General features: G+C 60.9%; 57 protein-coding genes (2 of these 57 running past the window's edge). 36 read left to right on the top strand and 21 right to left on the bottom strand.

Translation table 11 applies throughout. The features are described from left to right. Positions 1 to 1482: the 5' portion of a glucans biosynthesis glucosyltransferase MdoH gene (mdoH, locus tag FEU76_RS07465; RefSeq protein WP_144981776.1), read on the bottom strand. Its footprint begins 477 nt before the window's first position; 1482 of the gene's 1959 nt are visible here — the first part of the coding sequence; its start codon is at positions 1480 to 1482; its stop codon lies beyond the left edge, outside the window. Next, positions 1475 to 3004: a glucan biosynthesis protein gene (locus tag FEU76_RS07460; RefSeq protein ID WP_039176575.1), complete on the bottom strand. Its 1530-nt coding sequence runs from the start codon at positions 3002 to 3004 to the stop codon at positions 1475 to 1477. Before FEU76_RS07460 ends, mdoH begins: the two co-directional genes overlap by 8 nt. A 193-nt stretch (positions 3005 to 3197) precedes the next feature. Between FEU76_RS07460 and FEU76_RS07455 the strand changes: the two genes are divergently transcribed. Both FEU76_RS07455 and FEU76_RS07450 read left to right on the top strand, forming a co-directional pair. Then, positions 3198 to 4820 (top strand): alkaline phosphatase, encoded by a 1623-nt coding sequence (locus FEU76_RS07455; RefSeq protein WP_144981773.1) that lies wholly within the window; start codon positions 3198 to 3200, stop codon positions 4818 to 4820. After that, the gene (locus FEU76_RS07450) at positions 4817 to 6226 is read left to right on the top strand and encodes a mannose-1-phosphate guanylyltransferase/mannose-6-phosphate isomerase (protein WP_144981770.1); all 1410 of its coding nucleotides are present in this window, start codon (positions 4817 to 4819) and stop codon (positions 6224 to 6226) included. The genes FEU76_RS07455 and FEU76_RS07450 overlap by 4 nt, the downstream gene beginning before the upstream one ends. Positions 6227 to 6263: 37 nt before the next feature. Here the strand turns inward: FEU76_RS07450 and FEU76_RS07445 are convergent, their stop codons facing one another. The 4 genes from FEU76_RS07445 to FEU76_RS07430 all read right to left on the bottom strand — a co-directional run bounded on the left by FEU76_RS07445 (position 6264) and on the right by FEU76_RS07430 (position 8476). Next, entirely contained in the window at positions 6264 to 6626 is a 363-nt protein-coding gene (locus FEU76_RS07445; RefSeq protein ID WP_039176564.1) for a DUF4870 family protein, read from the bottom strand. 11 nt (positions 6627 to 6637) lie between these two features. After that, positions 6638 to 7570 (bottom strand): lysophospholipid acyltransferase family protein, encoded by a 933-nt coding sequence (locus tag FEU76_RS07440; RefSeq protein ID WP_144981767.1) that lies wholly within the window; start codon positions 7568 to 7570, stop codon positions 6638 to 6640. Between the two features lie 3 nt (positions 7571 to 7573). Next, the gene (locus FEU76_RS07435) at positions 7574 to 7969 is read right to left on the bottom strand and encodes a DUF4870 family protein (protein ID WP_081139079.1); all 396 of its coding nucleotides are present in this window, start codon (positions 7967 to 7969) and stop codon (positions 7574 to 7576) included. A 117-nt stretch (positions 7970 to 8086) separates the two neighbouring features. Further along, entirely contained in the window at positions 8087 to 8476 is a 390-nt protein-coding gene (locus FEU76_RS07430; protein ID WP_016914602.1) for a VOC family protein, read from the bottom strand. Positions 8477 to 8897: 421 nt separating this feature from the next. On the opposite strand from FEU76_RS07430, the gene FEU76_RS07425 reads away from it, so the two are divergent. From FEU76_RS07425 to FEU76_RS07370, 12 genes are all read left to right on the top strand, one after another. After that, on the top strand, positions 8898 to 10268 hold the full coding sequence (locus FEU76_RS07425; protein ID WP_100731634.1) for an MFS transporter: 1371 nt from the start codon (positions 8898 to 8900) through the stop codon (positions 10266 to 10268). 114 nt (positions 10269 to 10382) lie between these two features. Next, a complete protein-coding gene (locus FEU76_RS07420) occupies positions 10383 to 12179 on the top strand; it encodes an acyl-CoA dehydrogenase (RefSeq protein WP_144981764.1) in 1797 nt (598 codons plus the stop codon). 123 nt (positions 12180 to 12302) lie between these two features. Further along, complete coding sequence (locus FEU76_RS07415; RefSeq protein ID WP_144981761.1) at positions 12303 to 13949, top strand: acyl-CoA synthetase; 1647 nt, start codon at positions 12303 to 12305, stop codon at positions 13947 to 13949. Next, on the top strand, positions 13946 to 14794 hold the full coding sequence (locus FEU76_RS07410) for a 3-hydroxybutyryl-CoA dehydrogenase (protein WP_144981758.1): 849 nt from the start codon (positions 13946 to 13948) through the stop codon (positions 14792 to 14794). Before FEU76_RS07415 ends, FEU76_RS07410 begins: the two co-directional genes overlap by 4 nt. 109 nt (positions 14795 to 14903) lie before the next feature. Next, positions 14904 to 15677, top strand: a complete 774-nt coding sequence (locus FEU76_RS07405; protein WP_144981755.1) for an enoyl-CoA hydratase/isomerase family protein — start codon at positions 14904 to 14906, stop codon at positions 15675 to 15677. A gap of 100 nt (positions 15678 to 15777) precedes the next feature. After that, the gene (locus tag FEU76_RS07400) at positions 15778 to 16395 is read left to right on the top strand and encodes a LysE family translocator (protein ID WP_016914594.1); all 618 of its coding nucleotides are present in this window, start codon (positions 15778 to 15780) and stop codon (positions 16393 to 16395) included. A gap of 67 nt (positions 16396 to 16462) precedes the next feature. Next, on the top strand, positions 16463 to 17161 hold the full coding sequence (locus FEU76_RS07395) for a glutathione S-transferase family protein (RefSeq protein ID WP_144981751.1): 699 nt from the start codon (positions 16463 to 16465) through the stop codon (positions 17159 to 17161). Positions 17162 to 17335: 174 nt separating this feature from the next. Beyond that, positions 17336 to 17875 carry a YaeQ family protein gene (locus FEU76_RS07390; protein ID WP_039176533.1) on the top strand — a complete coding sequence of 180 codons (540 nt, stop codon included), beginning with the start codon at positions 17336 to 17338 and terminating at the stop codon, positions 17873 to 17875. 148 nt (positions 17876 to 18023) lie between these two features. Next, a complete protein-coding gene (locus FEU76_RS07385; protein WP_144981748.1) occupies positions 18024 to 19001 on the top strand; it encodes a lipid A deacylase LpxR family protein in 978 nt (325 codons plus the stop codon). A 38-nt stretch (positions 19002 to 19039) separates the two neighbouring features. Then, complete coding sequence (locus FEU76_RS07380; RefSeq protein ID WP_144981745.1) at positions 19040 to 19360, top strand: hypothetical protein; 321 nt, start codon at positions 19040 to 19042, stop codon at positions 19358 to 19360. Between the two features lie 53 nt (positions 19361 to 19413). Next, positions 19414 to 19731, top strand: a complete 318-nt coding sequence (locus tag FEU76_RS07375; RefSeq protein WP_039176527.1) for a DUF6693 family protein — start codon at positions 19414 to 19416, stop codon at positions 19729 to 19731. Positions 19732 to 19892: 161 nt separating this feature from the next. After that, positions 19893 to 21995, top strand: coding sequence for a TonB-dependent siderophore receptor (locus FEU76_RS07370; RefSeq protein WP_144981742.1), 2103 nt, complete (start codon positions 19893 to 19895; stop codon positions 21993 to 21995). A 128-nt stretch (positions 21996 to 22123) separates the two neighbouring features. On the opposite strand, the gene FEU76_RS07365 is transcribed toward FEU76_RS07370, so the two are convergent. From FEU76_RS07365 to FEU76_RS07350, 4 genes are all read right to left on the bottom strand, one after another. Continuing rightward, a complete protein-coding gene (locus tag FEU76_RS07365) occupies positions 22124 to 22354 on the bottom strand; it encodes a DUF2798 domain-containing protein (protein ID WP_016914587.1) in 231 nt (76 codons plus the stop codon). A gap of 23 nt (positions 22355 to 22377) precedes the next feature. Then, positions 22378 to 23238 (bottom strand): glutathione-dependent disulfide-bond oxidoreductase, encoded by an 861-nt coding sequence (gene yghU, locus FEU76_RS07360; RefSeq protein ID WP_144981739.1) that lies wholly within the window; start codon positions 23236 to 23238, stop codon positions 22378 to 22380. 184 nt (positions 23239 to 23422) lie between these two features. Then, positions 23423 to 23848, bottom strand: a complete 426-nt coding sequence (locus tag FEU76_RS07355) for an organic hydroperoxide resistance protein (RefSeq protein ID WP_039176517.1) — start codon at positions 23846 to 23848, stop codon at positions 23423 to 23425. A 112-nt stretch (positions 23849 to 23960) separates the two neighbouring features. Continuing rightward, positions 23961 to 24410, bottom strand: coding sequence for a MarR family winged helix-turn-helix transcriptional regulator (locus FEU76_RS07350; protein WP_039176513.1), 450 nt, complete (start codon positions 24408 to 24410; stop codon positions 23961 to 23963). A 309-nt stretch (positions 24411 to 24719) separates the two neighbouring features. On the opposite strand from FEU76_RS07350, the gene FEU76_RS07345 reads away from it, so the two are divergent. From FEU76_RS07345 to FEU76_RS07320, 6 genes are all read left to right on the top strand, one after another. Then, a complete protein-coding gene (locus tag FEU76_RS07345; protein WP_144981736.1) occupies positions 24720 to 25796 on the top strand; it encodes a TRAP transporter substrate-binding protein in 1077 nt (358 codons plus the stop codon). Positions 25797 to 25862: 66 nt separating this feature from the next. Continuing rightward, entirely contained in the window at positions 25863 to 26489 is a 627-nt protein-coding gene (locus FEU76_RS07340) for a TRAP transporter small permease (RefSeq protein WP_039176506.1), read from the top strand. Between the two features lie 5 nt (positions 26490 to 26494). Continuing rightward, a complete protein-coding gene (locus tag FEU76_RS07335) occupies positions 26495 to 27775 on the top strand; it encodes a TRAP transporter large permease (protein WP_039176503.1) in 1281 nt (426 codons plus the stop codon). A gap of 12 nt (positions 27776 to 27787) precedes the next feature. Beyond that, on the top strand, positions 27788 to 28318 hold the full coding sequence (locus FEU76_RS07330) for a gluconokinase (protein WP_144981733.1): 531 nt from the start codon (positions 27788 to 27790) through the stop codon (positions 28316 to 28318). A 78-nt stretch (positions 28319 to 28396) separates the two neighbouring features. Next, positions 28397 to 29392: a gluconate operon transcriptional repressor GntR gene (gene gntR, locus FEU76_RS07325; protein ID WP_016914579.1), complete on the top strand. Its 996-nt coding sequence runs from the start codon at positions 28397 to 28399 to the stop codon at positions 29390 to 29392. A 64-nt stretch (positions 29393 to 29456) separates the two neighbouring features. Next, positions 29457 to 30305 carry an MOSC domain-containing protein gene (locus FEU76_RS07320; RefSeq protein ID WP_144981730.1) on the top strand — a complete coding sequence of 283 codons (849 nt, stop codon included), beginning with the start codon at positions 29457 to 29459 and terminating at the stop codon, positions 30303 to 30305. Here the strand turns inward: FEU76_RS07320 and FEU76_RS07315 are convergent. Beyond that, the gene (locus tag FEU76_RS07315; protein WP_039176491.1) at positions 30259 to 31164 is read right to left on the bottom strand and encodes a DMT family transporter; all 906 of its coding nucleotides are present in this window, start codon (positions 31162 to 31164) and stop codon (positions 30259 to 30261) included. The genes FEU76_RS07320 and FEU76_RS07315 overlap by 47 nt on opposite strands. Positions 31165 to 31368: 204 nt before the next feature. Between FEU76_RS07315 and FEU76_RS07310 the strand changes: the two genes are divergently transcribed. The 3 genes from FEU76_RS07310 (at position 31369) to FEU76_RS07300 (ending at position 33509) form a co-directional block, all read left to right on the top strand. Further along, on the top strand, positions 31369 to 32151 hold the full coding sequence (locus FEU76_RS07310; RefSeq protein ID WP_039176490.1) for a MotA/TolQ/ExbB proton channel family protein: 783 nt from the start codon (positions 31369 to 31371) through the stop codon (positions 32149 to 32151). A gap of 4 nt (positions 32152 to 32155) precedes the next feature. Continuing rightward, positions 32156 to 32986: a flagellar motor protein MotB gene (locus tag FEU76_RS07305; RefSeq protein WP_084123741.1), complete on the top strand. Its 831-nt coding sequence runs from the start codon at positions 32156 to 32158 to the stop codon at positions 32984 to 32986. A gap of 100 nt (positions 32987 to 33086) precedes the next feature. Then, positions 33087 to 33509: an OsmC family protein gene (locus FEU76_RS07300; RefSeq protein ID WP_039176488.1), complete on the top strand. Its 423-nt coding sequence runs from the start codon at positions 33087 to 33089 to the stop codon at positions 33507 to 33509. Positions 33510 to 33754: 245 nt separating this feature from the next. Here the strand turns inward: FEU76_RS07300 and FEU76_RS07295 are convergent, their stop codons facing one another. Beyond that, positions 33755 to 34162, bottom strand: a complete 408-nt coding sequence (locus tag FEU76_RS07295; RefSeq protein WP_039176482.1) for a PRC-barrel domain-containing protein — start codon at positions 34160 to 34162, stop codon at positions 33755 to 33757. Positions 34163 to 34607: 445 nt separating this feature from the next. Here FEU76_RS07295 and FEU76_RS07290 point away from each other — a divergent pair, with 445 nt between their 5' ends. Then, positions 34608 to 35567: a L,D-transpeptidase family protein gene (locus FEU76_RS07290; RefSeq protein WP_144981727.1), complete on the top strand. Its 960-nt coding sequence runs from the start codon at positions 34608 to 34610 to the stop codon at positions 35565 to 35567. Positions 35568 to 35570: 3 nt separating this feature from the next. Here FEU76_RS07290 and FEU76_RS07285 read toward each other — a convergent pair whose 3' ends face one another. From FEU76_RS07285 to FEU76_RS07270, 4 genes are read right to left on the bottom strand one after another with little or no spacing between them, the layout of a single operon-like run. After that, positions 35571 to 36197: a response regulator transcription factor gene (locus tag FEU76_RS07285; RefSeq protein WP_144981724.1), complete on the bottom strand. Its 627-nt coding sequence runs from the start codon at positions 36195 to 36197 to the stop codon at positions 35571 to 35573. After that, a complete protein-coding gene (locus tag FEU76_RS07280) occupies positions 36197 to 37726 on the bottom strand; it encodes an ATP-binding protein (protein WP_260851370.1) in 1530 nt (509 codons plus the stop codon). Before FEU76_RS07280 ends, FEU76_RS07285 begins: the two co-directional genes overlap by 1 nt. Positions 37727 to 37730: 4 nt before the next feature. Then, complete coding sequence (locus tag FEU76_RS07275; protein ID WP_144981718.1) at positions 37731 to 38399, bottom strand: 2OG-Fe(II) oxygenase; 669 nt, start codon at positions 38397 to 38399, stop codon at positions 37731 to 37733. Next, complete coding sequence (locus tag FEU76_RS07270; RefSeq protein WP_096922554.1) at positions 38396 to 39067, bottom strand: CoA pyrophosphatase; 672 nt, start codon at positions 39065 to 39067, stop codon at positions 38396 to 38398. Before FEU76_RS07270 ends, FEU76_RS07275 begins: the two co-directional genes overlap by 4 nt. Before the next feature lie 95 nt (positions 39068 to 39162). On the opposite strand from FEU76_RS07270, the gene FEU76_RS07265 reads away from it, so the two are divergent. After that, a complete protein-coding gene (locus tag FEU76_RS07265; protein ID WP_144981715.1) occupies positions 39163 to 39720 on the top strand; it encodes an NUDIX hydrolase in 558 nt (185 codons plus the stop codon). Between the two features lie 20 nt (positions 39721 to 39740). Here the strand turns inward: FEU76_RS07265 and FEU76_RS07260 are convergent, their stop codons facing one another. Beyond that, positions 39741 to 40052, bottom strand: a complete 312-nt coding sequence (locus FEU76_RS07260; protein WP_016914566.1) for a Nif3-like dinuclear metal center hexameric protein — start codon at positions 40050 to 40052, stop codon at positions 39741 to 39743. Between the two features lie 120 nt (positions 40053 to 40172). Here FEU76_RS07260 and FEU76_RS07255 point away from each other — a divergent pair, with 120 nt between their 5' ends. The 10 genes from FEU76_RS07255 (at position 40173) to xylB (ending at position 50726) form a co-directional block, all read left to right on the top strand. Next, entirely contained in the window at positions 40173 to 41132 is a 960-nt protein-coding gene (locus FEU76_RS07255) for a sugar-binding transcriptional regulator (RefSeq protein WP_144981712.1), read from the top strand. Between the two features lie 157 nt (positions 41133 to 41289). Continuing rightward, complete coding sequence (locus FEU76_RS07250; protein ID WP_144981708.1) at positions 41290 to 42612, top strand: ABC transporter substrate-binding protein; 1323 nt, start codon at positions 41290 to 41292, stop codon at positions 42610 to 42612. 82 nt (positions 42613 to 42694) lie between these two features. Then, a complete protein-coding gene (locus FEU76_RS07245; RefSeq protein WP_039176453.1) occupies positions 42695 to 43585 on the top strand; it encodes a carbohydrate ABC transporter permease in 891 nt (296 codons plus the stop codon). A 31-nt stretch (positions 43586 to 43616) separates the two neighbouring features. Next, positions 43617 to 44465 carry a carbohydrate ABC transporter permease gene (locus FEU76_RS07240; protein WP_144981705.1) on the top strand — a complete coding sequence of 283 codons (849 nt, stop codon included), beginning with the start codon at positions 43617 to 43619 and terminating at the stop codon, positions 44463 to 44465. A gap of 11 nt (positions 44466 to 44476) precedes the next feature. Next, complete coding sequence (locus FEU76_RS07235; RefSeq protein WP_144981702.1) at positions 44477 to 45634, top strand: ABC transporter ATP-binding protein; 1158 nt, start codon at positions 44477 to 44479, stop codon at positions 45632 to 45634. Next, a complete protein-coding gene (locus tag FEU76_RS07230) occupies positions 45631 to 46329 on the top strand; it encodes an HAD family hydrolase (protein ID WP_039176442.1) in 699 nt (232 codons plus the stop codon). Before FEU76_RS07235 ends, FEU76_RS07230 begins: the two co-directional genes overlap by 4 nt. Continuing rightward, positions 46313 to 47098, top strand: coding sequence for an L-iditol 2-dehydrogenase (locus FEU76_RS07225; protein ID WP_144981699.1), 786 nt, complete (start codon positions 46313 to 46315; stop codon positions 47096 to 47098). The genes FEU76_RS07230 and FEU76_RS07225 overlap by 17 nt, the downstream gene beginning before the upstream one ends. Before the next feature lie 7 nt (positions 47099 to 47105). Beyond that, positions 47106 to 47771: a nucleoside/nucleotide kinase family protein gene (locus FEU76_RS07220; protein ID WP_144981696.1), complete on the top strand. Its 666-nt coding sequence runs from the start codon at positions 47106 to 47108 to the stop codon at positions 47769 to 47771. After that, entirely contained in the window at positions 47755 to 49242 is a 1488-nt protein-coding gene (locus FEU76_RS07215) for a mannitol dehydrogenase family protein (protein ID WP_144981694.1), read from the top strand. The genes FEU76_RS07220 and FEU76_RS07215 overlap by 17 nt, the downstream gene beginning before the upstream one ends. Next, positions 49242 to 50726, top strand: coding sequence for a xylulokinase (gene xylB, locus FEU76_RS07210; RefSeq protein WP_144981692.1), 1485 nt, complete (start codon positions 49242 to 49244; stop codon positions 50724 to 50726). The genes FEU76_RS07215 and xylB overlap by 1 nt, the downstream gene beginning before the upstream one ends. Positions 50727 to 50829: 103 nt before the next feature. Here the strand turns inward: xylB and cynS are convergent, their stop codons facing one another. The 4 genes from cynS to FEU76_RS07190 are packed head-to-tail and all read right to left on the bottom strand — an operon-like array spanning position 50830 to position 54508. Continuing rightward, on the bottom strand, positions 50830 to 51270 hold the full coding sequence (gene cynS / locus FEU76_RS07205; protein ID WP_039176430.1) for a cyanase: 441 nt from the start codon (positions 51268 to 51270) through the stop codon (positions 50830 to 50832). After that, positions 51263 to 52219 (bottom strand): ABC transporter ATP-binding protein, encoded by a 957-nt coding sequence (locus FEU76_RS07200; RefSeq protein ID WP_144981688.1) that lies wholly within the window; start codon positions 52217 to 52219, stop codon positions 51263 to 51265. Before FEU76_RS07200 ends, cynS begins: the two co-directional genes overlap by 8 nt. A gap of 10 nt (positions 52220 to 52229) precedes the next feature. Beyond that, positions 52230 to 53087: a nitrate ABC transporter permease gene (gene ntrB, locus FEU76_RS07195; RefSeq protein ID WP_144981686.1), complete on the bottom strand. Its 858-nt coding sequence runs from the start codon at positions 53085 to 53087 to the stop codon at positions 52230 to 52232. Between the two features lie 2 nt (positions 53088 to 53089). Then, positions 53090 to 54508 (bottom strand): CmpA/NrtA family ABC transporter substrate-binding protein, encoded by a 1419-nt coding sequence (locus FEU76_RS07190; RefSeq protein WP_144981683.1) that lies wholly within the window; start codon positions 54506 to 54508, stop codon positions 53090 to 53092. A 300-nt stretch (positions 54509 to 54808) separates the two neighbouring features. On the opposite strand from FEU76_RS07190, the gene FEU76_RS07185 reads away from it, so the two are divergent. Continuing rightward, positions 54809 to 56378, top strand: the 5' portion of a protein-coding gene (locus FEU76_RS07185) for a sigma 54-interacting transcriptional regulator (RefSeq protein ID WP_446718804.1). 389 nt of this gene lie beyond the right edge of the window; 1570 of the gene's 1959 nt are visible here — the first part of the coding sequence; the start codon lies at positions 54809 to 54811; the stop codon falls past the right edge of the window.

Raw genomic sequence — 56378 nt, 5'->3', positions numbered from 1 at the left:
GCTATGCCACGCCATCATCAACGGTGCGATCAGGGCGGCGAAGAGCATTTCCAGCAGCGTGCTGACGATGAGAGCCAGGCGGCCATTGAAGGCGCGGGGGGCTTGCCACAGCGCCAGCACAAGGCCGAGTACCTTGGGCGCCAGCAGCATGCCGAGCGTCACGCTGAGCAGGCCAAGGGAGAGACTGTGCGGCAAGAGCGGAGGCACGCCGTTGTCGATGGCCTGATAACCCACCATGAAGCTGGTGCACAGCAAGAGCCCAAGCCATACCAGCGATGAGAGATAAGCGAAGGCGCCAAACAGAAAGTGCAATCGGCTAATCGGGTGAAACCCGGCACCGGTCAGCAGCCGAAGGTGCTGGAGGTTGCCCTGCAGCCAGCGCCGATCACGCTTGGCAAAATCCAGCAGGTTGCTGGGCATCGCTTCGAGGCTGTGATTGCCTGCCAAGGGCAGGGGCGAGGCGGCGGAGGCCGTGGCCGAGGTATCCAGCAGCACTTGCCAGCCGCCCCGCTTGAGCAGGGCGGCCTCGACAAAGTCGTGGCTCAATAATTCACCGCCCAGCGGGGGCTTGCCAGGCAGGGTCGGCAACCCGGCATGGGCCATGAAGGCATGGGTGCGGATAATGGCGTTATGCCCCCAGTAGTTGGCGGCGTCGCCCTGCCAGAAACTTTGACCTGCCGCCAGCATGGGGCTGTACAGCGCTGACGCAAACTGAATGAAGCGGCCGAACAGGGTGCGCTGACCTACCGGCAAGGGGACGGTCTGGATCAACCCTACGCCCGCGTAGCGCTGCATCTGATGCACCAGATGCAGCAAGGTGGTGCCGCTCATCAGGCTGTCGGCATCCAGCACGATCATGTAGTCGTAGCGCCGCCCCCAGCGACGGCAAAACTCGGCAATATTGCCCGCCTTGCGGCCGCGATTGTCCGGCCGCCGCCGATAGTGCACGGCCACTTGACCGGCCAGCCGCTGCTGCAAGGCGGCCACATGGGCGGCCTCTTCGGCGGCCTGGTCAGCCTGCTGCGTGTCGCTGAGGATGAACACCTCGAAATGCGCTTGTAACGGGGTGGCTGCATAGTGAGGGTTGCTGCTCATTTCCTGGAGCAACGAGCGACAGGTGGCTTCGAGACCGGCCAGAGTGGGGATGGGGGGCTCGGCATAAATCGGCATGATCAAGGCCGTTTTGCTGGATAGCGCATTGAGGGCTGGCCTATGAGACTGACGTTTCAAGGTCAGAGGGTCCAGCCGCAGGCTGCACAAGATGAAGCCGCATACCGCTCCCCAGAAGGCCAGGGCGATCCAGCTGAAGGTCAGCCCAAACAGCACCAGCATGACGATGCGCCAGCCGAGCGCCAGGTTGGCGACCACGTTGGCCATGACCAGGCAGCCAACCACGCTGGTGCCGATGACCAGCGTGGCCAGCAGCGTACGGCGGGCATTCAGCCAGGGAATGAGGGGGCCAAGAGACGTCGAACTAGGCATCGGGATACCATACGTAGTTCCAGCTCTCGGTCAGTGGCTCCCCGTCGTGGGTCAGGCGCAGGCGTATATCGCTGGGGCGATCGGAGGGCAAACGGAAGGTGGCCCGCCAGCCATGGTCGGGTAGCCGCTTCACTTGGGGAAGCTGGGCTTCGCCGTCCAGTACGCTGATGTCCAGCTCCGGTACGACATCCTCGGCCAGCGTTTCCAGGGGGCCGCCCATGAAGTCGACCACCAGCTGGCGCTGGTCGGCAGACGCAGAATCGGCTTCTCCAGGGACGGCAGCACTGCCTTGGCGCGTGCGAATCACGCGGCCCAGAGCGTGCTGCTCGGGCTGAGTGTTCAGCGTATAGGTGCGGTAGTGAAGCCTGCGTGAATCACCCGCCTTCAGTGGCGCATCGGCTACCCAGTAGGCAACGATATTGTCGTGGGTTTCATCCGGCGTGGGGATCTCGACCAGCTCGACATGGCCCTCCCCCCAGTCGCCAATCGGTTCGACCCATTGGCTGGGGCGACGATGATAGTGAGCTTCCAGATCCAGATAACGATCGAAGTGGCGCTCTCGCTGCATCAGGCCAAACCCTTGTGGATCATGGTCCATGAACGCGGAGATACGCAGGGCCGAGGGGTTTTGCAGCGGGCGCCATATCCACTCATCCTGGCCGGTGTGAACCAGCAGCCCATCCGAGTCGTGTACCTGAGGGCGAAAGTCGTCGGGTCGTTGAGCCGTTGCCTCCCCAAAAGTGAACATGCTGGTCAGTGGGGCAACCCCCAGCTTGGCCACGTCGCTGCGAGCAAACAGCTCGGCTTCCACCTCGGCTTCGGTCTGTTCACCGGGTATCAGCGTGATGCGATAGGCGCCGCTCAGCGATGGGCTATCCAGTAGCGCCATGAGCGTGACACTCTCGTCATCCTGCTCGGGCTTGACCAGCCAGAATTCACGAAACGCCGGAAACTCCTCCCCCCGCTCGGAGGCGGTATCGATGGCCAGGCCCCGTGTGGAGAGCCCATACGCTTGCCCCTGGCCTACCAGCCTGAAGTAGCTGGCGCCCAGAAACACCGCAAATTCGTCCGCGTAGTCCGGGTCGTTGATAGGGTAGTGGAGCCTGAAGCCGGCATGACCGCTGCCGCTCAGGTCATGCTCCAGCAGTTCGCTGGCCGCACCGTCGTAGGTGAAGTCCTGTTTGGTGAATGCCAAGGGAGACAACGTCTCGCCATCCAGCACATTCAGCGTGATCGGCGTTTGAAACAGAAAGCCGCTGTGAAAAAGCTGCAGGCTGAACGGGCTTTCGTCTTTCCAGTAGGCGCGCTCCGGATCGAAGCGAATCTGCCGATAACCGTCATAGTCCAGCGATTGCAGCGCCTCCGGCAGGGTGGCTTCGGGTGCCTGATAGGGCGCTTCGGCCAACTGCTGGGCCTGCGCTATGATAGAGTCGAAAAGTACTTGTTCCTGGCTGGCCATGGCAGAGACAGAACACAACCAGCCCAGCGACATCATCCAGCTTGCAGCGGTACGACAGCCCATTATCGAGTTCCTTTCGTGGTCAACTCAAAGACGACAGCACAATGTGGTATGAAATAATTAAACAAAAGCTATACGCTTAACAAGTCATGTTTAGCAATGGGGTGTGACGGAGTGCGAGAATCCGTTGAGTGGGCCAAGTCCTACTGCCTCCATCCATTGATCGACCTTTCTTTAAACTGGCCATGAGGTATCAATGCTGCGTCTCCTGTTAGCTATCTGCGTGGTCAATACATTACTGGTCATGCCACTGTGGTGGCGCTTTGGCACTTGGGGGGCGCCACTGCTGGCCTGGGAAGCCTGGGTGCTGGTACCCGCCCTGTGGTTGCTTCCTGTTCGACGCTGGCGACGTGCCGCTGGCGTGACGGTCGTCAGCGCCTTGGCCCTGTTCACGCTCATCAATCTTGGGGATGCTGCTACCCACACCGCTTTTGGTCGTTCGTTGAACCTGTATCTCGACGTGCCGCTGGTGCGTTCCGTTTACCACCTGCTTGTAGGTAATGTAGGCCAACTTGCGGCTATTTGCTTGATGCTACTGGCATTGGTGGTGCTATTGGTGGGCGTGTGGGGGTTGCTGCGCTTGTTGCTGCCCAGAGTGCCGCTTTCGCTGGCGCGCGGCCAGGGCAAGCTTGCCCTGGGCGTTCTGGTGGTGGCTGCGGGTTTGTTGCTGCTGGAGGCAAACCGCTACCGCTGGGTGCCCCATTCTACGCTGCCAGTAGTGCACACGGCACGTTTTCAGTGGCAGCAGGTGGTCTCGACCCATCAGGCAAGGTTGGCCTTCAGCGAACAGCTGCAGGCTTCGCCCATGGCCACCCAGGCGTTGCCTGGGCTGGAAGGGCGCGATGTGCTGCTGACCTTCATCGAGTCCTACGGCGTCACGGCGCTGGATGACCCGCGCTACAACCGTCAGATTCTGGCCACCCTGGCCGAGATCGAGACGCGCCTGGAACAACGTGGGCTATCGGTGGTGTCCGGATTGATGGATGCGCCGATTCGTGGCGGGCAGTCGTGGCTGGCCCACGCCACCACGCTCAGCGGCCGCTGGATCGACAACCAGCTGTGGTATCGGCTGATGCTCAATAGCGGCCACCCTACGTTGATCGATGATTTTCGCGCCACGGGCCAGCACACGCTGACCGTGATGCCTGCCATCACCCTGGCCTGGCCCGAAGGCGAAGCCTACGGTTTCGACCAGATCGTCGCTGCCAGGGACATGCCTTACGCGGGGCCTCCACTCAACTGGGTCACCATGCCCGACCAGTTCACGCTGGACTATACCCAGCGCCACTTGCTGGGGGGCTCCCCGGTGTTTGCCCAGATTGCGTTGATCTCCAGCCATGCCCCCTGGACGCCCATCCTGCCCGTGCTGGAGAGCTGGTCGATGGTGGGGGATGGCTCGATTTTTGCCCCGTGGGAGAACGCGGCCGACCCGCCCGATGTGATCTGGCGCGATATCGAGCGTATTCGTGACCACTATGCCTGGTCTGTGGACTACGCTGTGAAAGTCACCGGGCGCTGGGCAGAGCGGGTGGCCGATGAGCAAACCCTGCTGATTGCCTTGGGCGACCACCAGGCGGCGCCTTTGATTACCGGAGAAAACGCCAGTGCGGCGGTGCCGGTGCATATCGTCAGCGGCGACCCTGAACTGTTGGCCCCTTTCATGGCGCGTGGCTTCGTGAACGGCATGCTGCCTGACCTGTCAGCCACCTTCGATGCCCCACCCATGAGCCAGTTACGCCACTGGCTGCAAGAAGATTTTGGCGCAGCGGAACCGTTACCAGGTACGACACCGGGGACGACACCAAGGACGACACCATGATTCAACCCGTCATTCTCAGCGGCGGTAGCGGTACACGGCTGTGGCCGCTTTCCCGGGAACAGATGCCCAAGCAGTTTTTGCGCCTGACCGGCGAGCAAAGCTTGTTACAGCAAACACTGGCTCGGCTTGCGGACATCACCGCACAGCCCGCCATGTTGATGGGCCATCACGCGCATCGCTTTTTGATGGCCGAGCAGCTTCGCGAAGCTGGCCAGCAGGGGCAGGTAGTGCTGGAGCCGGAAGGGCGCAATACGGCCCCGGCCATCGCCTGTGCCGCGCTGCTGGCGCGCCATACGGGGGACGACCCGCTGTTGCTGGTGCTGCCCGCCGACCATGTGATTGGCGATGTGGCCGCGTTCACCGACAGTGTGCGGCGGGCCACGCCGTTGGCTGAGCAAGGTTATCTGGTGACCTTTGGCGTCGTGCCGTCTCATCCGGAAACCGGCTACGGTTACATTGCCTGCGGCGCGGCGTTGGGAGATGGCCACCATCTGGACGCCTTCATCGAAAAGCCCCCTCTTGAAAAAGCCAAGGCCCTGCTGGCCGAAGGCAATACGCTGTGGAACAGCGGCATGTTCCTGCTGCGGACCTCGGATTATCTCGCCGAGCTGGCACGGCTACAGCCCGACATGCTGGCGGCCTGTCAGGCAGCGGTAGACGAGGCGCACCACGATCTCGATTTCCTGCGCTTGCACGAGGCCTCCTTCAAGCGCTGCCCCAGCGAGTCCATCGACTATGCGGTGATGGAGCACTGTGCCAGGGCCGCCGTCGTGCCGCTGGACGCGCGATGGAGCGACATCGGTAGCTTCGATGCGCTGATGGCCACGCACACCCCTGATGCGGCGGGCAACGTGGTGACCGGTGACGGCGTATTGCGGGATACCCAGCGCTCGCTGGTGGTGGCCAATCATCGCCTGGTGGCAACCCTGGGCGTCGAAGACCTGGTAGTAGTGGAAACGTCGGACAGCGTGCTGGTGGCTCGCCGCGATCATGCGCAGGGGGTCAAGCAACTGGTGGCGGCCTTGAGCGCGGCAGGGCGGCGCGAGCCCTGCTCGTCACCGCTGGTGCACCGCCCCTGGGGCAGTTTTCAGGCCATGGACAGCGGCCAGCGCTATCAGGTCAAGCACATTACCGTGCGCCCCGGTGCACGGCTGTCGTTGCAGCGCCATCATCATCGCGCCGAGCACTGGGTGGTGGTGAGCGGCACTGCCAAGGTCACCGTGGAGGAGCGCACCTTTCTGGTCAGCGAGAACCAATCGACCTACATCCCGATAGGGGCGCTGCATCGCCTGGAGAACCCGGGCAAGATCCCGCTGGAGCTGATTGAGGTGCAGTCCGGCAGCTACCTGGGCGAAGATGACATCGAACGGCTGGACGATGTTTACGCGCGCCACAGCGACGACTGAGCCCGCCGCTACTTCTTCAACACAGCCAGATGCTTCTTCACCACAGCCAGCTGCCAGGCCTTGCCGGGGGCTGGCCCTTGCGTACCGCCAGCCAGCCAAGCGTGCAGCGCACGCCCAGCCAAAGGGCCAGCAGCGGCCACAGCAGCGCGCCGAGAAACAGCAGGGTCAAGGTGAACGTGACCAGGAAATAGAGGCTGCCGATCCAGAACGTACGGATCAGGTAGCGGTAGTGGGCCTGCAGCCAGGGCGCTGCCTCGCGACGGTACACATACGCTACGATCACACCTATCAGCAGGGTGATGTTGGCGGTGACCAGCCCGGCCAGATACAGCGCATAGACGATCTGCGGCGGGCGCGTATCCTGTGGCGGGTTAGGCGGGTGGGGGGAAGATTCGGTCATGCCACTCTCGTTCAATAAAGGCGGAAATCGTTGGCGTTGGCGAGCCCTTGCTGCTCCTCCACGACCTTGCGGTAGCGCTTGTATTCCCATTGGTACTGGGGTGGATCCAGGGCAATCGAGGCTTCCACGCTGGCGTTGACGCCGGTGGCGGACAGCGTGTCGTCCTCGCTGTAGACCCGTTCGTCGGCATCCAGAAAGTGAATCTCGAACCCCTTGCCGGGAATACGTCGTGCCACTCCCGTGACCACGCGAGCCTGGGTCCGAGCGACCAGCTTGGGCAGCAAGGTGGCCGTGTAGGCCTCGTGCCCGTAGAACGGCGCGAATACGCCACTGCCCCAGGCGGGTTCCTGGTCGGGCAGGATGCCGATGGCTTCGCTGCGCTTCAAGGCTTTCAGCAGGGCGGCGACGCCGCGCGGGTTGGTCGGCACCAGCTGTGCGCCCATGCGCTCCCGGCCGTGGCGCGTAATGGCTTCCAGGTCAGCGATCTTGGGCGGTTCGTACATGGCCGTGAACGGGAAGTGGCTGGAGAGCCAGAAGTTGAGCACTTCCCAGTTGCCAAAGTGGGGCGCCAATACGATGACGCCGCGCCCTTCGGCCCGTGCGCTGTCCAGCTTGTCGCGCCCGTGCACGGCCAGAATGCTGGCTTCCACTTTCTCGGGAGGCGCCATCCAGGCGTGGCCAAGCTCCAGCATGGTGGCCGTGGAGTGCTGCAGGCTCTGAATCGCAAACGCCTTGCGCTTCTGAGCGGACTGGTCTGGAAAAACCCGCGCCAGGTTCAGCTCGGTCACGCGTCGCTCACGCTTGCTGAAGCGGTAGATCTGAGGCCCCATGAAGGCTGCAATGCGCCATAGCCGAGTGACGGGCCAGCGGGAGAGCATGCGCCAAAGCCCGGCGATGGCACGGGCCTGATACTGCGCCCGGCGGGTGTGTAACGGTTCACTCATGGATCACAGCAACCAACTGTCGACGTTGGAGGGCGCGCGCTTCTCTTGCAGCCCTTTGAAGCCTTTGACGCAGCGCACGATAAACCACACGGCAAAGGCCAGCAGCAGCGGAAAGCCGATGAGGATGAGCGTCAGCAGCGTGGCGATGCTGCCGTACAGTAGCCCGATCCAGAACGTACGAATTTGATAACGGTAGTGTTCGTCCAGCCAGACAGGGCCCTTGCCACGATACACGTAGGCAATGATCACTCCGATGACCGAGGTGAAGCCCACCACGAAGCTGGCCAGATAAAGGGCATAGATCACCATGGCCATGGTGGTGTCGGGGGCCGGTGAGGGCGTTTCAGGCGTGTCGGTGCGGTTGACCACTTCACCTTCGATGGGGGTGTCGTCACGCATGGGCGTTCCTTCTTTTCGATTCGACGATAGCATCCAGCGGATACCCTGTTGGCCCGCCATGATAGCGTGGGCAGGGCGACTTATCACCCGTCGACCCGCCCAGCATGGCGGTCTGGCTCAGGGCTGGCGTGCTGCTGGTCGACAGATTTCGAGCAGGTTGCCGTCGGGGTCTCGCAGATAGAGGGATTCGATGGGGCCGTTGGCTCCCTGGCGGGCGACCGGACCCAGCTCCACATCGACTTCGAGCGCGTCCAGGTGCTGCTTGAACTCATCCAGCGGCAGCTGGCAGCGCAGGCACAAGTCCAGGCTGCCAGGCGTTGGGGTGGCCGACACCGGGGCAATGTCAGTGTCGGTTTGATGCAGGCGCAGGGCCGTATCACCCAGCAACAGGTCGACCCGTTGGGCATCCCGATAACGCACATCCAGACCCAGTACACGGGAATAAAAGTCCACAGCGCGACCCATATCGGTCACGGTTACAACAAGATGGTCCAGACCTGAAAGCATGCCTCTTTCCTTAAATACGAACGTAAAACCAGAGAATACGATGATGCGACGCTGCCCGCCATGTCAGCGGCAGTCGTACGACCATCGCGCAGTCGCAAGGCCATGACTGGGTCATCGACAATGTCATCAGTTTGCCACGGTTGCATGGCTATGTGGGGTTTAAGGGACACATGGGTCGCGCGATGGGCGCCGGGCAGCTATTTTGGGAAGGGCACCAAACGTCATTCAATGGCTTGGAGCAGATGAATTTCCTGCCAAGGAAGCATTCAGTTATCAAAAACACCAGACTGCTGGGCATGGGGCTGAAAAAGCATTGACTTTATGCCACTGGCAGCAATAATTGCGCGCCCGTTTTCTGCCTGCCGGTGCGATAGGCGTACAAACGGCCATCGATTCATACTCAATGCAATGTGAGGTACGCATGTCGCGGCAACTGCTGGCCATGGCGCTGGCGCCCCTACTCGGGCTGTTCATTCTGGGCATTGGCAACGGTTTTCTCGCCACCTTGATCACCATTCGACTGGACGCTGCGGGCGAGTCGGCCACGGTGATCGGTATCGTGTCGTCTGCCTATTTCATTGGCCTGGCCTTGGGGGCCATGTTCAATGATCGCCTGTTGCTGCGCATTGGCCATATTCGTGCTTACGGCAGTTTTGCATCGCTGGTGGCCGTCACCGTGCTGTTGCAGGGGTTGTTCTTCGACCCTTGGGCGTGGTTTGCCCTGCGCCTGGTGGGCGGTTGGGCCACGGTAGGGGTCTATCTGGTCATCGAGAGCTGGCTGTTGACTGCGGGCGACCAGAAAGTGCGTGGCCGCCTGCTGGCACTGTACATGATCGCGCTCTATGCCGCGGGCGTACTGGGCCAGCTGATGCTGGGCGTGACCAGCGCCATGGGTGACACCGCGCCCTTCATGGTGATCGGCCTGCTGGCGTCGCTGTCGGTACTGCCGATGGCCATGATTCCCCGCGTATCGCCGCTCATAGAACACGCCGAGCCGCTACCCCCGCACCGGCTGATCACCATGACCCCCACCGGTGTGATGGGCAGCCTGGGGTCGGGCATGGTGGTGGCGGCGGCTTATACGCTGCTGCCGCTCTATCTCCAGCGTATCGGCATGAGTGTCAATCAGGTGGGGCAACTGATGGCGGTGGTGATTCTTGGCGCCATGCTGCTGCAATACCCCATTGGCCGCTGGTCGGACCGCCACGACCGCCAGATGGTGCTGATCGGCATCAGCGCGTTCTGCGTGGTGATCTCGGCAGCCATGCTCTGGCTACCGCTCTCTACTCCTTTGTTGGTCGCGCTGCTGTTCCTGCTGGGTGGGGGCGTATTTGCGCTTTACCCGGTGGCCGTGAGCCACGCCGCCGACCGTGCACCCGCAGGGGCGCTGGTGCGCATGAGCCAGGGCCTGTTGCTGATCAACTCCATCGGGGCCACCATCAGCCCGCTGATGATTTCGCCGGTGATGACCGCCATGGGCGATGCCGGACTGTTCTGGGCCTTTGGCTCGCTCAGCCTGTTCTTCGTGCTGTTCTTCACGTGGCGCCGCAGCGTGCGCCCGGCCCCGGTCCCCGTGGCGCCGTTTACCGCTACGACGCCCATGACCGCTGCCGGTGCTGAATTGGTGGTCACCGAAGAGCTAGTGCAGGGGGCGCTTGAGCATGAGCATCTGGAAGACCTTTCCGATGTGGTGCCGGAAGTAGAGGTCGCCGAGCCGGTAGTGGGGCCACCCCAGGAAGACGAAAGCCACATCACTTATTACGACGACGTAGAAACCGAGGTGCGCAAATAAGCCGCTGAAGCGGCTATCAGGTGAGACCTTGGGCTAATGGTGCGCTGGAAGTAGTGAAACTACTATCGACGATAGTGTTTTTACTATTTCGCCGTATTTGCCCGAGGTTTTGCCATGAATTACTACGCCGCGCCGGTCCGCGATCTGCGCTTTGTGCTGGAAGAGATGCTGGCGCACCGCTCCCTGGCGCTGCCTGGGTTTGAAGAAGCCACGCCGGATCTCGTTGAAGCCGTGCTGGAAGAAGCTGCGAAGCTGGCAGGTGACGTCTGGGGGCCGCTCAATAGTACGGGAGACCGTCAGGGAGCCCAGCGTCACACCGATGGCAGCGTCACCACCCCCGAAGGCTTCGCGGCGGCTTACCTGGCGTATGTGGAGGGTGGTTGGAACGGCATTGGCGTATCCGAAGCACTGGGCGGTCAGAACCTGCCCGAAGTAGTGGCCAGCGCGGTGCAGGAGATGCTCCACGGCGCGAACATGGCGTTAGGGCTGTGCCCGATGCTCACCGCCGGTGCCATCGAGGCGCTGGCCCATCACGGCAGCGATGCCTTAAAAGCGACCTACCTGCCCAAACTGGTCGAGGGCTCCTGGACCGGCACCATGAACCTCACCGAACCCCAGGCGGGGTCGGACCTTTCCAAGGTGCGTACCAAAGCCGTTCCAGAAGGCGATCACTACCGCATCAGCGGTCAAAAGATCTACATCACCTGGGGCGAGCACGACGCTGCCGACAACATCATTCACCTCGTTCTTGCCCGTAAGCCCGATGCCCCGGAAGGCAATAAGGGTATCTCACTCTTTTTGGTGCCTAAATTCCTGGTCAACGACGACGGCTCGCTGGGCGAGCGTAACGATGTCACCTGCGCCTCCATCGAGCACAAGCTCGGCATTCACGGGTCGCCCACCTGTACTCTCAGCTTTGGTGAAAACGGCGGTGCCGTAGGCTATCTGGTGGGGGAGGAGGGGCGCGGGCTCAACCACATGTTTACCATGATGAACGAGGCGCGTCATAAGGTCGGTATTCAGGGCATTGGTGTGGCCGAGCGCGCCTGCCAGCACGCGTTTGCCTACGCCAATGACCGCACCCAAGGGCGTTCACCCAAGCAGCGTGGCGGCAGCGACTGCACCATCAGCGACCACTTCGATGTGCGCCGTATGCTGCTGTCCATGCGTGCCCGTACCGATGCGCTGCGTGCGCTGGCCCTCTACTGCGCTGGCCAGCTGGATGTTGCCCGTCATGCGGCCGATGACGCCGAGCGCCAGTCGGCCCAGGCCTGTGTAGATGTACTGATTCCTATCGTCAAGAGTTTCTCTACCGACCAGGCCGTGGACATTGCTTCCATGGGGGTTCAGGTGCACGGCGGCATGGGCTATGTGGAAGAGACTGGCGCTGCCCAGCTGCTCCGAGATGCCCGCATCGCGCCCATCTATGAAGGCACCAACGGCATCCAGGCGCTGGACCTGGCAGGCCGCAAACTGCAGCGCGATGGTGGTGCCGCCTTGCTGGCCCTATTGGCCGAGGTACGCAACACCGCTGACGACCTGGGCAAAAGTACGCGGCTGAATGCCATGGGGCCGCTGCTGAGCGATGCCGCTGACGACCTGCAGGCCGCCATGAAGATCGTGCTGGAGCAGGGTAGCCACCCTGAACAGGGGCCGGATGCCGTGCAAGCCTACGCCACGCCTCTCTTGAACCTGGCGGGCCATGTGCTGTGCGCCTGGCAGATGGGCCAGGCGGCGCTGCATGCCCAGCAAGCCATTACCCAAGGCAGCGACGACCCGTTTTACCGCACCAAGCTGTGCAGCGCCGAATTCGTCATCCACCAGTGGCTGCCGGTCGGGCGTGCCCAGCGCGCGGTGATCGAGGCCGGCATGCAGTGTTTTAGCCAGTTTGACAGCCGCGTCGCCTACTGAGCCCACTGCCGCCGCCTTTCAGGCGGCGGTGTTCATCAGGTATCGCCCATGGCGAGCGTCGCGCCCAATAAAACCCTCAGTAATAAAACCTTCAATAATAAAACCAAGAGTGCAAAACCGATCATGACCTCCATCTTTGAACAAGATCTACCACCCACAGCCGCCAATCACGTGGCGCTTTCCCCTCTAACGTTCATCGAGCGTTCGGCGGCGGTGTATCCCGATTACCTGGCCGTGGTGCATGGCCAGACGCGCCGCACCTGGGCAGAGACCTGGGCACGCTGCCGCCAGTTAGCCTCGGCGCTGGAAAAGCGTGGCCTTCAGCCAGGGCAAACGGTGGCGGCCATGCTGCCCAATGTGCCCGCAATGTTCGAGGCCCACTTCGGCGTGCCGCTGGCGGGATGCGTGCTGAATACGCTGAATATCCGCCTCGATGCCGATGCCATCCGCTATATGCTGGCCCATGGCGAAGCCAAGGCGATTTTGGTGGATCCTGAGTTTGCCGAGGTGATTCAAGCGGCGGTGGCCACGTTGGAGAGCAAGCCGCTGATCATCGACGTGGCCGACCCGGAGTTTTTGGGTGAGACTCAAGGCATTGGCGAGTTGGAGTACGAGGCGCTGCTGGCCGAGGGCGACCCGGAGTACGCTTATCAACTGCCCAGCGACGAGTGGCAGGCGATTTCATTGAATTACACATCTGGGACCACGGGCAAACCCAAAGGGGTGGTGTATCACCATCGCGGTGCCTACCTGAACGCGGTGAGCAACATTCTCGAGTGGGCCATGCCGCACCATCCTGTCTACCTGTGGACGCTACCGATGTTCCACTGCAACGGCTGGTGCTTCCCCTGGACCATTGCCGCCAATGCAGGCGTCAGCGTTTGCTTACGCAAGGTAGATCCCAAACGCATTACTGACCTGATCGCTGAAGAGAGCGTCACTCACTTTAGCGGTGCGCCGATCGTGCTCAATGGGCTGGTGAACTTGCCCGCCGAACAGAAGCGGGTGTTCGATCATCCGGTGAAGGTGACCACCGCCGGTGCCGCGCCGCCTGCCTCGGTGATTGCAGGGGTGGAAAAGCTGGGCATCGAAGTGACCCACGTTTACGGGCTTACCGAGGTGTACGGCCCGGTCACGGTATGTGCCTGGCACGCGGCCTGGGACGAACTGCCGCTGGAGTCGCGGGCCAAACTCAAGTCACGTCAAGGCGTGCGCTACCACATGCTGGAAGCGCTCTGCGTCGCCGATCCAGTCACGCTGGAACCCGTTGCCAAGGATGGCCAAACCATCGGCGAAATCCTGATGCGCGGCAACAACGTGATGAAGGGATATCTCAAAAACGCCGAGGCGACGGAAAAAGCGCTGGAGGGCGGCTGGTACCACACGGGCGACTTGGCGGTATGGCACGCCGACGGCTATATCGAGATTAAAGACCGCTCGAAAGATATCATCATCTCGGGCGGTGAAAACATCTCCACCATTGAAGTCGAAGATGCCCTTTACAGCCATCCAGCGGTGGAAGAGGCCGCCGTGGTCGCGAAGCCGGATGAAAAGTGGGGCGAAACGCCCTGCGCGTTCGTCAAACTGAAAATAGGCTACGGCGAAGTCACCGAGGCGGATATCATTGCCCACTGCCGTAATCATCTTGCGAGCTTTAAAGTGCCGAAAACGGTGGTTTTTAGCGAACTGCCCAAAACGTCCACGGGCAAAATTCAAAAATTCGTGCTGCGTGAAGAAGCCAGACAGCACCAGTCAGGGGAACAGCGATGAGCGAACAGCGGATTGGCGTGGTAGGCGCAGGCACCATGGGGCAGGGGATTGCTCAAGTGGTGGCCGCGAGTGGCTTTAACGTGAGGCTCTACGATGTCGCCGATGAGCAGCTCACCCGCGCCAAAAATGCGATCGATAAAGGGCTCGAGAAGCTCGTTGCCAAAGAGAAGATGACGGCAGAGGACAAGCAGGAAGCGCTGGCTCGGCTTTCGACCACCACGGCGCTGGATGCGCTCAGCGACTGCAGCGTGATCATCGAGGCTGCCCCCGAGCAGCCCGCATTGAAAGAGAAGCTGTTTCGGGATCTCAGCCATTTGAGCAGCGACGCTATTCTGGCGTCGAACACGTCGTCTCTATCACTGACTCGGCTGGCGGCGGTCTGTGAGCGCCCTGAGCGGGTGGTAGGCATGCACTTCTTCAACCCGGTGCCGGTACTCAAGCTGGTCGAGGTGATCCGCGCCGAGCAGACCTCGGATGCCACCGTAGAGCGCATCGAAGCGCTGACCAAGGCGCTGGGCAAAACCGCAGTGCCGGTGGGCGATGCGCCAGGCTTTGCCGTGAACCGTTTGCTGGTGCCGATGATCAACGAGGCCGCGTTTATCGTGCAGGAAGGCACCGCCACGCCGGAAGCCATCGATGACGCCATGAAGCTGGGTGCCGCCCATCCCATGGGGCCGCTGGCGCTGGCGGATTTGATTGGCCTGGATGTGTGCTTGGCGATCATGGAAGTGCTGCAGGAAGGTTTTGGCGATCCCAAGTACCGCCCCTGCCCGCTGCTCAAGCGCATGGTGGCCGCAGGCTATCTGGGCCGCAAGAGTGGGCGTGGGTTCTATATCTACGAATAGCAGGCTGCGAGCTTAAGGGGCGACAAAAGAAGTGATTGCCACCCAACCAAGCGTTCGCTAGGGTTGAGTGGTAACCACTTCTACGCGCGATAACAATTAAGGAGCCGCCATGAGCGATGCAGTGATCGAGAAGGTTGATAACGATGGCGTGGTACGCCTGACCATTAATCGTCCCAAAGCCTTGAACGCGCTGAACAGCGAAGTGCTCAGCGCTTTGGAAGCGCACCTGGTCGAGTTGGAAGCTCACCCCAGCCTGCGGGCGGTATTGATTACGGGGGCCGGGGAAAAATCCTTCGTGGCCGGGGCAGACATCACCGAGATGCGTGATAAAACCCCGGAAGAAGCGCGCGCCTTTGCCAGCCAGGCACTGCGCACCATCAAACGCCTGGAAACCTTGCCCGTGCCGGTGGTCGCGCTGGTCAACGGGTTTTGCCTTGGCGGCGGCTGCGAACTGGCGCTGGCCTGCGACTGGGCCGTCGCCAGCGACAACGCCATCTTCGGCCAGCCGGAAGTCCTGCTAGGCGTCATTCCAGGCTTTGGCGGCACCCAGCGTTTGCCGCGCCGAGTCGGTCCCGCCATGGCCATCGACCTGGTGACGACCGGGCGCAAGATCGATGCCCAGGAAGCGCTGCGCATCGGTCTCGTCAACCGGGTAATGCCCCAGGCCGAGCTTGAGAACTATGTTGAAGAGCTTACCAAGCAGCTGAAGGGTAACGGGCCGCAGTCGGTACGCGGCGCCAAGCAGGCTGTGCATGACGGCATGGATCAGGACCTCGATAGCGCCTTGGCCCTGGAAACCAGCCTGTTTGCCTTCTGCTTTGCAGGCCAGGAGCAGAAAGAGGGCATGAGCGCGTTTGTCGAGAAGCGTAAACCCAACTTCTAGGGTTTGTTTTTCGAGTTTTACTTATTCAAGGGGTGGCGCATGCGTCGCCCCTTATTTTATTCTCAGGCTTACTATTTTTTCAGAGACGGGAGTCACCGCGATGCAGTGGGCCGCTTTTGTGGTTGCCGCGCTGGGGTTTGCCTACTTGCCTGGGCCTGCGATGCTGTATACCGCTGCGCAAACCCTGGGGCGTGGCCGACGCGCAGGCTGGCTGGCGGTGGCGGGAGTGCATCTAGGCTGCTACGTGCATGTAATAGCGGCCGCGCTTGGCCTGGCCCTGCTGTTTGCCGCCATTCCGCCTGCGTACCTCGCCATGAAGATCATCGGTGGGCTCTATCTGCTCTGGATGGGCGTGCGCTTGTGGCGGCAGGGCATTCGCACGAGTGGCGATGAGCTGCCGTTGGCCACCACCCGGCGGGTGCTGCGCGATAGTTTCCTGGTAGAAGTGCTCAACCCCAAAACGGCGCTGTTCTTCGTGGCGTTCCTGCCCCAGTTCGTGCAGCCCGACAGCGCTCTGCCGGTGGCATGGCAACTGCTGTGGCTGGGGGTAGCCACCAACGTACTGTTTTCGTCGGCGGACGTGGTCGTGGTGTTGCTGGCCAGCCCGCTGCGCGCTTGGCTGCAAAAGTCCAATAGCTCCACCCGTTGGGTACAGCGGATGGGCGGCGGCGTACTGATGGGGCTGGGCGGAAATACGCTGGTTCAGGCGGCACGCTAAAACGATCACTCGCAAGGCTATCAATCGCTAAAGCGATCAATGACGTGTTCACCACAAGGAGCGCACCATGTTTGATCTGTATATCGCCAACAAGAACTACTCTTCCTGGTCGCTGCGCCCTTGGGTGCTGCTGAAAACGCTGGAGATCCCCTTCAACGAGCATCTGATGCCGTTCGAAGGGGGCTTTGGCGAGAGCCTCGCGACCTTCAAGCGTTTTTCTCCTTCGGGGCTGGTGCCGTGCCTGGTCGATCGCGAACACGAGGTGGCCGTGTGGGACTCGCTGGCGATTGTCGAGTACGTGGCCGAAGCGCATCCTGATGTATGGCCACAGCAGCTTGCCGCACGGGCCTGGGCACGCTCCGCCAGTGCCGAAATGCATAGCGGCTTTGCAGCGCTGCGCGATGAGTGTTCGATGAACTGTGGTGTACGGGTAGCGATGAACGCGATGTCCCCTGGGCTGAAAAGCAACCTGGCCCGGCTGGATGCGCTATGGCAGGAGGGGCTTGAGCGTTTTGGTGGCCCTTTTCTGGCGGGTGAGCACTTTACCGCCGTAGACGCGTTTTATGCCCCGGTGGCGTTTCGCGTGCAAACCTTTGGCCTTCCGCTGGGCGATGCCTCGCTGGCCTACGTGCAGCGCCTGTTGGCTCTGCCTGCCATGCAGGCGTGGTATGCGGCGGCGCTGAAAGAGACCTGGCGGGAGCCCATGCATGAAGAAGAGACCCTGAAGCAGGCCACGCTGCTGAGCGACGAGCGGGCGACCGCATAGTACTTTAAAGAAAGTACTGTACAGAAAGTGCTGTACTGAAAGTACCGTGCAGGAAGTACTGTACAGAAAGTACTGTTCAGGAAGTGCCGGGCTGGAGGGAGGACGGCGCGGAGAGGGCGTAAATCCGCTACACTGACGCCTCTAATATTTCGCAACACGATTGAGAGTCATCAGATGGCGCTAAGTGCTACCCCCTACAAAGTGGATGTGAACCTGACCGACCTGGACCGCAACGTCTACGAAACGCTGCGGTTCACGGTGGCGCGCCACCCTTCCGAAACCGAAGAGCGCCTGTGCACACGGCTGATCGCTTACCTGCTGTGGTACAGCGAAGCGCTGGCCTTTGGACGCGGGCTCTCGGACGTGGACGAGCCAGCCTTGTGGGAGAAGAGCCTGGACGGGCGAGTGCTACACTGGATTGAAGTAGGGCTTCCCGATGCCGAACGCATGACCTGGTGTTCTCGGCGTGCCGAGCGGGTTTCCCTGCTGGCCTATGGCCGTGTCGACCTGTGGGAGAGCAAAGTGCTGCCTGCGGTCGCATCGCTGAAGAACGTTCACGTGGCCGGGTTACCCGCCGATGCGCTGTCTACGGTGGCGACGAACTTGCCCAGGGCCATCAACTGGGCCGTGATGATCAGTGATGGTGCGCTGTTCATTACCGATGAGAACGGCCAGCACGAAATCACCCCTGAATGGCTGCTGCGCGAACGCTGATCGAGGGTATTGGCGGTGAGGGATGACCGCCAGACTCCGCGCAAGTGGAAACAGCGTTGAGCGAGCCATAGGCGACTATAAAAGTAGCTTGCTATCTTTTTGCAAGATTACATACAATCAGCAATGTTTGTTACTCAAGGAACGAGCCATGAAACCCTTTGCTGTATTACGTGCCCTGGTATTGCCGTTTAGCCTGCTGCCTGCGCTAGCCATGGCCAGCGACAGCGCCTTGACCCTCAAGCTCGAAAACGATGGCCTGGCCAGCAGTGATGACGGCCACTTCACCAGTGGCTTCGAGCTGAACTGGATGACGACGCCCTCCGAACAGAACTGGCTGCAGCGGCTTGCCGTGGCGTTGCCAACGGGGTTGATGGGGCAGGCTGACCGGGTGGCGTATCGCTTCGTGCACCAGATTTATACGCCCGATAACATCGAACGGCGCTCCCTGATCGAAGATGACCGCCCCTATGCAGGGCTGGTATACGGCGGTGTGTCGCTATATGAAGATGTGCCGGTGGGGCAGTGGCAGCGGGCCACCGATCTGCACCTGGATGTGGGCTTGGTGGGGCCCTCTTCCTTGGCTGACAGTATCCAGCGTGAGGTACACCGCGTCACCAATAGCGACCGCCCGCGGGGGTGGCGTAATCAGCTGGGTGACGAAGCGCTGATCAATCTGACGCTGCGCCGCCAGTGGTGGCATGACACTCCGCTGGCGGGCAAACAGTTTGCTCACGGCCCCAGTGTCGGCGCGGCGTTGGGCAACCTGTACACCTACGCCAGCGCTGGCTACAGCGTGCGCTGGGGAGACGACGCTCAAGGCATTCCTACCCTGACCCCCAACCCCGGTACGCGCCATCTGATGAGCGAGAGCCGTGGCTGGCAGTGGTATCTGTTTGCCAGCGTCGAAGGCTATTACATGGCCCATAATCTGACCCTGGACGGTAATACCGTGCGCGATAGCCATTCGGTAGACCGCAAGGAGTGGGTCGCCGATGCCTCCACGGGCTTGGCGCTGGCCTGGGAAGACTGGCAGGTGACCTACGCCGTCGTACAGCGCACCCGCGAGTTCGAAGGGCAGGATGAGCAGGATGTGTTTGGCGCCATGACGCTGACCAAGCGTTTCTAGTGCAGTGGGCCGACGCGCAAACGACCGAGAGGGGCAGCATGAGCAGCAAGTACCCACAGACACCGGATGGACGCTACTTCGTTGCCAAGAACCGGCTGTGGCGCTGCACCGATCCGCGTCTCTCGGAAGACACCCGGCGTCTTCATGTCAAAGCGTTGATGAAGTCGCGGCGTGCGGTGCGCAGTGCCCAGCAGCATGACGATGAGCACGCGCTTCGCCAGGCACGCCAGGCCGTGCAGGAAGCCAAGGAAGCACTGGGTGAGCGGGGGCCTGTCTGGTGGCAGGATGGAGCACCGGACGAAAGCGGTCTCGCTCCCCACAACAGCTCCTATGCCGACTGGTGGGCTTCGCGCTCCTGAATCCCGGCGTGTGGTAATCTGCACGCCACTCTTACTGCATCGATAGGCACCCTGTGACCATCAAAGCCAATCTGTCCATTCTGGATATCGTGGGCCACCTGCTGGTGTGGCTGTTACTGACGATTTTTACACTGGGGATCGCGCTGTTTTTCTTTCCGTACTCCTTTGCTCGCTTTGTCATCAATCGTACTAGCGTGGTCGACCATGCCAGTGGGGTAGAGCGAAAAATGGTCTGCGATATCAATATCTTCAGCAATATCGGCCATATCATCCTGTGGATGGTGATTTCGTTTATCACCTTGGGGATTGGCTATATCTTCTACTTTTACCGCGTCTGGAACTACGCGTTGAACAACTCACGCGTGCTGTAGTTCTGCCGGTTCCTCCGCCCGCTGCCTGTCAGCGGGCACCCCCTTTCACAGGTTTACGTTGGCAGCCATAGGTTCACGTTGACAACCCAACGTTCGGATTCTATATTTTGCGCGAATAAAAATTACTCTCATTAATATTGCTATTCGCTCTGGGATCCAAGATGAACCATCTACCTACCTTTCGGCTGCGCACTTTAGGCGTGGCCGTTGCGCTGGCGGCGGTCACCACGTCGCTGCAGGCGCAAGAGAACCCCGTTGGCAATGTGAATCTGGAAACGGTGGAAGTCACCGCAGAGACGGCGGGCCGCTTCGGTTATATCGAAGCCGAACGCCAGCCTGGCGTCGGCAAGCTGGACGTGCCGGTGGCCGAGCAACCCTTTTCGATGTCGGTGATCGACCAGGAATTCATTCAGGACAGCGGTGCGAAGAATATTCAGGACACGCTGCTCTACACCCCGGGCGTCTATGCGGGGAATTTTGGCTTCGATACCCGTGGTGACAGTGCCAAGGTGCGAGGGTTGGACGCAGGCCGCTATCTGGACGGGTTACGCCAGATCTATGGTTCATACAACACCGTGCGCACCAATGTCTATGCACTGGAGAGCGTCGAGGTTCTGCGCGGGCCCTCGTCGATGCTGTACGGGCAGGCAGATCTGGGTGGCATCATCAACGGTGTTTCCAAGCTTCCCCAGGAAGAGCGCAGCGGTGAGATATGGGCACAATACGGCACCTTCGATCGCAAGCAGCTGGCCTTTGATTTTACCGGGGCCGCCGACGAGGAGGGCGTATTTCTCTACCGGATCGTGGCGCTCGTGCGTGACAGTGACACCCAAGTCGACCACGTCAGGGATGACGGGTATGTCCTGGCGCCTTCGTTTACCTGGCGCCCCAGTGACGATACCCGCGTGACGCTGCTGCTGAATCGCCAGGAGGACAGAAGCCAGGTATCTGCGCAGTTCCTGCCGCAGGTGGGCACTTTGCAGCCGGGCTCCTTGGGATTCATTGGCTCAGAGCGTTTCGTGGGTGAGCCCGGCTGGGACCGTTACGATAGCGAGAAAACCGAGACCACGCTGTTCGTTGATCAGCAGCTCAACGATGCATGGGCCTTCTCGGCCACGGCGCGCTACACCAACTCCAGCACCGAGACACGCGAGCACTGGGTCGATATTCCCAGCGTTCCGGATGCCAACGGTGAGGTCAACCGGACGATCTTCACGGCCGATGCCGACACCCGCATTTTGAACCTGGACGCTCGGCTTGCCGGTGAATTTGCCCTGGGGGCGACAGAACACACCCTGGTGGCAGGGATCGATCGTCAGGATGCCCGTTGGGCACAAGACAACTACAGCTCCGTGACGGGGGGTGGCGGTCGCTTCAACGTCTACCAGCCACGTTACGGTAATCTGCAATTGGATTCGCTGACGCCAACCGATCGGCCCGATAACCGGATCGAGCAGGTGGGAGTCTATCTGGCCGATCACATTGAAGTGGGGCCGGTGGTGATCTCTGCGGGCCTGCGTCGTGACTGGGCCGAGAACCGCACGCTGGCGCTGTCGGGGCCCGATACGGTCAGCGACGAAGCGCAGACGACAGGGCGTATCGGGCTGATGTATCGCTTTGATAACGGCTTTTCACCTTACGTCAGCTACTCCGAAGCGTTCTCGATGAACCTGGGCAGTGACGGGACGGCAAATCCGAGCCCGCTCAAGCCTACCACGGGTGACCAGGAAGAGATTGGCTTCAAGTATGTGTCGCCTGATCAGTCGTTGGCGGTCAGTGCGGCGTATTTCGACATTACCCAGCAGAACCGGATCAGCGATGGTGCCACGCCCGGTGGCGTCGAGCAGGTGGGTGCCGTGGTGGATGGTTGGGAGCTGCAGCTCAACAAGCGTTGGCAGCAGTTCGAGACGCAGCTGGCTTATACCAATCTCAATGCCACCAATGATGCTACCGGCGCGAGGCTGCCCTACGTGGCTGAAGAGCAGGTCTCCTGGTGGAATCGTTTGTACGTGGGCAACCACTGGCGCGTGGGCGCAGGCGTGCGCTATGTGGGTGATAACGTAGGCGCTGCCGAAGCACCGCTGGTGCCTTCCAGCACGTTGTACGATGCGATGGTGGGTTACACCCTGGGCGAGTGGGATTTCTCGGTCGACCTGAAAAACGCCACCGACGAAGAGTACATCTCCTGGTGCCGCTATGACGGAGGCGACTGTGGCTACGGTGATCGCCGCAGCGTCACGGCCAACGTACGCTATCAGTTTTGATATACATGCCGCGTGAGATACGGCGGCATACCGCCACATGAACTCGCTACATGAACTCGCTACATCAACAACGGGGCCTGCGATGAGCAGGCCCCGTTGCCTTTATGGGTCTCTTCGTGAGTCGACGCTTAGCGTGGCTGTTTGATCAGCAGCTTCACCAGCCGTCGCACGATAGGGGAGACCAGATTGATCACCGGCAGCGCGACGGCAAAGGCAAACAGCCACGCTTTGAGCCAAATCATCACGATCCCATCCACGAGTCCCACGTTATACAGCGTAATCACCAGCGACATGATGCATGACATGAACAGCGCCATGAGGCATGAAAATATCAGCTGGGCGTATTTCGGATCGAACATCGTACGTTTTCCTGATACGCGAATTAACGCTTGTCTTCGGTTTTTTCAGTGAAGTCGCTGGCATCGTGGCGTTCATGAAGCTGCTCATGGGGTTCTCCCCAGGTGCGGTTGACCATGCGGCCTCGTTGCACGGCGGGACGGGCATCGATCTCTTCGGTCCAGCGCAGCACGTGGGTGTAGGTGTGGGCCTCCAGAAATTCGGCTGCCTCATACACACGGTTCTTGACCAGTGCGCCATACCAGGGGTGGATCGCCATGTCGGCAATCGTGTATTCGTCGCCCGCCATATAACGGTTGTCTGCCAGGTGACGGTCGAGTACGTCCAGTTGGCGCTTCACTTCCATGGTGTAGCGGTCGATGGGGTACTGATACTTTTCCGGCGCATAGGCATAAAAATGCCCAAAGCCGCCGCCCAGCATCGGTGCGCTGCCCATCTGCCAGAACAGCCAGGAAAGGCATTCGGTACGCTTGGCGGGGTCGCTGGGCAGAAAGGCACCAAATTTTTCGGCCAGATAGAGCAGGATGGCCCCTGACTCGAAGACCCGCTGGGGTGGCTGAACGCTATGGTCCATCAGTGCCGGGATCTTCGAATTGGGGTTCACCTCCACGAACCCGCTGCCAAACTGGTCGCCTTCACCGATCTGAATCAGGTGGGCATCGTATTCGGCGTCGGTGATGCCTTTTTCCAGCAGCTCTTCGAGCATCACGGTGACCTTGACGCCGTTAGGCGTGGCCAGCGAGTAAAGCTGCAGCGGATGCTTGCCGACGGGTAGAGGTTTATCGTGGGTGGCACCTGCGACGGGGCGGTTGATGTTGGCAAATTTGCCACCGTTGCCGGGTTCCCATTGCCATACCTTGGGCGGCGTATAGGTTGGATCGCTCATGAGGTCCTCGCGTTTAGCGGTCATGCGTTGTCGTAGTGAATCTATTGGGGCGCTTGAGCCTGGCTACAAGGGTATGTCGTTAGCGAGTTAATTAAATGGCAAGGGCAGAACAAAGGCAACGCTGGGAGAAGGGGGGCAGGCTGCCTCTGACCTGCGAGAGACAGGCCAGAGGCGTTTCAAGCATTTACACCAATGTCAGAGTGACGTCGATGTTGCCACGGGTGGCATTGGAGTATGGGCACACGATGTGGGCTTTATCGACCAGCGACTGCGCAACATCTTTTTCCAGGCCCGGCAGGCTGATCTTGAGCTCCACTTCGATGCCAAACCCGGTAGGAATGGCACCAATACCCACGCTGCCATCGATCTGTGTGTCTGCAGGCAGCTTTACCTTCTCCTGGCTGGCAACGTGCTTCAAGGCACCCAGGAAGCAGGCGGAGTAGCCTGCGGCAAACAGCTGTTCCGGGTTGGTGCCAGCACCGCCAGCGCCCCCCAGTTCCTTCGGCGTGCTCAGCTTGACATCCAGAGCGCCGTCAGAAGATTTGGCGTGGCCTTCGCGGCCGCCAGTAGCGTGGGCATGGGCGCGATAAGCAATGGTTTCGATAGACATGGGCGTCTCCAAGGGTATGAGCGAGTTTGGAAAAAGAGATTTTAATTTAGCGCCATTTTAATTTGCACACAAGATAAATATGGAGTCACTCAAAAGACAGTGTCATTCGCGTTTACTGGTCCGACTGCAGGCGCTGACGAAGCGCAATCAAGTCGTCTTTCAGCTCACGCAAGGCGTCGGCAGAGTGTTCGCTGGCCTTGATGATGCAGCCCGGAATATGCTGCGCCTGGGCGCGTAGCGCGCGGCCCTTGTCGGTCAGCAACAGCTCGACCACACGCTCATCCTGGGTGCTGCGCTGGCGTTTGATCAACGCCTCGTTTTCCAGCCGTTTGAGCAGCGGAGTGAGCGAACCCGGATCGGTAAGCAAGCGCTTGCTCAATGTACCTACGGTAATCCCATCGTTTTCCCAGAGCACCAGCATGGCCAGGTATTGCGGGTAAGTGAGCCCTAGCTCCTTGAGCAGTGGCTTGTAGGTTTTGGTCATCATCAGCGACGTTGAGTACAGCGCGAAGCAGAGCTGCTGGTCCAGCTCCAGTTCGTTGCAGGGCTCAAGTTCTGTCATGTCTTCTCCGAGGTGTTGACGTGAAAGGTAATGTATCGCGCCCAGCGTCTACTTACTATCTGACTTTTTAGACAAACCCTAGACGTTGGTCGCAAATCACCATATTTGTTTTGACACGCTCAGAGGCCGCCGCTAGCCTTCATACACTCGATGTTACCGGTAACAAACAGCCTCTGGCCTGACACACGTTATCGGCAAGCCATCGAGCTACCGCATCGCTCGGCAGCCTGGTCATTCAAGCACTGGTCCTTCAAAAACTGGCCATGCACAACCCGGCCACTAACAACAATTCTGCGTGGAGAAACAACGATGACAACGATTTGGCGTAGCACATTGACCCTTTTGGGCGCCACCACTCTGACCTTTGGCATGGCGCATGCACAAGGCCCGGAGCTTTCCGCGCCGCCCGCCATCGAGGGCGAGGTTCTGGCAGACCATGGTAGCCATACGCTGCGCATGGGTATCGGGTTGTCCGAAACCTCCCCGCAGTTCTTGTCCAGCCAATATTTCGGCGAGATTCTGGCGCAGCGTACCGATGGTCGGATTACCGTCAATGTCTTCCCCAATAGCCAATTGGGGGATGACGTGCAGATGATGGAGATGCTGCAGACCGGAACGCTGGACATGACTTACCCTTCCAGCTCGGCCACGACCGGCTACGTGCAGGCGCTGTCGGTGTTCGATTTGCCGTTCCTGTTGCCCAGCCGTGAAGCCGCCATTGCCGTCATGCAGAGCGATGCGGCCCAGAACATGCTGGATGCTTTTGAAGGCACTGGCTTGAAAGCGCTGACGTTTTCCGAGAATGGCTACCGCCAGCTGTCGAACAGCGCCCGCCCGGTCGCGACCCCTGACGACGTGGCGGGCCTCAACGTGCGCGGTTTGAGCGTGCGCACCATGCAGAACCCGGTGCATCTGGCCATCTGGGAAGCGCTGGGCGCCAACCCGACGCCCATGGCCTTTGGTGAACTGTTCTCGGCGCTGGAACAGGGCGTCGTGGATGGCCAGGAGAACCCCTGGAGCACCATCCTGACCTCGAACTTCAACGAAGTGCAGGATTACGGCACGGAAACGCGCCACGTTTATACGCCATTCATCATGATGCTCTCCGAGCGCACCTGGAACCGCATGGCGCCGGAGTATCAGGCACTGGTGCTGGAAGCTGCCTGTCAGTCTGCCGAGTATGAAATTCAGCTCTCTGCCGAATACGACGACTGGTCTCGTGAGCAGTTGGAAGCGCGTGGCATGCAGATCACTCGGTTGGACGATGAGCAGCTGGCCGCTTTCCAGGAAGCCGTTCAGCCCGTCTACACCCAGTGGGCACCGCGTATCGGGGAAGACCTGATTGCTGAAATTCAGCAGATCGTGGCAGACCATACGTCTCAGTAAGCCATTGCCGTGGGTTTTCGGGCAGGCCAGTGGCCTGCCCGATTCGATAGTGCCCCAGGAGCTTTTATGACATCCCCCTCGCATACTCCCCAAGCCGAGCCTGTGCTGGCAACGCCTGACCCGACAGACCCCTCGACCTATCTGGACGACCCTAACCGACGGTGCCTGGAAATCGACACCGATGCGGCTCAGGGGCCCGCCCTGTTTCGCTGGATCACGCTGGGCATGGAGTATCTGATCGGCGCCATTCTGGTCGCGCTGATCGTCTCGGTATCCAGCAACGTGGTGGGGCGCTCGCTGTTCAATCACTCGCTTCCCTGGGTCGATGAGCTGGCGCGCATGCTGTTCATCTGGCTGGTCTTCATTGGTGCGGCGGCGGCCTTTGCGCGCTATGAGCATATTGCGGTGGATGCATTGGTGCGCCGCCTGCCGCTGCGCCTGGCGCATCTGCTGTATGCGCTTCAGCACCTGATCATCACGGGGCTCATGCTGGTGATGGTGTGGGGCGGGTATCAGGTGCTGTCTCGCTCCAGTGGTCGTTCTGCCATTCTGGGCGTGCCGCTCAGTTGGGTCAGCCTGTCTCTGGTGCTGTGCGTGATCTTCATTGCCGCGGTGTCGCTGTGGCGGCTATGGGTCAGTTTGCGCCTGGTGCTCGCGCCGCGCGACCCATCCACCAATTCTGTGGGGGAGTAACCACTATGTTATGGATTTTTCTGGCGATCCTGTTCGCATCCATCGTGATGGGCCTGCCTATTGCCTTTGGGCTGGGAGTGGCGGCACTGGTCATGGCCATACTGTCGGACATTCCGCTGTCGATCATGATCGAGCAGTCCATCCGGGGCGTGAACAGCTTTCCCCTGCTGGCCATTCCGTTCTTCATTCTGGTGGGCGAAGTGATGAGCCAGGGAGGCATCGCGCGGCGCCTGATGGAGCTGGCAGGGGCGCTCGTCGGCTTCATGCGTGGTGGGCTGGGCCAGGTGGCCATCACCGGCTCGATGTTCTTCGGCGGAATCAGTGGCTCGGCGGTGGCGGACACGGCGGCGACCGGCTCCATGATGATTCCTTCCATGAAGCAGCAGGGCTACAGCGCAGCGGATGCCACGGCGATCAATACGGTCTCGTCGGTGATCGGGATCATCATCCCGCCCTCCATCCCTTTGATTCTCTACGGTATCGTCACGGAAACCTCGATCAGTCGCCTGTTCATTTCCGGTATCGTCCCGGGGCTGCTGATTGGCGGTGCGCTGATGGTGACGACGTTCCTGCTGGCCTCTCGGCAGGGCGGTGGCGTGCGCCAGTTCCGCTGGGACGTGCTGTGGCAGGCGTTCAAGGCGGCCTGGCTGGCACTGGTGCTGCCGGTGATCGTGATTGGCGGCATCATTGGCGGCGTCTTTACGGCCACGGAAGCGGCCGTGGCGGCGCTGCTCTATTCGCTGGCCATCTCCCTGCTGGTCTATCGGGAGTTCAAGCTGGCAGCGCTTGGCGGCATGCTGATTCGCACTGCCCGATTGACCGGCATGGTCATGATGTTGCTGGCGTTTGCCACCGTGATCGCGTGGTTCCTGACCATCAACATGGTGCCCCAGACGCTGGTGCGTCAGGTTCAGGCGATTACCCAGGAGCCTTTCCTGCTGCTGCTGATCGTGGCGGCGCTGCTGTTGCTGGTCGGGTTCGTCATGGATCTCACGCCCGCCATGGTGATCATGGCACCGATGCTGGCGCCCATCGTGACCTCGGTGGGGGTGGACGCGGCTTACTTTGGCGTTCTGATGGCCTTCGTTCTGGGTATCGGGTTGCTGACACCGCCGGTAGGCACCTGCCTGTACGTGGGGTGTGGCGTGGGCAAGGTGTCGATGGAGTCGCTGGTCAAGGCCATGTTGCCGTATTACGCGGCGCTGCTGGTGGTGCTGGTGCTGTTGATTGCCTTCCCCGGGATCGTGACATGGTTACCCAACTTGACCGCCGTGCGCGGCAACTGACAGGAGAGCAGCGTGACGAGCACTTCACAGCGTATTCTTGTCATGGGGGTTTCGGGCTCCGGCAAGACTCATATTGGCCAGCAGTTGGCGTCTTCGCTGGGGGCCACGTTCATCGATGGAGATGATCATCACAGTGCCGCGAACGTGGCCAAGATGGCCAGCGGTACGCCGCTCAACGACGACGACCGTCAGGCGTGGCTGGCAACGCTATCGGCCCTGCTGCAAAGCTATCGCACCCGGGATGCCTCGGTAGTGGTTGCCTGTTCCGGGCTCAAACGGCGTTATCGCGACCGCTTGCGGCAGGGCGATGGTGACCTGCGTATCCTCTACCTGAAGGGTACGCCCGATGTGCTGCGCGAGCGGCTGGCCACTCGTGCCGGCCACTTCTTCAAGGGGGATGACATGCTGGCCAGCCAGCTGGCGGACCTGGAGCCGCCGCTGGCCGATGAGGCCGTCACGCTGTCGATTGAGCTGCCGCCTCGCGTGATTGTCGAGCGCTTTTGTGCCACGCTATCCTCGCAGCCGCAGCGCTCGTCAAGCTAAAGGAAGGGATAGGCGACGGGTCGCAGGATTCGTTATGGTAAGACCCGTGCCCATCCACGATATCAGGCAGTGACGCCATTGAAGAAAAAACGCCCCACCTTGCAAGACATCGCCGACCGCGTTGGCGCCACCAAAATGACCGTGAGCCGCTGCCTGCGCGACCCGGAAGCGGTCTCGGAAGGGCTGCGCGAGCGTATCTTCAGTGCCGCGGAGCAGATTGGCTACATTCCCAACCGGGCGCCGGATCTGCTGTCGCGGGCCACGAGCCACTCCATTGGCGTGCTGGTTCCTTCCTTGACCAACCAGGTATTTGCCGACGTGATCGTGGGCATCGAGGCGTATACCGAGCCTGCGGGCTATCATCTGATGCTTTCCCACTACGGCTACAGCCCCGAGCTCGAAGAGCGTAGCCTGGCCTCGCTGCTCTCTTATAATGTCGATGGCGTGATTCTCTCGGATCGAGACCATACGCCGCGCAGCTTGCGCATGCTGGAAACCGCGGGTATTCCTATCGTGGAGATCATGGATACCCATCGCCCCCCGCTTCAGCAGGCCGTCGGGTACGACAACGTGAGTGCCGCCTACGAAATGGTCAGCGAGATGATCCGGCGTGGCCGCCGCCACATTCTCTATCTGGCCGTGCGTCTCGATGAGCGGACGCGCCAGCGTGAGCAAGGCTATCGACAGGCCATGCAGGCGCATGGGCTATCACCCGTCACCTTGCAGCGTAGCCAGCGCTCCTCTTACACCGTGGGCGCTGCATTGATGCAACAGATTCAGCAGGATTACCCTCAGGCGGATGGGGTGTTCTGCACCAACGATGACGTGGCGGTGGGGGCGTACTTCGAATGCCTGCGCCAAGGAGTTGCCGTCCCCCAACAGATGGCCATTGCCGGTTTTCACGGTCATGATGTGGGGCAGGCCATGACGCCGCGTCTGGCCAGCGTCGTGACTCCCCGCGAAGCCATCGGCGAAAGGGCGGCTCAGGCCCTGCTGGCACGTATCCGTGGCGAAGGAGTGGACCAGCCCGTCATTGACCTGGGCTACCGTATCGAAGCAGGCGATACGCTATAGGTAGTCTGTGTGAGGTGGGCTGTGTCTAGTCACCGCTGTTTTTTATTCTTCAAATGAGGCTGCCGTGAACATCACTCAACTGACGGTCTATCCGGTCAAGTCGCTCAAGGGGATCGACCTGCAACAGAGCGAGCTTTACACCCACGGGTTGGCCTGGGATCGGCGCTGGATGCTGGTCGATGCGCAGCAGCGTTTCGTCACCCAGCGTCAGCTGCCCGCTCTGGCCACCATAGGCGTGGCTCTCGATGAGCGCTCGCTGGTGCTATCGCACCCCTCGATGGCGCCTATCGCCATTTCACTGGATGAGCCGCAAGGTGATCTGCGTCAAGTGACCGTCTGGAACGATCACTGCAAGGCGCACCCGGAAGGCGAGGAAGTCTCTCGATGGCTGGAGGCTGCCTTGGGGGATACGGCCCGGGGCTTGAGTCTGGTGCGCTTTGCCAGCGATTTTCCACGGCCCGTGGAAGCAGACTTCCTGGCGGGCGACAGCGCGGATACTTTCTTCTCGGACGGCTACCCTTTCCTGGTTACCACCACCGGCTCGCTGGATGCGCTCAATCAGGCGCTGGTGGCTGCTGGGCAATCTCCCATCCCCATGAACCGGTTTCGGCCCAACATCGTGGTGGAGTGTGCCACCGCTTGGGCGGAAGACCGCTGGGCCGGGCTGCGAGTACCCACTGGTGGTATCGAACTCACCCTGCGCAAGCCTTGCCAGCGCTGCAAGATCACCACTGTGGATCAGCAGACCGGTGCGGTCCCTGCCCAAGGCGAGCCACTCAAGACGCTGCTGTCACTCAATACCCAGCCGCATCTGAAAGGCGCTTTTTTTGGCCAGAATGCCACGCTGACCAAGGGGCAGGGCGCCACTATTCGTGTGGGGGACGCCGTAGAGGCATTACCACGCGAGGTTTGAAGCGCAGTAGCCCCGTGGCCACGGCGGTGCCCATCAACGTAATCACCATGCCGAGCACTACCTGCAGCGAGAGCGTTTCTTCCAGCAGCAGATAGCCCCACAGCAGCGCGCTCACCGGCACCAGAAAGGTGACCGTGGACGTGGCGGTGGCCCCGGCGCTGGCCAGCAGTCCGAAATAAAGTAGAAAGGCCACGGCGGTGCTCAGCACCGCCAGGGCCAAGGCGTTACCCCAGGCCAGCGTGCTGATGGGCTCGCTGGGCCATAGCAGCAGTCCGGGGATCAGCAGCACGAGCGCCGACATGGCGCTGCTGCCCGCGGCCAGTACCCGCGTGGGCAAATGGCCCAGCCGGGTTTTCGAATAATTGCCCGCGACCCCATAGCAGAAGGTGGCACCCAGCACGGCCACGATGAACCAGCCATCTCCCCCCAAACTGAAGTCCAGACGATGTGCCGACAGCACATAAACTCCCACCAGCGCCAACGTCAGCCCCAGGTATTGCTGGCGCTTCACGGGCGTGGCAAAAAAAGCCGCCCCCAGCAGCGCGGTAAAAATAGGCGTGGTGGCGTTGAGCAGCGAGGTGAACCCTGCTTCCAGGCGCGTGGTTGCCAGTGCCAGCAGGGAAAAGGGCAGCACATGGCTGACCACGCCCAGCAGAAGTAGCGGCCCTTTATGCTGCCAGATCAGCCGGGCGTAGTGCAGGCTCAGCAGCAGCGGCACGAGCAGCAGGGCACCAATGGTCATGCGTATCCACACCAAGGGGACGGAGCCGAACTCCGGTGCCGCCACGCGCATGAAAATAAATGAAAGCCCCCATAACGAAGAGAGCAGTATTAAGCGCAGCGCGTCGGCTGTTGACATGGCAGTTCCTTGAAATGAGCACCAGCGTGGAGAGCAACCGCTCAGCATAACCATAACATGAGTAAATGCGAATACGCCTTAGGGGTTAGCAATCTGGTTTGTCAATACCAGCGGCGTCATGGTTTTGGCGTTGACGCTTGGAAGTTTGGACTCTACTGTCTCAGCGAATGCTGGTGGCTAATATTGACACACTGAGGATACACCGTGGATCTCGCGACGCTGATTGGTCTTGTGGGTGCTGCTGTACTGGTAGGGGCTTCTGTGATGCTGGGTACCTCGCCCGAGGTATTCATGAACCCTACTGGGCTACTGCTGGTCGTGGGGGGAAGTCTGTTCGTGGTGCTGGCCAAGTTCAGCATTACCCAGTTCAAGTTCGCGCTCAAGGCGGCGGCTCGGGCGTTCAAGTTTCAGCTCCCCAACATTCAGGACAGCATCGACGAACTCGTGGAGTTGGCCAAAGTGTCACGCCGCGAGGGCATGATTGCGCTGGAAAGCCGTGAAGTCAGCTCGCCTTTTCTCAAACAGGGTTTGCAGATGCTGGCGGATGGCTTCAGCGCCGATATGATCAAGGAGATGATGGAAAAAGAGCGCCTGCTGACACTGGAGCGCAACGAGGCCGGAGGCCAGGTGTTTTCAGCGCTGGGGGAGGTGTCTCCGGCCATGGGCATGATCGGTACCCTGGTAGGGCTGGTGCAGATGCTTTCCAACATGGGCGACCCGTCACTGATCGGGCCTGCCATGGCCGTGGCGCTACTGACCACCATGTATGGCGCGATGATCGCCACCATGTTTGCCAATCCTATCGCTGACAAGCTGTGGGTACGCATGAATCAGGAAGCCAAGATGCAGGAGCTATGGATCGACGCGCTGCTGGCCATCAAGGGCGACAAGAACCCTCGCGTGCTGGAGCAGATGCTGGCCCTCTATTTGCCGCCCGAGCATCGCGTAGAGTCCGACGAACGCAAGACAGCCGGCGAGCGGGGATAGGCCGGTGGCTAAAAAAAAGAGCAACATACCCGCCTGGATGGTGACCTATGCGGACTTGATGTCGCTACTGCTGTGCTTTTTCGTGCTGCTGCTCTCCTTTGCTGAAATCGATGCGCAAAAGTTTCGGCGCGTGGCCGAGTCGCTGTCACAGGCGTTTGGGGTGCAGCGGGATATCGAGGCGATGCAGGTGCCCATGGGCACCAGTGCGGTCATGCAGCACTTCTCCCCGGCAACACCTGACCGCACCTTGATAGAAGAGGTGCGCCAGCGCACCCAACAGCAGCAGCCCCAGTTGGAAACCATGCGCACCGTGCTGGAAAATCAGCAGCGACAGCGTAGCCTGCAAGTCGCCAACAGCATCGAGGCGCTGCTGGCGACTGCGCTACCCGAAGGGGTCGTGGAAATTGAAGTGGAGGAGGCGCGAGTCATCGTCAGAATCGCCGAAAATGGCACCTTTGGCTCGGGGACGGCCAACGTGACGCCCGCATTTGCTTCCCTCCTGGTGGAGCTCGCCAGCCTCATCAGCGGGTTGACCGGTACGCTATCGGTTCATGGGCACACCGATAACGTGCCTATCCGTACGGCGCAGTTTCGCAGCAACTGGGATCTTTCCGCCATGCGTGCTGCCTCCGTGGCCAATGTATTGATCGAAGACGGCAATATGGCACCTGAACGTCTGATCATCCAGGGGTTTGCCGAAACACGACCGGTAGCCAGTAATACGACGGTAGATGGTCGGGCTGCCAACCGGCGTGTGGAACTGCTCATCGATGCCAGTGCGCCTGTCGAGTTGGCGGCGATGACCAGCGAGTCCTCGGGTGATATCACGCCGTGACATTCGGCAAGCCCCGGAGAAATCAGCTACCCTGAAAAGGCTGAGCGCTATCTTGCGCTCAGTTCGCCATTAGCGAACTACCCTGGGAAAGGAGAACAGAATGGATAGTAAAGCAAGCGCACGTTGGGAAGGTGGCCTGAAAGACGGCCAAGGCCATGTATCCACCGAGAGTGGAGCGCTGGACGCCAACTACTCGTTCAAACAGCGCTTTGAAGGTGCGCCGGGCACCAATCCAGAAGAGCTGATCGGTGCTGCCCATGCCGGATGCTTCTCCATGGCGCTCTCCATGATTCTTGGCGAAAAGGGCTACACGGCCGAGTCCATCGATACACAAGCACGCGTAACGCTGTCACAGGGCTCAAGCGGTTTCGATATTTCGAAAATACATCTCGAAGTAGAAGCCCAGGTGAGCGGAGCGGACGAAGCGGCTTTTAAAGAAGCAGCAGAAACAGCGAAAGCTAACTGCCCTGTTTCAAAGGTATTGAATGCTGATATTACCATGACGGCCAAGTTGAAAGGCTGATTTGATAACTTACGTTATGTAGTGGGCGCCAAGTACTTCTTTTTTGCTTTTGATGATGTGGTTTTTATATAAAGCGGTAATGGAAAGTCGTGGGTTGGCGCCCTGCTGGAAAGTGTTGTTCGTTGCCTTGAAAGTTGAGTGATGTCGATAAAGTGTCGTGATATTGATATTGATATTGATGCTTTCATACTAAAAAGGCCTTGGCAGTAGCCAAGGCCTTTTCTATTGCTTGCGAAGATCAGCGTTTAGTTACGCTCATACTCTTCGGCAGCTTCCAGTGCATCTTGTGATGCATTGACGCGAATGACGTAGTCGTCGCCATCATCGTCTTTGGTGAGCTCAAGAGAGTCCCACTCGATGGCAACATCTTTCTCACCCATGCCCAGGAATCCGCCTACACCAACGACAACGGCCTGGATTTGACCATCTTCATCGATGATCAGGTCAGAGATGGTGCCGATATCCTCATCATCTTCCACGGTGCTTTTCACGTTGTTGCCGGTCAGCGAATCAGCGTGAAACGTGTTTTCAGGTGCCGCGGTCAGGTAGGTGGCTTCGGCTCCCATGGTTTCCTGAGCGCTGACCGAGCCAGCGGCAAACATGAAAGCAGGCACCATCAACGTACCGAGGAAAGCAGGTTTGATCATTTTCATGGCTATTGCTCCTTGCGCTTGCATTAGGACACTGTGTGGTTGCACCGGTGTCTAAACAAATTAACGCTCATGGTCCATCAAGCAACATGGCTTGATAAAAGCAGCCTGTGACTGCTTTGCGCTATTCCGATAACGCACACCATCAACGTTACTCCTGATGCGATTTCCCATGTGGTTAACGTTAGATCAAAACGAATGTAGACGATGTTTTAATAAACGTTGATGTTAAGGAAAAAGCGATGTTTCATCTTGCGCGTCACTGCGTCAAGACACTTATCAAGGTAGACGCTCTATAATGTTTTGCAAGATGAATGGCCATCTTTTTGTCATGAGTCGACTTTAAAAAAGAGGCATGGGCGGGTCGAGAGCCCCTGCCCATGCGACAGTCTGTCGGATTGACCCATCGGTAGCCAGTCGGCATATTAACCGTAAAAAAGGAGAACCCATGACGACGACGCATCACCCTGCCGACCGGCGACTCAAACGCTCTTGTCTAGGCAGCCTGGCGGTCAGTGCCTGGCTGTTGATGACCAGTGCGTTGGCCAGTGCCAGCGAACTTCCCAAGGGGCACTTTCTGTTGCCCGAAACAGGTAACATGGTCGGCGAGAACTACACGGTCACGGCCAGTAATGAAGATACGCTGCTGGATATCGCCCGGGCTCACAACGTGGGCTACGAGGAGATCCGCATGGCCAACCCGGATGTCAGCATCTGGGTGCCCGGCGAAGGTACCGAGGTGACCATCCCCGGCCAGTTCATCCTGCCTGACGCGCCGCGTACCGGTATCGTGATCAACGTCGCCGAACTGCGCCTCTACTACTACCCCGAGGTGGCGTCCGGCGAGCCAGCCGTGGTCGAGACCTACCCCATCGGCATTGGGCGTGATGCCTACAACACGCCTCTGGGTATCACCAAGACCACCATGCGACTCGAAAACCCGGCCTGGTACCCGCCTGCATCCATCCGTCGCGAGGCGGCCGAACGGGGCGACCCACCTCCTGCCGTCGTCCCCCCCGGCCCGGATAACCCGTTGGGGCAGTTTGCCATCCTGCTCGATATACCGGGCTATCTGATTCACGGAACCAACCAGCCGGACGGCATCGGCATGCGGGCCAGCCGAGGTTGCATCAGGATGCACGGGGACGACATCGAGTCGATCTTCTGGCGTGTGCCCGTCGGTACCCAGGTCAATATCATCGATGCCCCTATCAAGCTGGGCTGGGGCGAGCAGGGCAATGCTTATATTCAGGCGTTTGCTTCCACCGACGAGCAGGCATTCGGCATGGACACTCTGCTGAACGTGATTGGCCTGATCGAAGAGCATAACGGCCAAGGCAGTGCCAACTACGAGCAGGTCAGCCGCGTGCTCGAAGAAGCCAACGGTCAAATCGTACCTCTCAGCTAAGGCTCAGGGCGGTAGCGCAGCCACCAGGCCCAGCGCTACCGCCTGACGCACCCAGTCTGCCACATTGCCCGCCTGCATCGTTTTCATGGCCCTCAGCCGATAGACTTCCACGGTTTTAGGGCTCACCTCCATTTGCTCGGCAATTTCCCGGTTGGTCAACCCATGTGCCACGTGGGCCATGATCTGCTGCTCTTTCGGCTTGAGCGACCTGTAGCGTGCCTTCAGGCTAGCCACTTGCGCCTGGGCCTGATGCCGTTGGCGAGCGTGCTCCAGGGCTCGCTGCACGATTTCGATGATCTGCTGGTGGTTGAAGGGCTTCTCGATGAACTCGAACGCCCCGGCTTTCAGGGCGGCCACCGCCATGGGAACATCGCCGTGGCCGGTCATCATGATGATCGGCAGGGTGTCCTGTTGATCCAACAGCGCCTGCTGTACCTGGAGGCCGCTGAGGCCGGGCATACGCACATCCAGTAGCAGGACGGCTATGTGATCGCGCTGGGCCGCCAGAAACGCGTCTCCACTGGCAAAGGGCTGGGCAGTCAGGCCGACCGACGACAGCAGCCATACCAGCGATTCGCGCAGCGCGGTGTCGTCATCGACCACGGCAATGGTGGAAAGGGGCGGTTCCATCAAACGTCTGTCTCCGTACGTAGCAGTACTTCAAAACAAGCGCCCTGGGGGCAGTCGCGAAGCGTCAGGGCGCCGCCCATGCTTTCCAGCAGGGTTCGGCTGATGGCCAGGCCCATGCCCAGCCCATCGTCCCGAGTGGTGTAAAAGGCATCGAAGATATGCGGGCGCTGGGTGTCGGGCACGCCTGGCCCTTGGTCTTCAACGCTCAGGGTCAGCTGCCGATGCCCGCTGGGTCGCGCGGTGATCACCACGCCAGGGCGGTCGGGCATGTCGCGGCTGGCGGTCAGCGCATTCAGCAGCAGGTTGACCAGCACCTGCTCCAGCGCGATGGGGTCGCCGTAGACCCTGGGGAGTTCGTCGGGTAGCTGGCGCTGCAAAGGAATGGCAGCCTGCTGATACTGCCACTCGCAGAGCTGGCAGGCCGCCTCGATCACCGGAGCCAGCGCGACCGGATACACACGATGGCTGCGTTTGCGTACGAAGCTGCGCAGATGTCGCAAACGTTGCGCCAGGCGTTCGACCTGCTGGTTGATACGTTCCAGCGGCAGGCGCAGCGCTTCGGCAGAGGGGGCAGGTTGCTGTTGGCACTGCATCAGCGCGCCGCTGGCGTAGTTGGCGATGGCGCCCAGCGGCTGGTTCAACTCGTGGGCAATGTTGGACGCCAGCTCACCCGCGGCCGCCAGCCGGTTGGCATGAGCAATTTGTTCCTGATGGCGGCGCGCCTGCGCTTCGGCCTGCTTGCGCGCGCTGATATCGCGGTTGATGAGCGCGAAGTGGCCGGGTTCGGCGCCCTGAGCGCGGTGGGCCAACACGACGCTGAGCACGGGCAGCAGGGCATCTGGCGCACGTATCTCCAGCTCGCCGCTCCAGGAACCGTAACGCTCGACGGCAGGAAAAACCACCTGCCGGAGCAGCCGCAGCGACTCGCAGGAGTACACGGTGTCCAAGGGGACTTGCAGGGCCTCGGTGGGTAGCGCCAGGCAGCGCCGAGCGGCTTCGTTGGCGCTGAATACCCGCTGGTCAGGCCCCAGAAACAGCACGTAGTCGGTGGTGGACTCGACCACCTTTGCCAGGCGCTCCCGGGTGGCTTCGGCTTCGATGCGACGCCCCACATCCCGGGAGACGCAGAGAATGTCCAGCAGCTCGCCCGTGTCGGCGTCTCGTCGGGTCCGGCTGGTGGTTTCAAACCACACGTAATGGCCCGCCTTGGCGCGAAAGCGATAGGTCTGCTGGTAGAACCCATCATGGTAATAAACCCGTGGCGACTTGTTGAGCAGCGCGCTCAGGTCGGCGGGATGAAAGAGCTGATAAGCCGAGACGCCAATCAACTCCTCGGGCGCGTACCCCAGCAGGTCGCGGGCGGCTTGAGAGGCATACAGAAACGTGCCGTCTCGGGCATGCCGAGAGATCAGGTCGGTGGTGCTTTCCGCCAGCCACTGGTAGTGGCGCTTCTCCTCTTCCAGGGCGGCATTGCGCGCCTGCAACGAGGCGATTTCTGCTTGCAGGCGGGCTTCCAGCGGCGTGGTCATGGCGTTATCGCGCGGGGTCCAGCACGCCACCCAGCGAGGCATTGCGGCGGAACCAGCCAGCAATGCTGGTGCGCGGCAGGCGCGTGGGCAGCACTTCGTGGGGAATGGTTTCCGATAAAAAGCAGGCGAACGTTCCCGCTTCGGGCACGACCCGGGCCACTTCCCGGCTGGGGTCATCGGGGTCGTAGATGACCATTTCGCCTCCGCCATCGGCGGGCCAGTCGGGGGTAAGGTAGCCGACGGTCGAGATGACACGATTGGCCCGCCCGCGAAAGCTGTCCAGATGGCGTTGGTAAAAAGCCCCGGCAGGGTAGTGGGCAAAATGCGCCTCGTACTCGAACAGGCCAAGAAACAGCGCCTGATTCAACGAGCGCTGCAGCTCGGCCATGGCATCGAGATAGTGCCGCTGGGCTTCGCTTTCACGGTCCAGCCAGTGGATGGCGTCGCCGCGAATATCCTTGCGCAGCAGGTGCTGCTGACCGCGTCCGATGCCTGCTTCATCGAGCGCATCGTGGGCCGCCAGATGCAGCAGCTCGCCTTGCAGCGCCTGGCACAGGGCCGGGTCGATGACCCCCCGGCCCACGTACCAGCCCTGTTCCACCAGGGCGTCGACCAGGGCCACGTGGGCCTCTGGGGCAAGGGCATGGGGGCGGGTGTCCATGGGAGCGATCATTTGGTGTGTCTCGTGACTGGCTTGTCGTTGCGATTGACGGCGGCTGGGCGCTGAGGAGAGCGCCTTTCGGGGTAGTGGCGCAAGGCGCCGGCCGGGCGGCGGTAAAGGTCGATGTCCATGCCGAACCCTTCGGCCAGCAGCTCCACCAGCATCATGGCCGAGAGCCCCCAGATCACGTGGCTGTCTACTCGGTAGCTGGGCACGTAGTGAGCGACGCCATCCACGGTGATGACATCGGTATGGGTGCGCTGGTCCTCCAGAAAATGGCTGAGCGGCACTTCGAAAATGGCATCCAGCTCCGCCGGGTCTGCCACCAATGGCAGGTCGGGGGGGATCAGGCCTACCCAGGGGGTGACCCGTATCCCGTGCAGCGAAATCACATCGGACAGGCGCCCCAGCGGTTGCACTGCCTGCGGTGCTAGCGCAATCTCTTCCTGAGCCTCCCGCAGTGCGGTGGCGTAGAGGTCTGCATCGGTGGCTTCGCGCTTGCCGCCGGGGAAAGCGACCTGGCCGCTGTGGGTATTCAAGTGGCCCGCGCGGCGGGTAAACAGCAGCGTCGGCGACGGCCGCTCGACGATGGGCATCAAGACGGCGGCCTCTGGCAGAGTAACGTGGTCCAGCCGTTGAGGCGTATGCAGTTGCAGCTGTTTGCGCAGTTTCTCTAACATAGGGGATTCCCGTGACTTTGTTCTCTTTTACCCAGCCATGACGATCAGCGTCAAGCGCGTTGATAGCTCGCCCTTCCAGCCATAGAGAAAACGCGATGAACTTTTGTAGTCAGTGTGGTGAAAAAGTCCGCTTTGCGGTGCCTGAAGGAGATGACCGCCCCCGCTACCTGTGCGATGCCTGCGGTACCATTCACTACCAGAATCCGCGCATTGTGGCGGGTACGCTGCCGGTGAGCGGCTCGAAGGTCTTGCTGTGTAAACGCGCCATTGCGCCGCGCAAAGGGTACTGGACGCTGCCAGCAGGCTATATGGAAAACGCCGAAACCACGCAGCAGGCCGCATCCCGGGAGACCTGGGAAGAGGCCTTCGCCGAAGTCGCGCTGGGAGACCTGTACACCTTGATCGACCTGCCGCACATCAATCAAGTCTACATGATTTTTCGTGCCGACCTGGTGGGTGGCTTCAGTGCCGGACCAGAAAGCCTGGAGGTGGCGCTTTTCGAAGAGCACGAAATCCCCTGGGAAGCGCTGGCCTTCCCCACCATCGAGCGGACCCTGCGGCACTACTTCGAAGATCGCCAGCAGGCGGACTTTCCGCTGCACATCAGCAAGATCACACCCGAAGACCGCGAACGCTACTTCGGCAGTGCCTGATGGGGCAGCGGAGGCGGCGCCTACAGGTTGGCCAGCTGCCACACGTCGTAGGCCACTTCCTCGTAGGGGTGGGCCAGCTTGAGGGCGGCAATGGCCGCCTGGATGTGCGCGTCGTCACAGACCAGCTCCACCTTGAACTCTTCCACCCGCTCCAGGGTGCCTACCTGACCGATATGCGGTTCGGCGCCCTCCATCGGCCGAAACTGGCCGGTGCCGCGGGTCTGGAAACAGACGTGCTCATAATCACCGATACGCCCCGCACCCGCATCGAACACGGCGCGCTTGACGCTTTCGACATGGTCCACAGGAACAAAAAAAGCGAGTTTATACATGACAATAAGCCTCTATTCGGGGAGCCTGACAAGGTGCCCATGTTAGCGGATAGGACACTACTGGTCTTGTCTTGAGCTTTGTATGATGGCGTTTTTTGAGCATGAGGTGGCGAGCATTCCATGGATAAATTCGAGGTGAAGCTCGACCAGGCCGCCAGGGCGGCCTGGATGTCTTACGTCGGCGGCATGACCCAGGACGACATTGCCATCCAGTTGGGAGTCTCCAGGCCAGGCGTGCAGCGCTTGTTGGCGTTGGCTCGCCAGGAAGGGCTGGTGAAAGTGCATATCGATCACCCCATTTCGACCTGTATGGCCTTGGGCAGTGCGTTGCGATCACGGTTTGGCCTGACCTACTGTGATGTCGTGCCGGCCGATGCGCAGGCACCGGAAGGGGCTGCCTATTACCTGGCCGTGGCAGGCGCAGAGCGCATCGCGCGGTTGGTCGAGCGCAGCGAACCGCTGACACTCTCGTTGGGCACGGGCCGTTCGGTGCGGGCGGCGGTGGAGGCGCTGAGTCGTGTGGAGCGTCCTCAGCACCGTTTCGTCTCGCTGGTGGGCAACGTCGCGCGTGATGGCTCGGCAAACCGATATGATGCGGTCATGGTGCTGGCGGACAAAACCGGCGGCGAGCGTTTTCTACTGCCCGCCCCGGTCGTGGCGGAGTCGTTGGCCGAGAAAGAGGCCATGCTGTCCCAGCGGCTGTTCAGGGCCATTGCCGACGTGGCCCGGGAGTCGGAAGCGGCCTTCATCGGAATCGGGCGCATCGACCGGCAAGCTACCCTGTTCCAGGACCACTTCATCAGCGAGAGCGAGCTGGACGAGCTGCTGGGACGTGAAGCCGTGGGTGAGCTGCTGGGCTGGCCCCTGGACCGCGACGGGCAGGTGATCGACTGCTCCATCACACGGCGGGTGACCAGCCTGCCTCTGGAACGGTTCGGCAAGCACCTGATGGTGGGCATTGCCGGTGGACAGGACAAGGCGCCTGCCATTCTGGCGGCGCTGCGGGGCGGCTGGCTGAAGGGGCTGATCACGGATGAGCGTGCCGCCAGGCACATCCTTGCGGCATCCGATGCTGGCTGAGTGTGCAGGTGCAATATGCAAGCCATTGAATGAATTAGCGTAAAGTCTAAGAGGTCAGGCTTTGCTTTTTTTTGGCCTGCGTACGATCATTTGTTCGGTCGATGATCAATATGATCAAGGTAACAATAATGCCAATACCTGCCACAAGGAGAACCTCATGCGTCTTGCGCGACACTTGCCCATCACGACCCTGGCAGCCGCCATCGCGGTAGCAGGGCACGCCCATGCTCAGACAACGCTCACCGTGGCGACGGTGAACAATAACGACATGGTCATCATGCAGAGCCTGACCAGTGCCTTCGAGGAGGCGCATCCGGATATCTCTCTGGACTGGGTGGTGCTGGAGGAGAACGTGCTGCGCCAGCGCATGACGACGGATATTGCCACTGGTGGCGGGCAGTTCGACGTGATGACCATTGGCACCTATGAAGTGCCGATCTGGGCAGAGCGGGGCTGGCTCGAACCCCTGGTGGACCTGCCCGACGACTACCACGAAGACGATTTGCTGGCATCGGTGCGCGATGGCCTGAGCCTGGACGGCACGCTGCATGCGCTGCCGTTCTATGCCGAAAGCTCGATGATGTACTACCGCACCGACCTGTTCGAACAGGCCGGTATCGAGATGCCCGAGCAGCCCACCTGGGAGCAGGTGCACGACTGGGCCGAGCAACTGCACGGCAGCGAGCCGGGGTTGGCGGGCATCTGCCTGCGTGGCAAGCCGGGCTGGGGTGAAAACATGGCCTTCGTCTCGACGCTGGTGAACACCTTCGGTGGCCGCTGGTTCGATGAGCAGTGGAACCCTGAAATCAATTCCGAAGCCTGGAACGACGCCGTCGCGTTTTATGTCGACCTGCTGGGCAATTACGGGCCGCCTGGCGCCAGCTCCAACGGCTTCAACGAAAATCTGGCGCTCTTCTCCCGGGGCAACTGTGCCATGTGGGTCGATGCCACCTCGGCCGCTGGCAAGCTCTATGACGAGAACGAATCAGACGTCGCCGACGTGCTGGGTTTTGCCCCTGCGCCCATTGCCGAAACGCCCAAAGGCTCGCATTGGCTGTGGTCCTGGGCACTGGCTATTCCTGCCTCTTCCGAGCACAAGGAGGCGGCGCAGTCGTTCATCACCTGGGCCACGTCGCAAGAGTACATAGCGCTGGTGGGTGAAACCAACGGCTGGACCAACGTGCCCCCGGGTACCCGTGAGTCCACCTACGCCAATGCGCAGTACATCGAGGCGGCTCCTTTTGCCGACTTCGTGGTGAATGCCATCAAGGACGCCGACCCCACCGACTCCAGCCTGGAGCCCAACCCCTATATCGGCGTCCAGTTCGTCGGCATTCCCGAGTTCCAGTCGATTGGCACTCAGGTGGGCCAGACCATTGCGGCCGCTCTGACCGGCGACACCCCCGTGGCGCAAGCCCTCGATAACGCCCAGCGGGCCACCGAGCGCACCATGCAGCGCGCGGGCTATATCCAACGCTGAGCCCTGGAGGTGGCAGCGCTTGCCCCGCCAGGGGGAGGCGCTGCCCAGGCTCCTGGCGGGACCGTTTTTTGCAGGTATTGTCATGAATAGAACACGTGCTTCTGGCCGAACGGTCGGCGGGCTGAGGACGCTATCGCTTCAGGCGCCCGCAGTGACTCTTCTGCTGCTCTGGATGATCGTGCCCTTGGGCATGACGGTCTGGTTCTCTTTTCAGCGCTACAACCTGTTGATGCCGGAAATGACCGGCTTCGCGGGGCTGGAAAACTATGAGTATCTGCTCACCGACCCCGCGCTGTGGAAAGCCATGGCCAACACGCTGCTGCTGGTGGGCTGGGTACTGGTCATCACGGTGGTGGGCGGCACGCTGCTGGCGGTGCTGTTCCAGCAAGAGTTTGCCGGGCGGGGCATTGCCCGGGTGCTGGCGATATCGCCTTTCTTCGTCATGCCCACGGTCAGTGCCCTGGTCTGGAAAAACATGATGATGCACCCCTCCAATGGGGTGTTGGCCTGGCTGTCGCAATCGCTGGGGCTTCCCGTCGTGGACTGGTTCTCGGCGCTACCGCTGACGTCCATCATCATCATCGTCTCATGGCAGTGGCTGCCGTTTGCGCTGCTGATTCTGCTGACCGCCATGCAGTCGCTGGACGAAGATCAGGTGGAAGCCGCACGCATGGACGGAGCGGGGCCGCTGGCGATTTTCTTCTTCATCACGCTGCCGCACCTCAAGCGTGCCATCAGCGTGGTGATCATGATCGAGATGATCTTCCTGCTGACGATTTTTGCCGAGATATTTGTCACTACCTCGGGTGGGCCGGGACTTGCTACCACCAACCTGGCGTATTTGATCTACATCCAGGCGCTGTTGGATTTCGATGTGGGCATGGCCTCGGCGGGTGGGGTGATCGCCATCATTCTCGCCAATATCGTCGCCATCTTCCTCGTCCGAATGGTTGCCAGAAACCTGGAAGATTAACGTCGGCTCTTTGGGCCTTGGGAGTCTCTGTATGACCCTGCATCGTAACGCCTCCGCCAACGCACGTTCGTTACCGCTGCGGCAGCTACTGCTGACCCTGCTGGGCTGGTCCGTGGCCTTGGTGATCTTTTTTCCCATCCTGTGGATGGTGCTGACCGGATTCAAAACCGAAACGGCGGCGATCGCCGACCCCAGCTTTATTTTTTCGCCTACGCTCGAAAGTTACCAGGCCGTTCAGGCCCGCTCGGGCTATGCCCGCTTTGCCTTGAACAGCGTGGCCGTCGCGTTTGGCTCCACGTTTTTAGCCTTGCTGATTGCCATTCCCTCGGCTTACGCCATGGCCTTCTTGCCCACCAAGCGCACCAAAGGCACGCTGCTGTGGATGCTCTCCACCAAGATGCTGCCGCCGGTGGGAGTTCTGGTACCTATCTACCTGATTTTCCGCGATGTCGGACTGCTGGATACCCGTACCGGGCTGATCATCATCTACACCCTGATGAACCTGCCCATCGTGGTGTGGATGCTCTACACCTTCTTCAAGGACATGCCCAAGGACATCCTCGAAGCGGGCCGTATGGACGGCGCCTCTACCCTGCAAGAGGTATTTTTCCTGCTGCTGCCGCTGACCTTGCCGGGCATCGCTTCTACCGGGCTGCTGTCGGTGATCCTGAGCTGGAACGAGGCGTTCTGGAGTCTCAATCTCACCTCGTCGAAAGCGGCACCGTTGACCGCTTACATTGCCTCCTTCTCGAGCCCTGAAGGGTTGTTCTGGGCCAAGCTGTCGGCGGCGTCCACCATGGCCATTGCGCCCATCCTGATTCTCGGCTGGATGACCCAAAAACAAATGGTGCGCGGCCTGACCTTTGGTGCCGTCAAGTAAAGGAATTTTCCATGGCAACCTTGCAACTGAAAAACATCACCAAGCAGTTTGGCGACACCCAGGTCATCAAGGGCATCGACCTCGATGTCAATGATCGTGAGTTCGTCGTGTTCGTGGGGCCTTCCGGCTGCGGCAAATCCACGCTGATGCGCATGATCGCCGGGCTGGAAAGCGCCAGTGACGGCGATATTCTCATCGATGGCAAGCGCATGAACGAGGTGGGCCCCGCCGACCGAGGGTTGGCCATGGTGTTTCAAAGCTATGCGCTTTACCCGCACATGACCGTCGAGGGCAACATGGGCTTCAGCATGCGCCTGGCTGGGGTGCCCAAAGAGGAGCGCCGCGCCAAGGTGCTGGAAGCCGCTCGGATCCTGCAGCTCGAACCGCTGCTGGACCGCAAGCCCAAAGCACTCTCGGGCGGCCAGCGCCAGCGGGTCGCCATTGGTCGCGCCATCGTGCGCAATCCCAGCATCTTCCTGTTCGACGAGCCGCTCTCCAATCTGGATGCGGCGCTGCGGGTGCAGATGCGTATCGAGCTGGCTCGGCTGCACGAAGAGCTGGACGCGACGATGATTTACGTCACCCACGACCAGATAGAGGCCATGACCATGGCCGATAAAATCGTCGTGCTCCACGATGGCGTGGTAGAGCAGGTAGGCTCGCCCATGGAACTCTACCACCACCCGCGTAACCGGTTCGTGGCAGGGTTCATTGGTTCGCCCAAGATGAACTTCTTCAGCGTCGAGCAGCGCTCCCTTGGTGATGATGGTGTCACCGTGCGCCTGCCCGGTGGGCGACTCTGCACCCTTCCGGTAGCAGGTGAACGGCTCGCCAGCGACGAAGCGCTGGAGCTGGGCATTCGCCCGGAGCATCTGCAGTTGGATGAAAACGGCCCTTTGAGTGGCCAAATCAAGGTGCTGGAGCGGCTGGGTGGGCAAACCTCGCTGTACGTGCAAATGGGCGAGCTGCTGATCACGATCATGGCCGACGGTGACGTGGCCTACCGTGTGAACGATACCGTGACGTTCGGTTTCGATGCGCAGCGCGCGCATCTCTTCGACGCCCAAGGCCTGGCACTGGAGAGCCTTTCTCGCCATCCGTTGGCCAGCCTGACACGCCAGGACAACCGTGCCGCCAGCGAGCCAGAGCTACCCGGAGGGCACGCATGAAGACACTGATCTTTGATTGTGACGGTGTTCTGGTGGACAGCGAGTTTCTCGCCGAGCAGACCCTGGAAACCTACCTGACCCACTGGCTGCCAGACCTGGATATACCGACGCTGCTGGGGCAAGCCCTGGGCATGACGACGGCCGATATTCTGCATCATCTCGAGCAGCAGAGCCGTCACGCGCTGCCAGCGGATGCATCTGAGCAGGTGGATGAAGCCATCGAGTCGCGGCTGCTGCGTGAGCTGACCGCCATCGAGGGTGTGCACCGTGCGGTAAGTGGCATCAGTCTGCCCAAGGCCATCGTTTCCAACAGCCGTCGTCGCCGTGTGGAGGCCTCCCTGGCGACCACGCGATTGGCCGACGTATTGGGAGACGTGCCCATCTTCACCGCCGAGCAGGTCGACCACCCGAAACCAGACCCGGCCATTTATCACCTGGCCGCGAGCAGGCTTGGCTGCCCTCCTGAGCAGTGCCTGGTGGTGGAGGATAGCGTGGCCGGAGTGACGGCTGCCCGGGCGGCAGGCATGCAGGTGATTGGCTTTGTCGGTGCCAGCCATGTGGATGACCGCCAACATGCGCGACTGCTGGCCGCTGGCGCCTGGCGAATCCTGCTGCACATGCGTGGGCTGCACGCCTTGGTCGATGAGTGGCAACTCTACCTGCAAGGACACGATCACAATGAAACTACGCGATAAACGGGCCGTGATTACCGGCGGCGCTCGGGGGATCGGGCTTGCCATCGCCCAGCGCTATCTTCTGGAAGGAGCCAGCGTCGCGGTGGCCGACATCGATGCCCGGGCCGTCGACGAAGCGCTCATCACGCTCCAGCAGGATACCGACGCCGAACGGGTGATGGGCGTGGTGCTGAACGTATGCGACCAGGCGTCCATCGACGCCATGGTGAGCAAGGTCTCCGAGCGCTTTGGCGGTATCGACATTCTGGTCAACAACGCTGCGGTCTTCGACATGGCGCCCGTGCTGGAGGTCACCGAAGCCAGCTTCGACAAACAGTTCGCGGTGAACACCAAAGGCATGTTTTTCACCTTGCAGGCCGTGGCTCGCGCCATGGTGGCCCAGAGGCAGGGTGGAAAAATCATCAACATGGCCTCGCAGGCAGGTAGACGAGGCGAGCCATTGGTGAGCGTTTACTGTGCCAGCAAAGCCGCCGTGATCAGCCTGACCCAATCCTGCGGGCTCGATTTGATCAAACATCGCATCAACGTCAACGGCATAGCCCCTGGCGTGGTGGATACGCCGATGTGGGAAGAGGTCGATGCGCTGTTTGCCCGCTACGAGCACCGCCCGCTGGGAGAGAAGAAACGGTTGGTGGGTGAAGCCGTGCCCTATGGCCGCATGGGAGTGCCGGAAGACCACACGGGAGCCGCTGTCTTCCTGGCTAGCCAAGATAGCGATTACGTTGTCGCCCAGACGCTCAACGTCGATGGCGGCAACTGGATGAGTTGAGATGCCAATGAGTCCTGATGTTGTTTCGTTGAGCCACCAACTGCTGGATGCAGCGCAAGGCCAAGCGCGCTATATGGTCGCCCTGGCCGGGCCGCCTGGTGCTGGCAAGTCTTACGGAAGTGCCCTGCTGTGCGATGCGCTCAATCAGCGCCAGCCAGGGGTGGCAGCGGTCGTGCCCATGGATGGCTATCACTTCGATAACGCTGTCCTGGGGGAAGAGCAGCTCCCGCTCAAGGGAGCGCCGCATACGTTCGACGTGGACGGCCTTCGCCACGACCTGGCGCGTATTCGTCGCGCTGACCGGCCGGTGGCCGTGCCCATTTTCGATCGCCCGCTGGACCTGGCGAGGGCCGGGGGGCGCTTGATCACGCCCGACCATCGCATCGTGATCGTGGAGGGCAATTATCTGCTGCTCGACCAGGAGCCCTGGCGAGCGCTGCGTTCTCTGTTCGACTGGACGCTGTTCATCGACGTGGAGGATGCCGTGCTGGCCGAGCGGCTGATACAGCGCTGGCTGTGCATGGGGCAGGACCTCGCGGGTGCCATGGAGCGAACCCACCAGAAAGACATGCTCAACGCGGCTCTGGTGAAAACGCGCAGCGTGTCACCTGACCAGCGCTGGCGACCATCCCTGTCCACCTTCTCGGAGAGTGACCATGACCTCGTTGAATAACCATACGCTGGCGGCCTTCGGCCAGGCCGTACAGAGACCTGCTTACGACCGACAGGCACTGACCCCCGGCATCGTGCATATCGGGGTCGGGGGCTTTCATCGTGCTCATCAGGCGATGTACGTGGATGCTCTGATGAACCAGGGCGAAGCACTGGAGTGGGGGATCGTGGGGGTCGGGGTCATGCCCGGCGACAAGCGCATGCAGCAGGTGCTGGCAGCTCAGGATTTCCTCTACACCCTGGTGGTGAAATACCCCGATGGCGAGTATCGGCCCCGGGTGATTGGCAGCATGGTGGATTACCTGTTTGCCCCGGAGAACCCCGACGCGGTGATCGAAACAATGGCGGACCCCGCCATCAGAATCGTGTCGCTCACGGTCACGGAGGGTGGCTACAACTTTCATCCGGTCAGCGGAGAGTTCAACCTGGACGCCCCCCAGGTGCGCGACGATCTCGCCCATCCAGAGCGCCCCTCCACCAGCTTTGGTCTTGTGGTGGAAGCCTTGGTGCGCCGCCGGGCACGGGGCATTGCGCCGTTTACGGTGATGTCCTGCGACAACATTCAGGGCAACGGCGACGTGGCCAAACGCATGTTCAGCGCCTACGCCCGCGCCCGCAGTGCAGAGCTGGGTGACTGGCTGGCTGCCGAGGTGGCGTTTCCCAACGCCATGGTGGACCGTATCACGCCGGTGACCGCGCCTACGGATATCGAAGAGCTCGCCCAGCGCTTTGGCGTTGAAGACGCCTGGCCCGTGGTGTGCGAGCCCTTTACCCAATGGGTGCTGGAAGACCACTTTCCCTTGGGTCGCCCGGCGTTCGAGCACGTTGGCGTTCAGGTCGTCGATGATGTCGAGCCCTACGAACTGATGAAACTGCGCCTGCTCAACGCCAGCCATCAGGCGCTCACTTATTTTGGTTATTTGGCGGGCTATCGCTACGCCCATGAGGTGTGCCAGGACCCGCTGTTCGTGGAGTTCTTGCTGGGGTACATGCGCGAAGAGGGTACGCCGACGCTGGCCCCCGTGCCGGGGGTGGACCTTGCAAGCTATCAGTTGACGCTGATCGAGCGCTTTGCCAATCCTCAAATCAGAGACACCCTGGCGCGGCTGTGCGCGGAAAGCTCGGATCGTATTCCTAAATGGTTGGTGCCGGTGATTCGCCAGCAGCTTGCCCAGAGCGGCGAGATCCAGCGCAGCGCTGCCGTGGTGGCCAGCTGGGCACGCTATGCCGAAGGGGTCGACGAGCAGGGCAACCCCATCGAGATCGTGGACCGCTTGCGAGAGCCGTTGATGGCCATTGCCGCCAATAACCGCACCCACCCGGCGGCCTTCGTGGAAAACCGCGAGCTGTTTGGCGACCTGGCAGAGCAGCCCCGCTTCCTTGATGCCTACCTGGAGGCGCTGAAGTCGCTGCATGAGCGGGGCGCACGGGCTACCCTTGAAGCTCTGGTCGCGTCGAAAGGAACCGTGTGATGTATATCGGGGTGGATTGCGGTACGCAGAGTACCAAGGTCGTGGTGGTGGATGTGGAGCGTGGCGTCATCCTGGGGGAAGGCAGCCGCCCGCACCGCCTGGACGAAGGCGAACACGGCCGCCGCGAGCAGTCGCCCGCCGAGTGGTTGGCGGCGCTCAAGGGGGCGTTTTCCGAGGCCATTCAGCGGTCGGGCATCGATGCCCGACAGGTACGCGGCATTGGCGTTTCCGGTCAACAGCATGGCATGGTGGCTCTCGATGCCGACGGCGTGCCGGTGTATCCCGCCAAGCTGTGGTGTGATACCGAAACCAGCGCGCAAAACAGTGCGCTGGTCGAAGCGTTGGGCGGTGAAGCGGGCTGCCTGGCGAAGCTTGGCCTGGTGCTGCAAACCGGTTATACCGCCTCGAAAGTGGCTTGGCTTCGCGAGCACCACCCGGACGCCTATCAGCGTATCGCCACGCTGCTGCTGCCCCATGACTACCTGAATTTCTGGCTGACCGGTGAGCGGGTCACCGAGGCAGGCGATGCCTCGGGCACTGGTTATTTCGACACCCGTACCCAGCGCTGGCAAAAAGAGGTGTTCGCCGCCATTGCGCCAGAACTCGACCCTGAGCGCGTGCTGCCACGCCTCATCGGGCCCCGAGAGCCCGTTGGTCGAGTCCGCCCATTGGTAGCGCAAGAGCTGGGGCTGAGCGATAGCGTGATCGTCTCTTCCGGCGGTGGCGACAATATGATGGGGGCGATTGGCACCGGCAATATTACCCGTGGCTTGATTACCTTGAGCCTGGGAACCTCCGGCACGGTATGTGCCTACTCGCCCGAGCCCGTGGTCTGCGACAGCGCCATGGTGGCCAACTTCTGCGCCAGCCACGGTGGCTGGCTGCCGCTGATCTGTACCATGAACGTCACCTCGGCAACGACCCGCGTGCGCGAGTTGTTCGGGCTGGATCTGGCGGCCTTTGGCGAGCGGGTGGCCAGCGCCCCGATTGGCGCCGAAGGCGTGACGGTACTGCCGTTCTTCAACGGGGAACGGGTACCCATGTTGCCGGATGCCTCTGGCGACTTTCTGGGCTTGACCAGCGTGAACATGACCCAGGCCAACCTGTGTCGTGGGGTGATGGAAGGCGCTACCTTTGGCCTGCGCTACGGGCTGGAACTGTTGGGAGAACTGGCCGCGGGTACCCGCCAGATTCGGCTGATCGGCGGCGGTGCGAACAGCCCCGTGTGGCGGCAAATGGTGGCCGACATGACCAATACTCAAGTGATCTGCCCTGAGATCACCGATGCCGCCGCTCTGGGCGCCGCCATTCAGGCGGCCTGGTGCGACCTGAGCCCCGAGGGAGTGAGCCTGGCCTCGCTCTGCGAGCGGTTGGTGCACCTGGACGCTGCCTCACTGGCAGAGCCGGAACCCCAGCGTGTGGCCGCGTACCATGAGGCGTATCGGCGCTACCTGGCGCTGTTGGCGCAGCGTCACTCGCTTTAATACCCATTGCTGCAAATGCCGTTCACTCTATGCACCATAACGCCAGCGCCTGTCTCATCGACAGGCGCTGGCGTGGCAGCAGGACGGGGTGGGCCCAGGCGGCTTACCAGGACTTATAAGGCAGGAACTTGCCGTTCAGGGTGAGCAGCACGCGGTCGCCCTTGGGGTCTTCGATCTTTTCCATCTCCATGGTGAAGTCGATGGCGCTCATGATGCCGTCGCCAAACTTCTCCTGCACGACATCCTTGAGGGTTTCACCGTAAACGCCGACCACTTCGTACAGGCGGTAGATGAAGGGGTCTTGGGGAATGGCCTCATCCCACGCCTTGGTGGGGAAGGCGGTCAGCGCGGTGGCCACGTCGCCATCGACTTCCAGCACGTCACACAGTTTATGGGCGACATCGGCACTGGCACTGTTCATGCCGTAGCAGGCTGACGCCACCCAGACCGGTGACATGCCGACCGCGCTGGCAATCTCGTCCCAGCTCATTTGCTTGCGTGCCTTGGCGGCAAGAAGGGTGTGACGCATTTCAAGCTTATCCATGACGGATCTCCTTGGGAGTAAATGTGACCAGCTTTTCTTGGGGCGGCACCGTCGTCGGTGCCGGAGTAGAGACGGACGTGGCGCTGCCTTCTGCCAGGGTCACAGGGTTGACCGGTGTGGGGTAGCGCAGGCCCTTGCCGTCGAATTCCTGGGTACGTAGCTCACTGGAGCGGTTTACCAGGAAGTCGACGAGGTAGTTGCGAATCGTATAAAAGTGGGGATGCTTGACGATCTCCGCCCGCTGGCGCGGCCGTGGCAGGTCGATTTCGACCGCTTCGGCAATCCGCGCCTGGGGGCCGTTGGTCATCAGGAAGATACGGTCGGCCAGCAGAATGGCTTCGTCCACGTCGTGGGTGATCATGAACACGGTCTGCTGGTCCTGGCTCCAGATCTTGACCAGTTCGTCCTGGATGACGCCACGGGTGAGGGCATCCAAGGCCCCAAAGGGCTCATCCAGCAGCAGCAACTTGGGCTTGGTGGCAAACGCACGCGCGATGCTGACCCGCTGGCGCATGCCGCCAGAGAGCTGGGCGGGCTTGCGGCCGACCACTTCTTTCAAACCCACCAAGGTCAGGTATTTCATGCTGTGTTCGGTGATCTCGTGCTCGCTCCAGGCGGGCCAGCGGGCACGTACGCCAAAGCGCACGTTGTCCAGCGCGGTGAGCCAGGGCAACAGGCTGTAGTTTTGAAACACCACGCCACGTTCGAGACTCGGCCCATGGATCTCCTTGCCATCCATGACCATGGAGCCTTCGGAGAACTGATCCAGCCCGGCCAGCGCATTCATGATGGTGGATTTGCCACAGCCGGAGTGGCCGATGATGCAGACGAACTCGCCCTTCTTGAGCTGAAAGCTGATGTCTTCGAAGACCGTGAGCGGTGCAGCGTCCTTGCCAGCGCCGGGGAAGCGTTTGGCGGCCTTCTGCACCTCTACAAAGGCATGACTCATGACAGGCTCCTTATTCGGCGTAGGTGACGAAACGGGCGACATAGCCCAGCGACATATCCAGCAGCATGCCGACGACGCCAATCATCAGGATGGAAAAGATCACGCTGGTCAGGTCCAGGTTGTTCCACTCGTTCCAGACGTAGTAGCCGATGCCGGTACCCCCCACGAGCATTTCTGCGGCGACGATGACCAGCCAGGCAATACCGATGGAGATACGCATGCCGGTCAGAATGGTCGGGGCCGCGGCGGGCAGAATGACCTTGAAGGCCGTTTGCAGCGGCGACAGTTCATGGGTGCGTGCCACGTTCACCCAGTCGCTGCGCACGCCAGCCACGCCAAAGGCGGTATTGAGCAGCATCGGCCAAATGGAACAGATAAAGATCACGAAGATGGTCGAGGCTTCGGCATCCCGAATGATGAACAGCGCCAGAGGCATCCAGGCCAAGGGAGAAATCGGCCGCAAGACCTGAATGAACGGGTTGAGCGCTTTATACGCCAGCGGTGACATGCCAATCAGAAAGCCGATGGGGATCGCCACCACGGCGGCCATGAGATAGCCGCTGAGCACGCGGTAAAGGGAGTAACCCAGTTGGATGCCGATCCCCTTGTCGTTGGGGCCTGCATCATAGAAAGGGTTGGAAAGCTGCTCCCAGGCCCGCTCGAAAATCGCCGACGGCGGGGGAACGCGGGCCGTTTCATCGGCCCCGCCCAGCAGCAGTTCGTACTCGCTCAGCTCTTCCGTGCCGCCCAGCAGCGGCGAGCGGTCGAGTCCTTCCCATAGCCCCAGCAGCACGGCAAGCAGGACGAAGGCCAACAAGGCAGCCCGTGCATTCAGGCTGATGTTCCAGTCGGTGGTGGTACGGTCCATGATTAGCTCCTGCGGATATCAAAGCTGGCCAGATACCCTTCGGGGTCGGTGTAGTCGAAGGTCTTGCCCATGATCTGGTAGTTGCGCGAGGTCTCTTCGGGGGCGTCGTAGCCCAGCTCGTTCATCACCGTGCGTGCTTCGCTGGCCAAAAAGACATCCCGGGCAATCTGCTGATAATCGACGCTGCCCTCGATGTAGCCCCAGCGCTTCATCTGGGTCAGGATCCAGACGGCCATGGATTGCCAGGGGAAGGGGTCGAAGTCGATCCGGTCCGGCACGTTCTGAACATTGCCCAGGCCATCGGCAAAGCGTCCTGTCAGCACCTGCTCGATCACCGTGACTGGCTGGTTCAGGTAGTTGGTCGGGGCAATGGCCTCTGCGATTTCCGAACGGTTGGCCGGGTCGGAAGAGTATTGGGTGGCATCGATGATCGCCCGCAGCAGCGCGCCGTAGGTGTTGGGGTTTTGCTGGGCAAAGCGAGCGCTGGTGGCAAAGGCGCAGCACGGGTGGCCGTCCCAGATCTCCTTGGTGAGCAGATGAATGAAGCCGATGCGCTCGAACACGGCGCGCTGATTGAACGGGTCGGGGGAGAGAAACCCATCGATGTTGCCCGCGCGCAGGTTGGCGACCATTTCGGGGGGCGGAATGACGCGAATCTGAATGTCCTGATCCGGGTCCAGGCCATGCTCGGCCACGTAGTAGCGCAGCAGGAAATTGTGCATGGAGTACTCGAAGGGCACGCCGAAGGTGAAGCCTTTCCACTGCTGCGGGTCACGCTTGTCCTGATGGTCGTTGTGCAGCACGATGGCTTGCCCATTGACGTTCTCGATGGCAGGCGTCACGAAGGCCCGCTGGGTCGAGCCTGCCCCCAGGCTCATGGCCAGCGGCATGGGGGAGAGCATGTGAGCGGCATCGTACCGGTCGTTCAGCGAGTTATCGCGAATCAGCGCCCAGCCAGCGGTCTTGATCACATTGACGTTCAGGCCGTAACGCTCATAAAACCCCATGGGGTGGGCCATGATGATGGGCGTGGCGCAGGTGATCGGAATGAAGCCGATGTCCAGCTCGGTTTTCTCCAGCGGGCCGAGGTTCTCCTTGATCGCCGCCTTGATCGACTCCATGGGCAGCAGCGTGGCCAGGGCAGCCGCCGCGGTGCCGCCACCCACCAGCTTCATGAATTGCCGGCGGTGCATGTCGCTATGGCCAAAGATGCCACGAACCAGCGCGCTCTCCACGACTCGGTCCATGATCTGTTCGGCATTGCTGGGCGGCGCTTCGCCACCGGCCAGGGTGGCCTGATGGGAAGGTGCGCTGGGGCGGGCAGGGTGGCACTGGTGGCAATCACACTGGCGGCCATGGATCAGCGATTGACGGTGATCGAAAGGGTTGCCGAGACTGCTGTGGTCATTGTTCTCTTTCATGGGCGTTCACCTCTCAGGAGCAAATGGGCTTCTAGCTGCGCCGTCTTGGTGCGAAACAGAGCGTTGCGGCACTGTTTCGTTAGTGCGACTTGTGTGCCACAACCGTCCGTTTTGTTTAAAGATTCATAAATTCAATGAGTTATGGTATTTGGTGGAATCTTGGAGGCCATGCTTGAAAACAACGATTTTTCGTTAATAACGATATTTCGTTGTTTAAATGACGAAATATCGTTATTGGCCCGTTGTTTGTATGGGTAGTGGGTATGTCGACGCCATCGCCAGGAGATGCAGATGCCCCCCATGCCCATGACGACCGAGCCGTTGATGAGCGAGCCGTCGCTCAAGCTCATGGCCAGCCATGCCCCGCTGGCCATGCTGGTGATCGACCCGCTGGCCGATGAGCTGGTGGCTGCCAATGCGGCGGCCTGCCAACTGTTGATGCTGGAAGAGGGCGATTGGCGGGCGTCGCCGTTCAGCCATCGGTTGAGTGCCTCCTTGCCGCTGTGGGTCAGCTTTACCGATGAGGTATTGACTACCGGGCAGGCGTGGTCGGATGACCTGGTGGTGCTGGACAGCGTGCGTCAGCCACGCCGGGTAGAAGTCTTCGGTGAGCGTTTGCCGGACACCCCGCGGCTGTTGTTGACCCTGATCGACCGGCAGAAGGCCGAGCAGCGGCGCGCCCGGGCCGAGCTGGGGCGTCAGCATCGCCAGGGGGATGTAGGGTGGCAGCGCGTCGAGCAGGTGTTCGAGCGAATCGAAAGGCAGAACCAGCTGATTCTCAGCGCTGCCGGAGAGGGCATCTACGGGCTGGATGCGCAGGGCAGAACCACTTTCGTCAATCCAGCGGCCGAGCGCATTCTGGGCTGGAGCACCGAGGACATGGTGGGCCACGATGCGCATTTGATGTTTCACCATACCCATGCCGATGGCTCGCATTTCCCGGTGCAGCAGTGCCCCATTCATGCCTCGTTCAGCGATGGCCAGGTGCACCACGTCGACGATGAAGTGTTCTGGCACAAGAACGGTGAGGCGATTCCCGTCGAGTATACGAGCACCCCCATTTTCGAGATGGGGCGGCTGGTGGGGGCCGTGGTGCTGTTTCGCGATATCCGCGAACGCAAACGGGCAGAGCAGCAGCTGCGCGATGCCCTAGAGGAGGTCGAGTCGCTGAAGCGGCGGCTGGAGCTGGAGAACGAATACCTTCAGGAGGAGATCAAGGCAGAGGTCAATCACCGCAATATCGTGGGCAACAGCCCGGCGGTGGCCAAATTGATCCAGCAGATTGCCATGGTGGCGCCGACCGGGGCCAACGTCTTGATCAGCGGTGAGTCCGGCACGGGCAAGGAGCTGATCGCCAGGGCCATTCATGCCGGAAGTGGGCGCAGCGACCGGCCGCTGATTCGGGTCAACTGTGCCGCCATACCGCGAGATCTGTTCGAAAGCGAGTTCTTTGGCCATGTCAAAGGGGCCTTTACCGGGGCGATGCAGGATCGTCCGGGGCGTTTCGAGCTGGCCCACGGCGGCACGCTGTTTCTTGACGAGGTAGGAGAAATTCCGCTGGAGCTGCAGAGCAAGCTGCTGCGCGTATTGCAGGATCAGCAGTTCGAGCGAGTGGGGGACAACCGCACCCGAGAGGTGGACGTGCGCGTGATTGCGGCCACCAACCGTGATTTGAAAGAGATGATCGACGCCGGGCATTTCCGAGAGGATCTCTATTTCCGGCTCAACGTGTTTCCCATCGATTCAGTGCCGCTGCGCAAGCGCATCGAGGACGTGCCCTTGCTGGCGCGACATTTTCTGCACCGCGCCTGCTTGAAGTTCAACAAGCCGGGCGTGCGTATTCCTCCGGCTCAATTGGAGCTGCTGACCC

Origin of the sequence: Halomonas sp. C22 (genome assembly GCF_007655045.1) — a bacterium.
GTDB lineage: Bacteria > Pseudomonadota > Gammaproteobacteria > Pseudomonadales > Halomonadaceae > Vreelandella > Vreelandella hamiltonii.
The sequence above is the reverse complement of the archived record's forward strand: the minus strand, read 5'-3'. Positions and strand labels throughout refer to the sequence as shown.

Bases quoted from the DNA above. Each gene is read 5' to 3' on its own strand.
- FEU76_RS07460 (WP_039176575.1), bottom strand. From the start codon at position 3,004: ATGGGCTGTCGTACCGCTGCAAGCTGGATGATGTCGCTGGGCTGGTTG.
- FEU76_RS07455 (WP_144981773.1), top strand. From the start codon at position 3,198: ATGCTGCGTCTCCTGTTAGCTATCTGCGTGGTCAATACATTACTGGTC.
- FEU76_RS07450 (WP_144981770.1), top strand. From the start codon at position 4,817: ATGATTCAACCCGTCATTCTCAGCGGCGGTAGCGGTACACGGCTGTGG.
- FEU76_RS07445 (WP_039176564.1), bottom strand. From the start codon at position 6,626: ATGACCGAATCTTCCCCCCACCCGCCTAACCCGCCACAGGATACGCGC.
- FEU76_RS07440 (WP_144981767.1), bottom strand. From the start codon at position 7,570: ATGAGTGAACCGTTACACACCCGCCGGGCGCAGTATCAGGCCCGTGCC.
- FEU76_RS07435 (WP_081139079.1), bottom strand. From the start codon at position 7,969: ATGCGTGACGACACCCCCATCGAAGGTGAAGTGGTCAACCGCACCGAC.
- FEU76_RS07430 (WP_016914602.1), bottom strand. From the start codon at position 8,476: ATGCTTTCAGGTCTGGACCATCTTGTTGTAACCGTGACCGATATGGGT.
- FEU76_RS07425 (WP_100731634.1), top strand. From the start codon at position 8,898: ATGTCGCGGCAACTGCTGGCCATGGCGCTGGCGCCCCTACTCGGGCTG.
- FEU76_RS07420 (WP_144981764.1), top strand. From the start codon at position 10,383: ATGAATTACTACGCCGCGCCGGTCCGCGATCTGCGCTTTGTGCTGGAA.
- FEU76_RS07415 (WP_144981761.1), top strand. From the start codon at position 12,303: ATGACCTCCATCTTTGAACAAGATCTACCACCCACAGCCGCCAATCAC.
- FEU76_RS07410 (WP_144981758.1), top strand. From the start codon at position 13,946: ATGAGCGAACAGCGGATTGGCGTGGTAGGCGCAGGCACCATGGGGCAG.
- FEU76_RS07405 (WP_144981755.1), top strand. From the start codon at position 14,904: ATGAGCGATGCAGTGATCGAGAAGGTTGATAACGATGGCGTGGTACGC.
- FEU76_RS07400 (WP_016914594.1), top strand. From the start codon at position 15,778: ATGCAGTGGGCCGCTTTTGTGGTTGCCGCGCTGGGGTTTGCCTACTTG.
- FEU76_RS07395 (WP_144981751.1), top strand. From the start codon at position 16,463: ATGTTTGATCTGTATATCGCCAACAAGAACTACTCTTCCTGGTCGCTG.
- FEU76_RS07390 (WP_039176533.1), top strand. From the start codon at position 17,336: ATGGCGCTAAGTGCTACCCCCTACAAAGTGGATGTGAACCTGACCGAC.
- FEU76_RS07385 (WP_144981748.1), top strand. From the start codon at position 18,024: ATGAAACCCTTTGCTGTATTACGTGCCCTGGTATTGCCGTTTAGCCTG.
- FEU76_RS07380 (WP_144981745.1), top strand. From the start codon at position 19,040: ATGAGCAGCAAGTACCCACAGACACCGGATGGACGCTACTTCGTTGCC.
- FEU76_RS07370 (WP_144981742.1), top strand. From the start codon at position 19,893: ATGAACCATCTACCTACCTTTCGGCTGCGCACTTTAGGCGTGGCCGTT.
- FEU76_RS07365 (WP_016914587.1), bottom strand. From the start codon at position 22,354: ATGTTCGATCCGAAATACGCCCAGCTGATATTTTCATGCCTCATGGCG.
- yghU (WP_144981739.1), bottom strand. From the start codon at position 23,238: ATGAGCGATCCAACCTATACGCCGCCCAAGGTATGGCAATGGGAACCC.
- FEU76_RS07355 (WP_039176517.1), bottom strand. From the start codon at position 23,848: ATGTCTATCGAAACCATTGCTTATCGCGCCCATGCCCACGCTACTGGC.
- FEU76_RS07350 (WP_039176513.1), bottom strand. From the start codon at position 24,410: ATGACAGAACTTGAGCCCTGCAACGAACTGGAGCTGGACCAGCAGCTC.
- FEU76_RS07345 (WP_144981736.1), top strand. From the start codon at position 24,720: ATGACAACGATTTGGCGTAGCACATTGACCCTTTTGGGCGCCACCACT.
- FEU76_RS07340 (WP_039176506.1), top strand. From the start codon at position 25,863: ATGACATCCCCCTCGCATACTCCCCAAGCCGAGCCTGTGCTGGCAACG.
- FEU76_RS07335 (WP_039176503.1), top strand. From the start codon at position 26,495: ATGTTATGGATTTTTCTGGCGATCCTGTTCGCATCCATCGTGATGGGC.
- FEU76_RS07315 (WP_039176491.1), bottom strand. From the start codon at position 31,164: ATGTCAACAGCCGACGCGCTGCGCTTAATACTGCTCTCTTCGTTATGG.
- FEU76_RS07300 (WP_039176488.1), top strand. From the start codon at position 33,087: ATGGATAGTAAAGCAAGCGCACGTTGGGAAGGTGGCCTGAAAGACGGC.
- FEU76_RS07295 (WP_039176482.1), bottom strand. From the start codon at position 34,162: ATGAAAATGATCAAACCTGCTTTCCTCGGTACGTTGATGGTGCCTGCT.
- FEU76_RS07290 (WP_144981727.1), top strand. From the start codon at position 34,608: ATGACGACGACGCATCACCCTGCCGACCGGCGACTCAAACGCTCTTGT.
- FEU76_RS07285 (WP_144981724.1), bottom strand. From the start codon at position 36,197: ATGGAACCGCCCCTTTCCACCATTGCCGTGGTCGATGACGACACCGCG.
- FEU76_RS07280 (WP_260851370.1), bottom strand. From the start codon at position 37,726: ATGACCACGCCGCTGGAAGCCCGCCTGCAAGCAGAAATCGCCTCGTTG.
- FEU76_RS07275 (WP_144981718.1), bottom strand. From the start codon at position 38,399: ATGATCGCTCCCATGGACACCCGCCCCCATGCCCTTGCCCCAGAGGCC.
- FEU76_RS07270 (WP_096922554.1), bottom strand. From the start codon at position 39,067: ATGTTAGAGAAACTGCGCAAACAGCTGCAACTGCATACGCCTCAACGG.
- FEU76_RS07265 (WP_144981715.1), top strand. From the start codon at position 39,163: ATGAACTTTTGTAGTCAGTGTGGTGAAAAAGTCCGCTTTGCGGTGCCT.
- FEU76_RS07260 (WP_016914566.1), bottom strand. From the start codon at position 40,052: ATGTATAAACTCGCTTTTTTTGTTCCTGTGGACCATGTCGAAAGCGTC.
- FEU76_RS07255 (WP_144981712.1), top strand. From the start codon at position 40,173: ATGGATAAATTCGAGGTGAAGCTCGACCAGGCCGCCAGGGCGGCCTGG.
- FEU76_RS07250 (WP_144981708.1), top strand. From the start codon at position 41,290: ATGCGTCTTGCGCGACACTTGCCCATCACGACCCTGGCAGCCGCCATC.
- FEU76_RS07245 (WP_039176453.1), top strand. From the start codon at position 42,695: ATGAATAGAACACGTGCTTCTGGCCGAACGGTCGGCGGGCTGAGGACG.
- FEU76_RS07240 (WP_144981705.1), top strand. From the start codon at position 43,617: ATGACCCTGCATCGTAACGCCTCCGCCAACGCACGTTCGTTACCGCTG.
- FEU76_RS07235 (WP_144981702.1), top strand. From the start codon at position 44,477: ATGGCAACCTTGCAACTGAAAAACATCACCAAGCAGTTTGGCGACACC.
- FEU76_RS07230 (WP_039176442.1), top strand. From the start codon at position 45,631: ATGAAGACACTGATCTTTGATTGTGACGGTGTTCTGGTGGACAGCGAG.
- FEU76_RS07225 (WP_144981699.1), top strand. From the start codon at position 46,313: ATGAAACTACGCGATAAACGGGCCGTGATTACCGGCGGCGCTCGGGGG.
- FEU76_RS07220 (WP_144981696.1), top strand. From the start codon at position 47,106: ATGAGTCCTGATGTTGTTTCGTTGAGCCACCAACTGCTGGATGCAGCG.
- FEU76_RS07215 (WP_144981694.1), top strand. From the start codon at position 47,755: ATGACCTCGTTGAATAACCATACGCTGGCGGCCTTCGGCCAGGCCGTA.
- xylB (WP_144981692.1), top strand. From the start codon at position 49,242: ATGTATATCGGGGTGGATTGCGGTACGCAGAGTACCAAGGTCGTGGTG.
- cynS (WP_039176430.1), bottom strand. From the start codon at position 51,270: ATGGATAAGCTTGAAATGCGTCACACCCTTCTTGCCGCCAAGGCACGC.
- FEU76_RS07200 (WP_144981688.1), bottom strand. From the start codon at position 52,219: ATGAGTCATGCCTTTGTAGAGGTGCAGAAGGCCGCCAAACGCTTCCCC.
- ntrB (WP_144981686.1), bottom strand. From the start codon at position 53,087: ATGGACCGTACCACCACCGACTGGAACATCAGCCTGAATGCACGGGCT.
- FEU76_RS07190 (WP_144981683.1), bottom strand. From the start codon at position 54,508: ATGAAAGAGAACAATGACCACAGCAGTCTCGGCAACCCTTTCGATCAC.